Below are 56,201 nucleotides of genomic sequence, written 5' to 3'. Positions count from 1 at the left end.
CCGAGTGCGCGACCAGCACGGGCCCGCGATCGAACAGGTCCCGAGCATCGGGCGCGCGCAGCGGCTGGGCGGAGCCGCCGTCGGCCACGGCGGCCCGAGGTCCTGGCAGGACCACCAGGGCCGGTGCGAGGTCAAAGCTGACGGCAGGCGCGTTCACGCGAGTCTGCTAGCGCGATCCGCTCGCGAACGAAACGGAAACCGACAGCCGTCGACGAGACGCCGCACCCCGCCAAAGCTTGGCCGATTAACCTTGTTCGCTAATCCTGTGGTCAGAGGGCTGCCCCATCCTTGCCCGGGGACCAGGGGAGGCGACATGCCAAGGCCGCTCGTATTGATCGCAGACGACCATGTCGCGGTCCGCCTTCTGCTGGTGGACGCCATGAGCGCGGCCGGCTTCGAGACCATGGCTGTGGAGGACGGGGGCGCGGCGCTGGACGCCGCCATTCTGCATCGACCGCAGGTCCTGCTGCTGGATGCGCAGATGCCGGTGATGAACGGCTACGAGGTGCTGGGCCGACTGAAGCAGGACCCGCAGCTGTGCGACATCGGGGTGATCATGCTGACGGCGTCGGGCGACACCGAAGGCGGCCTGGAAGCCTTGCGCTTGGGCGCCGCGCACTACGCCACTAAGCCGTTCAGCCTTGGCGAGCTGATCGCCCGGGTAAGCCGCCTGACCATGCCGACGCCCATCGCCCAACCGATCGCCTCGGTCGCCTGACCGCGAGAGGTGACAGCAGGGCCCCAGCGCCCTAGCTTCCGCGCCAGTCGGCGGAGGCAAGATGGCGTACCGGTCCCTACGCGAGTTCCTGGATAAGCTGGAGAAGGCGGGCGAGTTGGTGCGCGTCACCGAGCCGGTCTCCTCTGTGCTGGAGATGACCGAGATCCAGCGACGGCTGCTGGCTGTCGGCGGGCCGGCCGTACTGTTCGAGAACGTGATCCGCGCGGACGGCGAGCGCTCGTCCATGCCCTGCCTCGTCAACCTGTTCGGCACGGTGAAACGGGTCGCCATGGGCGTGACCCTTGAGGGCCGCGAGCGCACCACCGCCCAGGATCTGCGGGAGGTGGGCGAACTGCTGGCGTTCCTGCGCGCGCCCGAGCCGCCGCGCGGCCTGAAGGACGCGTTCGACATGCTGCCGCTCGCCAAGACCGTCATGGCCATGCGGCCGCAGACGGTGAAGAAGGCGCCGGTTCAGGAGGTTGTGCTCAAGGGCGACCAAATCGACCTGACCAAGCTGCCGATCCAGAGCTGCTGGCCAGGCGAGCCCGCGCCGCTGATCACCTGGCCGCTGGTGGTGACCAAGGGCCCGTCCGCCGATCGCGAAGACGACTACAATCTCGGCATCTACCGGATGCAGGTGCTGGGCAAGAACCGCACTATCATGCGCTGGCTCGCGCACCGCGGCGGAGCTCAGCACCACCGCCGCTGGAAGGCTTCGGGCCGGCCGGACGCCCTGCCCGCCTGCGCGGTGATCGGCGCCGATCCCGGAACCATCCTGGCGGCCGTGACGCCGGTGCCGGAGACCCTGTCGGAGTACCAGTTCGCCGGCCTCATGCGCGGGGCGAAGGTCGACCTCGTGCCCGCCAAGACCCAGCCGCTGCTGGTGCCGGCCCAGGCCGAGATCGTGCTGGAAGGCGTGGTGCACCTGGACGAGTACGCCGACGAGGGCCCTTACGGCGACCACACCGGCTACTACAACAGCGTCGAGCGCTTCCCGGTGTTCGAGGTGACCGCCGTCACCATGCGCCGGGATCCAATCTACCTGACGACCTTCACCGGACGGCCGCCGGACGAGCCGTCCGTGCTTGGCGAGGCGCTCAACGAGGTCTTCATCCCGCTGATCCGCCAGCAGTTCCCGGAGATCGTGGACTTCTGGCTGCCGCCGGAAGGCTGCTCCTACCGGATCGCCGTGGTCTCGATGAAGAAGGCCTACCCCGGCCACGCCAAGCGCGTGATGATGGGCGTCTGGAGCTACCTTCGCCAGTTCATGTACACCAAGTGGGTGATCGTCGTGGACGACGACATCAACGCCCGCGACTGGAAGGACGTCATGTGGGCGATGTCCACTCGCATGGACCCGGCCCGCGACATCACGGTCGTGGAAAACACTCCCATCGACTACCTGGACTTCGCCTCGCCGGAGAGCGGACTCGGCTCGAAGATCGGCCTCGACGCCACCAACAAGTGGCCGCCCGAGACCAAGCGCGAGTGGGGCGAGAAGCTGTTCATGGACAAGGCGGTGATCGACACCGTGACCGAGAAGTGGGGCCGCCTGGGCCTGCCCGGCGATGGCAAGCCGGTGGATTGAGGAGGCACCATGGAAACCCTGCCCGCCGCCCACGCCGCAGCCCTTTGGGCCGGACTGAACCTGGTGCTGCTGCTCACCTTGTCGGTGCTGGTGGTCCGGCAGCGACGCCAGCACCGCGTTGCGTTGGGCGATGGCGGAGTTCCGCAACTCGCTCAGGCCATCCGGGCGTTCGGCAACGCGAGCGAATACATCCCGGCCGCCCTGGCAGGTTTCGCGATCCTGACGCTGGCCGGCGCGCCGCCGCTGGTGGTGCATGCGTCCGGCCTTCTGCTGTTTGCTGGCCGGGTCGCCCATGCGGTCGGCCTCACCCGCAGCAGCGGCGCCTCCATCGGTCGGGCGGGCGGCCTGCTGTTCACGTGGCTCGGCTACATCGTCGCAGCCGTGGCGCTTCTCTTCTACGCCATCCCTTGAGGCGCCCGGCGCGCTTGTGGCGGAGGCTCCGCTCGGCCATATGCCGCTGATGGATCAAAACCTGCTGAAAGACCTCGTCGACGCTGCGCTCAAGGCCGGCGCCGATGCGGCCGAAGCCGTGGGCGCGGAACGCCGCGCCCTGTCCGTTGGCGTTCGCCTGGGCGACCTGGAAGAAGTGGAGCGGGAAGAGTCCCGGGACCTTGGCCTCCGCGTGTTCGTGGGCCGCCGGCAAGCCACTGTCTCCGGCTCGGACATCAGCGCCGAGGCGCGGGCCAAGCTGGTGGAGCGCGTGGTCGCGATGGCGCGGCTCGCCCCTGAAGACCCTTACGCGGGCCTCGCCGACCCCGAACTGCTGGCCCGCGGCCCCCTGCCCGACCTCGACCTCTACGATCCCACCGAACCCAGCGCCGATACGCTGGAAGCCCGGGCCCGGGAGGCCGAAGCTGCCGCTCGCGCCGTGCCGAAGGTGACAAACTCCGACGGCGGTTCGTCGTCCTGGTCCACCTCCACCTGGACGCTTGTGACCAGCACCGGCTTCGTTGGCCTGCACCAGGCCTCCGGTTTCGGCGTTGGAGCCTCGGCGATCGCCGGGGACGAGAACGGCATGGAAACCGGCTACGACGGCCGCTCCGTGCGCTGGGAAGCAGACCTGCCCTCGCCGGAGTTCATCGGACGGGAGGCCGGCCGCCGCGCGGTGGCTCGCCTGGGCGCGCGCAAGATCGCCTCGACCACCGCTCCGGTGATCTTCGAGAACCGTCTGGCGGCCAGTCTGCTCTCGCCGTTGATCGGCGCGATCTCCGGTCCGTCCATCGCCCGGGGCAGCTCATTCCTGAAGGACAAGCTGGGCCAGGCGGTGTTCGGCGAAGGCGTGACCGTCACCGACGATCCGCACCGGGTGCGCGGGCTCGGCTCCTCCCCCTTCGACGACGAGGGGGTGGCCAATCGCACGGCCAACCTGATCGACGACGGCGTGCTGACCACTTGGCTGCTGAACACCTCCTCGGCGCGGCAGCTGGGCCTGAAGAGCACCGGCCATGCCTCCCGCGGCCTTGCGGGCCCGTCTGGGGTCGCGCCTTCGAACCTGACCCTGCAGCCGGGGGAGCGCGACCAGGCGCAGCTGATCCGCGACGCCGGCTCGGGCCTTCTCGTCACTTCGATGTTCGGCCCCTCGCTGAACGGCAACACCGGCGACTGGTCGGTGGGCTGTTCGGGCTTCTGGTTCGAGAACGGAGAGCTCGCCTATCCGGTCACCGAGATCACCGTGGCGGGCAACCTGATCGACATCTACAGCCGCCTGGTCCCGGGATCGGACCTGGAGATCCGAGGCGCGAGCAACGCCCCGTCTCTGCTGGTGGACGCCCTGGCCATCGCCGGTCGATGAGTTCCAACGCGGCCGAGGACCTGGGCCTGATCATCGACGCCGCCCGCGAGGCGGGGGAGCTGGCCCTGCGTCTTCGTGAGCGCGGATTGGAGATCGAGTACAAGGCGGGCGACTCGCCGGTCACCAATGCGGACCTCGCATCCGACCGGCTGCTGACGGAGCGGCTGCGCCAGGCTCGTCCGGACTACGGGTGGTTGTCCGAGGAGACGGCGGACGATGACGCTCGCCTGTCGAAGCGGCGGCTGTTCGTGGTCGACCCCATCGACGGCACCCGCGCCTTTCTGCGCAACAAGCCCTGGTGGACGGTTTGCGTCGCCGTGGTGGAAGACGGTCTCCCTATCGCAGGCGTCGTGGTGGCTCCGCAGCTTTCCGAAAGCTATTCGGCGGCGGTGGGCGCAGGCGCCACCCTGAACGGCGAACGCATCCGGGCGAGCCGCGCCTGCGCCGTGGAAGGCTGCGGGATGGTGGGTGATCCGAAGATGTTCAGCCACCCGGCCTGGCCGACGCCTTGGCCGATGATGCGGATCGAGCAGCGCAGCTCGACCGCCCTGCGGATGTGCCTCGTGGCGTCCGGCGCGTTCGACGCGGCCATGGCCATGCTCCCCAAGTTCGACTGGGATCTGGCGGCGGCCGACCTGATCGCGCGGGAGGCAGGCTGTTTCGTGGGCGACCACACAGGCAAGCCGTTCGCCTACAACGGGCCCAAACCGATGCAGCCCAGCCTCGTCTGCGCCGCGCCGGGTCTGGCCCCATTGATCCTGGAGCGGGTCCGGCATATCGCCCTTCCAAACTGACCCACCCCGAACCCACAAGGGCTCCATGGCTGACAAGCAGCTCCTCCACATCGTAGTCGGCGGCGAACTGAAGAGCGTCGATGGTCCGCCGGAATTCCGGGACCTGACCCAGATCGACCTGGTCGGCGCCTATCCGAACCACGAGGAAGCGGTGAAGGCCTGGCGCGCCAAGGCGCAGGCCACGGTGGACAACGCGCTGATGCGCTACTTCATCATCCACGCGCACAAGCTGCTGGACCCCAGCGCGCCGGGCGCCTGATCGAGCTTAGTGGCGGGCGAACTTCTCGAGCAGCGAGCCGTCCCGCCACACTTCGACGACGTCGCAGCTGCGATGCTCACGCAGCAGGGCGTTGGCCCGGTCGCGGATGAACGACAGTTCGGTGGCGGCCACCAAGTCGACGACCGAGGCCACGCCGTCGGCGCGCACGCCGAGCAAGGTGTAGTACTCCTCGCCGCTCTCGGGACTCATGCCGACGTCATCCATGGGTGCAAACTGGCATACCGGCAGCTCAAAGGTCTGTCGGATGGCCGACTTTACGCAAGCTATTCGCGACGTAACAGCCGCTCTGTCAGCAGACTGCCCCACATCTGGGCGCGGAAGTCGGCCTTCATGCCGGCCGGATCGTACATCGGGCTCTGCACCCATTCCAGGAAGCTGAGACCCGCAGGTTCGCCCTGCTGCAGATAACGTTCGAAGGTGTAGTCCAGCACGCCCGTCTTGCCCTGCTTCACATGCAGGTACCGCAGGTGCAGCTGCTCCATGGCCTCGCGGATCGTCTTGCCCTTGCGGAAGTGCATGTAGAGCACGCTCATGATGCCCGCCCGGTCCGCGCCGGACTTGCAGTGCATCAGGGCCGGATAAGCGATGTTTTGGAACAGCTCCTTCGCACCCAGGACCCGCGCAACGCTCGGCACTTCACGGGAGGTGATGGTGAAATCCACCATGGTCAGGCCGTGCCGCTCGCAGGCGTCCTTCTCCAGGGCGTGGAAGCTGGCGTCGAACCCGCCGCGTAGGTTGATCACCGTCTTGATGCCGCGCTCCTTCCAAGCCGCAAGCTGATGCGGCCAGGGCTGGTTGGTGCGCACCAGCTCCTCGGAAATCCAGTGGGCGTTCTGGAAGCTCAGGCGCAGGTAGGCGTGATCGTTCCAGAGATAGTCCAGATAGGTCTTCAGCCGCCCGCCAGGGGTGGAGAGATCGAATCCGGTCCGGGCAGGCTCGGCGGTCATGGGCGCGTATCTAGGGCCTTGCGCGTCCAGACGGAAGCGGCCCCAGCGCCGCGGGCGCGCGGCCCGCCTGCTTGACTTACGCGCCCGCTCGGTGGACGGCAGGCTGATGAGCGAGCGCGAAACGCCCGAGCTTTCCGCCCGCGCGGTCATCGGCCGCGTGGCGCGCGCCTACATGGCGCCGCGCTGGAAGGGCTGGGTCACGGCCCTGATCGCCGGCATTTGCGTGGCTTATACCTCGGCCGAGCTGATCCGGATCCTGGAGCCGGCGGTGAACGACCTGATGGTCAATCACAAGCCCGGCGCCCTGATCGCCCTGCCGCTGATCATCGGCGCCCTGGCGATCGGCCGTGCGGTGGCGCAGGTGATCCAGGCCAGCCTGGTGAACCGGATCGGCAACGGCGTGGTGGGCGACATCCAAGTCCAGCTGTTCGGCAAGCTCGTCCGCGCCGATCTCGCCAGGCTGCGGAGCCAGCATTCCGGCGCCTACGTTTCCTCGGTGCTCTACGACGCCGGGCTGATCCGCGAGGCGGCCACCAGCGGCGTGATCAACTACACGCAGCACGCACTGACGGTGATCGGCGCGATCACGGTGATGGTCTCCAACGACCGGCTGCTCTCGCTTGTGCTGGTGGCGGCCGTGCCTGGCGTGAACGCGATCATGCGCCGCTTTTCCAAGCGCACCACCAAGGCGGCCAAGGGCGCCATGGCCGAGACCTCCGCCCTGTCCACGGCGATCATGGAGAGCCTCGACGGCGTCCGCGTCGTGAAGATCGAAAACCGTGAGGGATATGAAGAGGCCCGCGTCGCGGAAGTGGTCGGCCGTCGGCAGAGGTTCCTGGTGAAGGGCGCCAACGCCCGTGCGCGCGCCGCGCCCGCCACGGAACTCCTGATGACCCTGATCACCGCCGCGGTGATCGCCTACGCCGGCTGGCGCTCGCAAAGCGGCCAGATGACCGTCGGCGCCTTCGTAGCCTTCATCGGCGCTTTGGGCCTCGCCTCGCAGTCGCTGCGCCAGTTGGCCAATCTGCAGACGGTGTTCGCCGAGGGCCTGTCCGCCGCCCGCCGACTCTTTGAGGCGCTCGACGTGGAGCCCGAGGTGCGCGAGCGGCCAGGCGCGCAGCCCTTGCCCCGCGGCGAAACGACGATCCGCTTCGAAGAGGTTGGCTTCGCCTACGGTGGATCGGAAGAGCCTGTGCTGGCGGGTATCTCTTTCGAGGCGCATCGGGGGGAAACCATCGCCCTGGTCGGGCCGTCCGGCGGCGGCAAGTCGACGATCCTCAACCTGATCCCGCGCTTCTACGACCCCACCGAAGGCGCCGTCCGGGTGGACGGCTTCGACGTGCGGGACGTGACCCTGCCTTCCTTGCGCGCCCAGATCGCCCTGGTGACGCAGGAGCCCTTCCTGTTCGACGACACCATTGCGGCGAACATCGCCTACGCCCGCCCGGACGCCACCCAGGCGCAGATCGAGCAGGCGGCGAGCGCCGCCGCGGCCCACGACTTCATCTCCGGCCTGCCGAACGGCTATCAAACCCGCGTAGGGGAAGCGGGCGCCCGTCTGTCCGGCGGCCAGCGCCAGCGGATCGCCATCGCGCGCGCCTTCCTGAAGGATGCGCCCATCCTGCTGCTGGATGAGGCCACCAGCGCCCTCGACACCGAAAGCGAGGCGCAGGTGCAGGCGGCCCTGAAGCGCCTCATGGCCGGTCGCACGACCATCCTGATCGCCCACCGGCTCTCCACCGTCCGTGGCGCGGACCGGATCTACGTCATCGACAAGGGGCGCATCGTGGAGCGCGGCGACCACACCAGCCTGATCAACCAGCGCGGCCTCTACGCCCGGCTGGCCCAGAGCCAGGACTTGGAGGCGGAGAGCGCCGCGTGAAGAAGGTCCTGCGCAACGACGGGGTCCAGGCGGTGCTCGGCTGGATCCTAGGAAGCTATCTGCGCATCGTGCTGCGCACCGTTCGTTGGACGCACGAGAACGTCCAGTGCGTGGAGCCGGTGCTGGCTGGCGAGTCGGGCGCCATCGCCCTGTTCTGGCACGGCCGCATTCCGCTGTGCCTGGCGACCGCGCCCCAGTGGTGGCGCAAGCGCACGCGTGCTTTCGTGTCCCCCTCCGCCGACGGCGAGTTCATCGCCAACGCGCTAGCTATGTCGGGCTTCCCCGCGATCCGCGTGTCTTCCGCCAAGAAGGGCGACTCGGCCAAGGCGCGCCAGGCGGTAGCGGCCCTGCGCGAAGCGGTGAGCTGGGTGTCGGGCGGCGGCGCTCTGGTGGTGACGCCTGACGGGCCGCGCGGCCCGAACGAGGTGATCGCGCCTGGGGCCCTGCAGATCGCCAAGCGCTCTGGCCAGCCTGTCTTCCTGATGGGAATCGCGGCCAATCCCGCCGTTCAGATGGAAAAGACCTGGGACAAAGTGATGTTCGCCGCCCCGTTCGGCCGCGGCGCAGTGGTCTGGGAAGGTCCGTTCCACGTGCCGCCCGACGCTGACGACGCCATGGTCGGGGCGCTGATCGCGGATTGGTCGGAGCGTCTTTCCGCCGCGACACGTCGCGCTGAAGCCCTGGTGGGACGTCCCGCGCATTGATCGCGCGCAGCGCCGGTGAGACATAGGGGGCCTATGGCCCACGCCCGTTCCCACGCGCACCACGACGACCATGATCACGAGCACGATCATGACCATGGTCACGACCATGGGCATGTGCATCACCACGGGTTCGGACACCACCACCATCACGCGCCGGCGGACATGGGCCGGGCGTTTGCGATCGGCGTTGTTCTGAACACCGCCTTTGTGCTGGCCGAGGCTGGCGCGGGGATCTGGACCGGCTCTCTCGCCCTGCTAGCCGACGCCGGCCACAACGCGTCCGACGTCCTGTCGTTGGTGCTGGCCTGGGGCGCGGCGATCCTCGCCAAGCGTGCGCCGGCCGGGCGGCACACCTATGGTCTTCGCAAGGGCACGATCCTGGCGTCGCTGGCCAATTCGGTCCTGCTGCTGGTGGCGGTTGGCGCGATCGTTTCCGAGTCGGTGCGTCGCCTGATCGACCCGGCGCCGGTGCAAAGCGAAGTGGTGATGTGGACCGCCGCGCTTGGCGTGGTGATCAACACGGCGACGGCTCTGCTCTTCCTGCGCGGCAGTCATTCGGACCTGAACGTCCGAGGCGCCTTCCTGCACATGGCCGCGGACGCCGCGGTGTCCCTGGCCGTGGTTATCGGCGCCCTGGCGATGGGCTTCGCCGGGGGACTCTACTGGCTGGATCCCGTGCTGGGCCTTGTGATCGCCCTCGTCATTGTGCTGGGCACGCTCGGGCTGCTGAAGGACTCCTTCGACCTGGCCATGGACGCAGCTCCCAAGGCGGTGGATGTCGCCACGGTGCGCGCCTGGCTGAGCGGGCTTCCGGGCGTCACGGAGATCCACGACCTGCACATCTGGGCCATGAGCACGACGGAAACGGCGCTGACCGTCCACGTCGTGCGACCGGCGGAGGACGACCGCGACGCCTTCCTGCGCCAGGTTTGCGACGGGCTCGCCCATCGCTTCCACATCGAACATGCCACAGTGCAGGTGGAAACCAGCCACGCACACGGCTGCCGCCTCGCCCCCGCCGAGGTGGTGTGATCCGCACCGTCCGCCCCCTGCCGCTGGCGCTCTACGGGATCGCCACGGGCCTGCTCGAACCGCTGGCGCCGCGGGTGCTGCGTGCGCGCGCCGCAAAGGGCAAGGAAGATCCCGCACGCCTGCGCGAACGCCTGGGCCGCGCCACGCGCGATCGCCCGCAAGGCCCCCTGGTCTGGCTGCACGGGGTCAGCGTCGGCGAAAGCCTGTCGCTGCTGCCGCTGATCGAGGCGCTGCGCACCCGCCGGCCTGAGCTGAACCTGCTGGTGACAAGCGGCACGGTAACCTCGGCCGAGATGATGGCGCGCCGCCTGCCCGCCGGCGTGATTCACCAGTTCGCGCCGGTGGACACGCCAGGCGCCGTTCACCGCTTCCTCGATCACTGGCGGCCGGACGCCGGCCTGCAGGTCGAAAGCGAGCTCTGGCCGAACATGGTGCTGGAGGCCGCCCGCAGGGGCGTGCGCCTGGCGCTGATCTCGGCGCGGATAACCGAGAAAAGCGCTGCGGGCTGGGCGCGAACGCCGTCTGCCGCGCATGCCCTGCTGTCCTGCTTCGACCTGATCCTGCCGCAGGACGCAGAGACCGAAGAGCGGCTGCAGCGGCTGGGCGGCCAGATTGGACCGCGCCTGAACCTGAAGCTCGTCGGCGTGGCGCCGCCGGTGGACGCAGCCTTGGTTGCGGAACTGGAAAAGGGTCTCGCCGGCCGCCGCGCCGTGCTGGCCGCCAGCACCCATCCGGGCGAGGAGCCCCTGATCGCGCGCGCCTTCCGGGCTGCTGACGCGCCGGCCGCCGTGCTGATCGTGGCGCCCCGACATCCGGAACGCGGGCCGGGCGTCGCCGAAGAGCTGACTGAGCTGGGTTTCACGGTCGGGCGACGCGGCGCGGGCCAGCCCCTCACACCGAAGACCACCGCCTATGTGGTGGACACGCTGGGCGAGCTCGGGGCCTTCTATGCGACGGCGGACGCGGTGGTGATGGGCGGCAGCTTCGTAGACGGCGTCGGCGGTCACAACCCTATGGAGCCGGCCCGCCTGAGCGCGCCGATGATCACGGGCCCCCACGTGTTCAACGCCCGCGCCATGTACGACGACCTGCTGGCGGAGGCCGGCGTCATCGAGGCGGCCGACGGTGAAGCCCTCGCGCGCCACATCGGCGGCCTGCTCGCCTATCCGCACATCGCCCGCCGCGTCGGCGAGGCCGCGTTCACCTATGCGGAAAGGCAGGGTGCGGCTCTGAAGTCGGCCATGACTCTGATCCACCCGCTCCTGCCGGCATGAAGCTCTCCACGCCGCGCTGGTGGTACGAGCGGGACCGCAGGGTCATGCCAATGACGCGGGGACTGCTGACCCCGCTGTCCTGGATCTGGGCGAGCGTCACCGCGCGCCGCATTGCGCGCGTAACGCCCGTGGACCCTGGCGTTCCGGTGATCTGCATTGGCAACGTCACTGTGGGGGGCACAGGCAAGACCCCGATCGTGCGGGCGCTGGCGGAGCGTCTCTCCAGGCGCGGCTGCGACGTCCACCTGCTCTCGCGCGGTTACGGCGGCAAGCTCGCGGGGCCGGTTCAGGTGGACCCGGCCCGGCATACCGGCGCCGACGTCGGCGACGAGCCGCTGATGCTTTCACAAGGCTTCCCCGTGTGGATCTCCCGCGACCGAGCGGCCGGCGCCAGAGCCGCGGCGGCGGCTGGCGCCGACGTGGTCATCATGGACGACGGCCATCAGAACCCGTCCGTGAAGAAGGCGCTTACGCTGATCGTGGTCGACGGCGAGACGCGGGGCGACGAGTGGCCGTTCGGCGATGGGCGGGTTTTCCCTGCGGGGCCGATGCGCGAGCCGCTGCACACCGGCCTGGCGCGCACTGACGCTGCAGTGATCCTGTTGCCTGCCGACCTGGCCGCGGCGGACCCCGAGCTGGAAGCGGCGCTTTCGGCCGTGCCGGTGCTCACGGCGCACTTGCGTCCCGCGGGGCCGCCGCCGTCCGGTCCGCAACTTGGCTTCGCCGGCGTGGGCAAGCCCTGGAAGGTGGAGCGGGCGCTGGAAGCCGCCGGCTGCGAGCTTGCGGACTTCGCACCGTTCCCGGATCACTTCGCCTACGACGAGGCGACCCTGCAGCGGCTGGCCGAACGCGCCGCTCAGTTCGGCGCGGGCCTGGTCACCACGGAGAAGGATTGGGTGCGCCTGCCGGCCCCCTGGCGGCAGCGGGTCGTCGCCTGGCCGGTGAAGGCCGAATTCGATGATCCAGCCGCCCTGGATTCGCTTCTGAAAGGCCTCTAGGCCGCGCCGGCCTTCTGAGCGAACCGCCAAGACGCTTCGGCAAGCGCGATCACGCGTGGCCCCATGAGGTGCGCCTGAGGGTGGTTGGCCGTACCGTCGCGGACCCGTCCCAGGATCCCCTGAATGATCCCGGCTAGCCGAAACAGGTTGTAGCTGAAGTACCAGTCGAGCTCCGGCAGGCCCGGGCGCTGGGTGAGCTGACAGTACTGCGCCACCGCTTCTTCGACCGTCGGGATGCCGTGGGCCGGCAGGTCGTCGACCTGCGCAAGAGGACCATTGACCCAGTTCATCAGCAGATAGGTGAAGTCGGCTAGCGGCTCGCCGAGCGTGGAAAGCTCCCAGTCGAGCACCGCCAGCACACGCGGCGCAGCGGGATCGAAGATCATGTTGTCCAGGCGGTAGTCGCCATGGACGATGGAGGTCCGCTCCTGCGGCGGGGTCGAGCGCGGCAGCCATTCGATCAGCCGCTCCATCTCGGGGATGTGCTGGGTTTCAGACGCCTTGTACTGGCGGGTCCAACGGTCGACCTGCCGGCCCATGTAGTTGCCGGGCTTGCCGTAGTCCTCCAGCCCGATGGCCGCGTAGTCGGTGTTGTGCAGCTGAGCCAGGGTGGCGATCTTGGACTGGAAGATGGCCCGCCGCTCAGCAGGCTGGCACTGCGGCAGGGTCTGGTCCCAGAGCACCCGCCCTTCCACCATGTCCATGACGTAGAACATGGTCCCGATGACGCTCTCGTCCGCGCACAGGCCCCAGGTCCGCGCGACCGGGAAGCCCGTCGTCCCCAGCGCGGTGATCACCCGGTATTCACGGTCGACGGCATGGGCGCTCGGCAGCAGCTTGCCCGGGGGCTTGCGGCGCAGCACGTATTTCCGGGTCGGCGTGACCAGTTGATAGGTCGGGTTGGACTGGCCGCCCTTAAACTGGAAGACCTGCAGCGGGCCGGCGTAGCCTTCGACATTGGCGGCCATCCAGCGATCTAGCGCCGCCTCGTCGAAGCGATGGCTCTCCGCCACCGCTTTCACGCCGGTGTTGGCCTTTTCGCGCTCCTGCTCGGCGGCGTCGATCACGGCCATGGCGCTCCCTCGTTCGTACAACTGTTTGAACGGGAGCTTACCGGGCCGGACCGGCAGGGCAAGGCCTCAGCGGGTCAGAGCGCGCCAGCCGATATCCCGCCGGCAGAAGCCGTCCGCGAAGTCGATCGCATCCACGGCCGCATAGGCCTTGTCCCGCGCCTGCTGCAGACTCGCCCCACGCGCACAGACGTTGAGCACCCGCCCGCCGGCGGCGCGCAAGGTCCCGTCGGCATCGCGCTTCGTCCCCGCATGGAAGATCACGACCTGGTCGCCGAGGTCGGCGTCAGCTCCACGGATCTCGCCGCCAGCTTTGGGCGTGCCGGGATAGCCTTCGGCGGCCACCACCACGCACACCGCCGCTTCGTCTCGCCAGACCGGCGGCGGCATCTGGTCGAGCGTACCGGAGGCGCAGGCTTGGAGGTAAGGCACGAGATCGCTTTCGAGCCGCAGCATGAGCACCTGGCACTCGGGATCGCCGAATCGGACGTTGAACTCCACGAGCTTCGGCCCGTGCTGGGTCGCCATGAGCTCCACGAACAGCACGCCGCGGTAGGGCGCCCCTTCCGCGGCAATACCGGCGAAGGCTGGCTCCACCAGACGCTGCCGGATCTGCTCGACCAGTTCGGGCGTGAAGACCGGCGCCGGCGAATAGGTGCCCATGCCGCCGGTGTTGGGGCCCTGCTCCCCATCGAACGCGCGCTTGTGGTCCTGCGCCCAGCCGAACAGCATGGCCGTCTTGCCGTCGCACAAGGCGAACAGCGAGCCGATCTCGCCGTCCAGGAACTCCTCGATGACCACGCGCGAGCCGGCTGAGCCGAAGCGGCCGCCAAGCGCGTCGTCGATCGCTGCCTCGGCCTCGCCGCGCGTGGTGGCGACCACCACGCCCTTGCCCGCCGCCAGGCCATCCGCCTTGACCACATAGGGCGCATCGAAGCGGTCCAGTGCGCGCTTCGCATCGTCGGCGCTCTCCGCCACGACATAGGCGGCTGTGGGCAGGCCGTAGCGATCCGCGAACGCCTTGGTGAACGCCTTGGAAGACTCCAGTTGCCCGGCCTGCATGGTCGGGCCGAAGCAGGCGATCCCCTCGCCGCCGAGCACGTCCGCCAGACCCGCCGCCACCGAGGTTTCAGGACCAATCACGACCAGGTCGGCGCCGATCTCCTTGGCCAGGGCGACAAGCCCCTCCACGTCGGTAGCCGCAACGGGGCGGACCTCAGCCACCGCAGCCATGCCGGGATTGCCCGGAGCCGCCACAAGGCGCGTCACCTGAGGCGACTGAGCGATCTTCCAGGCCAGCGCATGCTCGCGCCCGCCCGAACCCACGAGGAGGATGTTCATGGACCCGCGCTTTGGCGTGGGCTGCGCCCACGGTCAAGCGCTCAAGGCTGGAAGGCCCCTTCAGGCCCGCTGGCGCTCGACGTCTAGGGCGTAACCGGCCGAGCGCACGGTGCGGATCGGATCGTCCGACTCATTGGCGTTCAACGCCTTGCGGAGACGACCGATGTGCACGTCGACCGTGCGGGCTTCGACGTAGACGTCCGAGCCCCAGACGGCGTCCAGCAACTGCTCGCGCGAGAACACCCGTCCCGGGTGCTGCATGAAGTGGTCGAGCAGCCGGAACTCGGTAGGACCGAGGTGGATCTCCTCGCCCTTGCGCTTCACCCGATGGGCGACACGGTCCATCTCGATGTCGCCGCAACGAACGCTGTCTTCCGCCAGCCCCGGACGAAGGCGGCGCAGGACGGCGCGGATTCGGGCGGCGAGCTCATTCATGGAGACCGGCTTGACCACATAGTCGTCGGCCCCAATGTCGAGGCCGCGGATCCGGTCGCTCTCCTCGCCCCGTGCGGTCATCATGATGATCGGCACATTGCGGGTTTCAGCGCGCTGACGCAGGCGGCGGCAAACCTCGATCCCCGAGATCTTGGGCAGCATCCAGTCGAGCACCACCAGGTCCGGCAGCCGCTCGTCGATCATCACCATGGCTTCTTCGCCATCCGCCGAGACGGCGACGTCGTAGCCTTCCTTCTCGAGGTTGTACTGCAGCAGGGTGGCGAGGGCGTCCTCGTCCTCCACAACCAGGATGTTGGGCTTCACCAGCGCGGCTCCATCAGCTGTGCGGCAGGCTATGCAACAATCTCATGAAACTTTTGCGACGCGCGGGCGGGGCCGCTCCGCGGCTGCCGCGGTCAGCAGCGGGAAGTAGGCGGTGAACGTGGTGCCCTGCGTCGGCGCGCTTTCCACCACCAGGCCGCCCCGGTGCCGGTTGATGATGTGCTTTACGATGGCCAGGCCAAGGCCCGTGCCCAGCCGCTCCCCGCTCTTCTGCCCCTCCACACGGTAGAAGCGCTCTGTCAGCCGCGGCAGGTTCTCGCGTGCAATGCCGGGGCCCTGGTCGGTGACCCGCAGGGCGGCGTAGGTCTCCCCCGCCTGGTCGGGCGTCAGGAGGGGCACCCGAGCGACGCCACGCGCGGCGCCTGCCGCAGCGCCCTCGCCGCTCAGCCCGCTCGCCACCTCGATCCGCACGATGTCGCCTTCGGAGGAGTACTTGAGCGCGTTGTCGAGCAGGTTCTGCGCCACCTGGATGATCTGGTCGCGATCGCCTGGGATGACCGCGGGCCAGCGTTCCGGTTGCACGACCTGAAGGGCGACGCTTCGCTCCCGCGCGATGGGGCTTAAGGCGTCCACCACATCTGAGACGCAGGCGACGAGGTCCACCGGCTCATCCGGCGCGATGTGCTCGTTGAGCTCGATGCGCGACAGGCTCATCAGATCGTTGATCAGCCGCGCCATGCGGCCCGCCTGAGCCTGCATGATGGCAAGGAACCTCTCACGCGCCGCGGGATCGTCCTTGGCGTGACCGCGCAACGTCTCGATGAAGCCGGTGAGGGACGCCAGGGGCGTGCGAAGCTCGTGGCTGGCGTTTGCGAGGAAGTCGCTGCGGGTCCGCTCCACACGGCGGCTCTCCGTCTCGTCGCGGAAAACCAGCAGGGCGAGACGCCGACCGTCCAGGGCCAGACCAAGCGGACGGGCGTAGGCGCGCAAGGTCCGCTCCTGGGAGCCGCCCGGCTCATAGACGGTCTCCGCGTCCTTCGCGTCGAAGAGCGCTTCGTCCACCGCTTCGAGGATTTCCGGATCGCGCATGACGCCGACCAGCAGGCCTTGAGGCCGATCGATCCGCAGCAACTGCCGCGCGGCGCTGTTGGCGAAAATGTAGCGACGGCTGGTTAGGTCGTCCGGCTCGGTGGCGGAGATCACCACGATCGGATCGGGAAGCGCGTTGATGAGCGCGGCATAGGGCGGCGGCTCCCCTGCGCGTTCTTCCGCGGCACGGATGACCGCGGCGTAACGGGCTTCCGCCGAGCGATCGCTGACGAATACCAGGGTCGCGGCGGTGGCCACGATGACCAGACCGCCGATGGCCGCCGACAGAAGATCCAGGCGTCCGAGCAGCAGCAACGCCGCCAACACGAACAAGCCCGCCGCCCCCGCCAGCAGGATGGGCCAGAAGGCGGGTTGCGGCCCTTGAGGCGCGCCGGCAGGTTGCGGCGGCAAGCTCGGCATCGAATCTCCGTCTGCGAATACTCCAGCATCCGCAAACGTGTGTCACCGCAATGACAGCGGTGTGCGTCTAGACGACCTTGCCGTCAGCGGTGCGGGCCCGCTGAAGGGTCTCGCGCCACTCATCGCCGTATTCAACGTCCTTGTAGTCGTCGAAGTAGGGACCACCCAAGGTGTAGTGGGCGTTGCGAGCTTGCGGGTCGTAGTCGTACTCGCCGACCAGCCAGTTCCATTCCAGCGGCAAGGCGCCGATCTGGTCGTCGCTCTCCAGCCACTTGAACTGGTGCAGCTCCAGCCCAGAAGCGGACTGGACGTACTCCGGCGTCAGCGTGCGGCAGCGGGCGTTGTTCATCAGCATCACGCTCGACCAGTTCTTTTTTGGGTACTTGGTTTGCACGTGGTTGAGGAACTTGGTCTCCTGCTTGGGCACGTAGTCGTGCTTGCAGACCATCACCGCGTACTGCTCGTCCGCGAGAGCGAAGAGCTCGGCGATGTCGCCGCGCACCAGCATGTCGCAATCCATGAACAGCGACCAACCCTGGTAGCTGGACAGGTAAGGCGTCAGGAACCGTGAGAAGGAGAACTCCGTGGACTGGAGGTTCACCATTTCGCGCTGGAAGATGGGCTTGAGGCTGGCCAGGTTGATCGGAGTGAACCGAACCGGGCGCGAGCTGTGCTCGATGATGCTCTGGCAGAGCACATGGTAGGCGACGACCTCCTGGCGGTCGTAGCCGATGAAGACATCCAGCACGGGGGGATTGTTCACGAAGCTCTCCGGCAACAAGGGGCGCGGCGGGTCAGGCGACGCGCGCCCGCAGATCATCTGCGATGGCGTTGATCACAGGCTCCCATTCGCCATCATTGATCTGGCGCAACAGTCGAACGGACCGGTACCAGTACATCGCCGCTCCGCCCGGGGCGTAGCGCCATTCGGGATCGCGCGGAAGCATGGTCAGGCATTCCTGGCCGATGGCGCCGCACAGATGGACCAGCGCGGTCTGGACCGAGACCACCACATCCAGGTTCGACACAAGGGCGGCCAGATCGTCGAAGTCGTCCATGTCCGCCTTCGGGAACAGGCGGATGGGGTTGAGTCGCCCCTCGTTGAACGCCTCAACTTCGTCGGCCACATCGCCGTACTGAAGGTTGACGAATTCGCAGTCTGACAGCCCCAGGACGGGCTCGAGATTGGCGAGGGTGAGCGACCGCTGCTGGCCACGGGTCGTCTTGGTGCCGCCCCGCCAGGAGACGCCCACCCGCAGCCGTTTCGTCTTCGGCCCCAGCCGCTCGGCCCATTCGGCGACGCGGGCGGGGTTCGGTTTGAGGTACGGCGTACTCGGGAAATCCTCGGGTTCATTGCGGTAGAGACGACCGAGACTGCCGATGGCGAACACATGATCGAAGTCAGAGAGGCTGAGCTTCGCTTCGCGGGGCTCCAGCACCTCGACGTTCGCCGGGAACGAGCCCCGGAACAGCCGAGCCAAACGGCTGACGCAAACCAGCACCACGCGGTCGGCTTGCCGCGCCAGGTCGGGGATGCAGCTGGCGAACATCACCTGGTCGCCGATGCCCTGCTCGCCAACGACCAGCACACGTTTGCCGGCCAGGTCCGCCCCCGTCAGCCTGGTCTCCAGGTGTGGGATCAGCTGCGGCAGAACGACAGCCGCCGACTCCGAGACGAAGTTCGGATTAAGCCAACGATACTCGTAGTCCTCCCAGCCGCGGCGGAAGTCGCCGAGCTTCAGTCGGGAGAAGGCCCGGCGGTAACGGGCACGAACGAGGTCCGGCCGGGCTGCGAGCGCGGCATTATAGGCGGTGATCGCTTCCTCATCCCGGCCGCTGTGGGAGAGGGCATCGGCGCGGATCAGGTGGCCAAGGCCGGTTTTGCCCTGAGCGAACGCATGTTCGGCAAGCGTCAACGCCTCGTCGGTCCGCCCGGCGGCTGTCAGTACGACGCTGAGGTTGATCACGGCGGCTTCGCTCTGCGGGTCGATCTCAAGAGCGCGACGGTACAGCCGCTCCGCCTCCTCCAGTTGGCCTTGGACGCGCAGGGCGGAGGCGAGGTTTACGACAGCTGCAAGGGCGTCCGGCGTTCGCGCGAGAACCTTGCGCAGGAAGGGTATCGCGCCCGCCGCGTCGGTCATCTGCAGGTGCAGGTAGCCGAGGTCAGTGTTGGTGTCGGGATCTTCGGGATCAAGGCTGAGCGCGCGTTCCAACTGCGCCTTAGCTTCCGGAAGCTTGTGCTCGCGGTTGAGCCGAGCGCCCCAAGCCTGGCGCAGGCGCTTCTCGGCCATGAGCGCCCGCGGATCGGCGCTTCGAGCCGTAACCACGGCCTCGGCCTCTTCGAAGCGTTGGGCGGCGATGAGCGCTTGAGCGTGGGCGAGCCAAGCTTGTGGCGAAGTTCCCTCGGGCTCTGATGCGGCGGCTGCAGCCAGCCATGGCAAGGCGGCCTCGGCCTCTCCTCGCCGCAGCAGGATGGTGCCGAGATTGTGCGAGGCGCGCCAATGGGTCGGATCAACGGCCAGAGCTTGCCGGTAGATCGGCTCCGCCTGCTCCACTCGGCCGGCGCGGTGATGTTCCACCGCGGCTTCGACGAGAGCCTCGACGTCCCGCGAAGGGGAGGTTTGCGTGGAGTTGTCCATTGCACATCCAGCTTCTGACCGCTGCTGGATGGCGAAGGGCGCGGGGCAGATCAAGAGGCTCTGGGGTCGCGCGGAACCGGCCTGCTCGATTTCCGTTTGCTTGGGTTCTGGTTTGTAGTTTCCCCACCGGCCGATGAGCGACCAGCTTTCCTTGGACCCGACCCTCGACCGGGACGGCGGCGCCAGCGCGGACGCGCCGTTCGAGACGGTCGTCCGGGGCGCCGGTCTGCCGATCTTGATCGCCGATGCACGCCGCACCGATCAGCCGATCATCATGGCCAACGACGCCTTCCTGAAGCTCACCGGCTACCACCTGGACGAGGTTCTGGGGCGCAACTGCCGCTTCCTGCAGGGGCCTGACACCGATCCTTCGGAGGTCGACAAGGTTCGCCGTGCGATCCGCGATGGGCAGGACGCCACCGCCGAACTGCTCAACTACCGCAAGGATGGCTCCACTTTCTGGAACAGCCTGCACCTCAGTCCGGTGCGGAATGCCCAAGGGGAGATCACCTACTGGTTCGGCTGCCAGACTGACGTCAGCGAGCGCAAGGCGCAGCAATTGGCCCTGCTCCGCTCGCGCGAGGCCCTGCTGGCGGACGTCAACAGCCGAACACAGGATCTCGAAGCGGCCCTGGCTCAGAAGACCGCCCTGCTCCACGAGGTGGACCACCGAGTGAAGAACAACCTGCAGCTCATCTCTTCCCTGATGTTGCTGCAGAGCCGTCGCTTGGAGGATGAGCGGACGCGGCTCGCGCTCAGAGGCATGCTCGAGCGTGTCAGCGCCATCGCCACCGTTCACCGGCGGCTTTTCCAGAGCGCCGACGTCACTCGATTCGACGTGGCCGAGTTCATTCGCGACCTGACGGGAGACTTGGCCGGCTCGGCCGGACGGGACGATCTTCAGTTGCGGCTGGATCTGGAGCATGTGGCTGTGCCCGCGTCACAGGCCGCGCCGCTGGCTCTGGTGGTGAACGAGTTGATCGGCAACGCCTTGAAGCACGCCTTTCCGGACGGCCGACCGGGCGTCGTCACCGTTTCCACTCGCACATCGTCGGAAGGCTGCATCCTGAGGGTGGAGGACGATGGGATCGGTCTGCCTCCCGGCGCGCCGCCGCGCAATTTTGGGATGACCATCGTTCAACTGCTCTGCCAGCAGCTTCGTGCACGGCTCGAGTTGCAGGACCGTCGGCCTGGTCTAGGAGCTGTGGTGACCATTCCCGTCGACCCGGCGCTCTTTGCATGAAGCCTCTCCAGCCGGCGCTTAGCGTGCTGATCGTGGAAGACGAGGTCCTCCTGGCGACGGAGCTCGGGTTCATGGTTAGGGAGATCGGCTGCACCGATGTCGGGCACGCCATGAGCTCCCAAGAAGCGATCCGCCTGGCCCGGAGCCTGACGCCTGACATCGCGCTGGTGGATGTGCATCTGTCGGACGGTCCGACAGGCGTAGAAGCGGCGCGCTCCATCTCGACCGATCCCGGCGGCCTTGTTCTGTTCATGACCGCCAACGTAAAGCGGCTGCCGCAGGACTTTGCGGGCGCGTGCGGCGTTATCGGTAAGCCCTACTCGGAGACCGCCGTGAAACGCGCCCTGTACTACCTGCAAGCGTGCCTGAGAGACGGGCACGCGCCGAGCGCCCCGCCGGCCGGCTTGACGCTCGCGCCGGAGTTCTGCTTGCGCTGGAGCGCCTCTGGTGAGGCGAGCGCCTGATGTCTCTAACGGCAAACGTCATTGGCACGGGCGCAGCGATCTGCTCCATGGTGAGCTTTGGACCGCAGCTGGTGAAGATCTGGCGCGAGCGCGACGCTTCTTCAGTTTCCTTGCGGATGTACGTCATCACGGTGACCGGCTTCACGCTTTGGATCGCCTACGGCTTCCTGATCAAGAGCTGGCCGGTCGTCGGCTCGAACATCGTATGCCTCATCATGTCCGGCGCGATCCTGACACTGAAGTGGCGGTTCAGCCGCGAAGAGAGGCGCTGAACTCGGCTTTAGGCCGCGCCAAGGCTTGCGGCGGGCATGCTGACGCGTGATTGAAGCGGGATGTCCGAAGACCCGCGCGTCAGCTTCATCATCATCGGCGTACAGAAAGGGGGCACAACGGCCCTCTTCGATTATCTGTCTGACCAGCCGGACCTCGCACTCTCGCGGGTCAAGGAAGTGCACTTCTTCGATGACGAAGCGCGAGCTTGGGAACGGCCGGACTACACCGACTATCACGCGCAGTTCCCGCCATACGATGGACGGCCGCGCGGAGAGGCGACGCCCATCTACCTCTACTGGCCAAGCAGCCTGGAGCGGATCCGCGCTTACAACCCCGCCGCCAAGCTGATCGTCCTCTTGCGCGACCCGGTCCAGCGGGCGTGGTCGCACTGGCGGATGGAGTACGCGCGAGGGGCAGAGACAGAACCGTTCGCGTGGTGCATCCGCGACGGGCGGCAGCGGCTCTTCGCTAGCGCGCCCTGGGGACACCATCGCGAGTTCTCCTATGTGGAGCGGGGCTTCTACGCCGAGCAACTGGAGCGGCTATTTTCGCTGTTTCCTCGCGAACAGGTGCTGATCCGACAGTCCGAGCAGTTGCGCTCGGATCCGGCTTCGATCCTGGGCGACGTGCGACGCTTTCTCGGCTTGAGGGAGGCGCCGGCCCCGCAACCTCGCGAGGTGCACGTGGGCCGCAAGATGAACTATCCGTCCACTCTCACTCCAGAAGACGTTGCCCACCTCCGGGAGGTTTACAGGGCCGATCAGTTGCGCCTGCGAGCGTTGCTCGAGGACGAATGAGGCGGGCGGCTCCGCCGCCCTTACGCACGCAACTGCGACGCCGCAGTCAAGTTGGTTCCCACTTTCTAAAGCGTCGCTTTCGTGTAGAGTGGGTTGTCAGCCTAGCTCTCCATGGCTGTGTCGCTTTGGCCGGGTAGTGATTCGCAAAGATCGCTGCCCGGCCGCTTGCGTTTAGAGCCTTAGCTCCGCAAGCGCTTCTCTAACAGCTCGGTAGGAAGGCTGCCCAGAGGGCGGTCTTTGGCGTGCAAACCGCGGAGCCTCAGGCGGAGGAGTAGGCTGAAGCGCCTAGCGCACGGCCGAGACCGACGGATCACCATGAACGATCAGCGCACCCGCGGCGCCAAAAGAAAGGGGCCGCTCCGGAGAGCGGCCCCCCAACTTCTACGACTGAGCCGGAGCTTAGACGATGTCGTTGTAGCTGATGTCGGTCAGGCTGCGGCCCACCAGGACCACGGCTTGATCGGCGCTCACGCCACCGGCCGTATCAGCGAACACCACCACGTTGGTGCCCACTTGGACGGCGACATAGTCGGCGCCAGCGGACATCGCGTTGTTGGCAACCGAGAGGGCCGAAGCGAAGTCGTTCGCACCAGTGGCGACAACCGCCGTGAAGTTCGTCGCCGTGCCAGACACGCCACCGAACTCGAGGTAGTCCGAGCTGCTCCAGTCGAGGACCAGGTCGAAGTCACCAGCAACAGCCGAGGAGCCCGACACGTTGAAGGTGTCGTCACCCGCACCGCCCGTCAGCGAGTCGGCGCCAGCGCCGCCGTTGATGGAGTCGTCGTCGATGCCGCCGTTGATCACGTCAACGCCGTTGCCGCCGGTGATGGTGTCTTCGCCTTCGCCGCCGTTGATGGTCAGCGCAGCGCCGCTCGTGGCCGCGTTGACGGTGATCAGGTCGTCGTCATCACCACCATCCACGGTGCCGCCGGAGCCGCCCACGATGCTGATGGTGTCTTCGCCCGAGCCGCCCAGGATGAAGTGGGCTTCGGTGGTGGCGCTGCCGACGGTGATGATGTCGTCGTCTTCGCCGCCGTCCACGGTGGTGGAGCCCGCCGAGTCGGTGATGGTGTCGTCGCCTTCACCACCCCAGATGCTGTCGTTGCCGGCAGCCGAAGTGATGGTGTCGTCGCCGTCGTCACCCGAGATCCAGTCGGCGCCCGAGGTGCCGGCTTCGGTGATCGTGTCGTTGCCAGCGCCGCCGTAGATGGTGTCGCTGCCGGTCGCCGTGGTGCTGGCGGTGATCACGTCGGCGTCCGCGTTGCCGTGCACGAAGTGCGCGCCAGCCGCGATGATGCTCACGGTGTCAGAACCGTTACCGCCGTACAGGTAGGAGTTACCCGTGCCGCCGGTCAGGATGTCCGTGCCGTTGCCGCCTTGAACCGTGGCATTGCCGGTGACGGTGATGGTGTCATTACCATCTTCACCGTAGATGCCGTCAGCGCCGCCGTTGCCAACGATCACGTCGTTGTCGAGGTTACCGTAGATCAGGTCCGCACCAGTGGTGCCGTTGATGCTGTCGTTGCCTTGACCGCCGTACAGGGTGGCCGCGCTGCCGCCGCCCGTGATGGTGTCGTTACCGGCGTTGCCGTGCGCCCAATCGATGCCTTCACCCGTCAGGATGGTGTCACCGTCTTGACCACCATAGATGGTGTCATTGCCGTTGCCGCCTTCCAGCGAGTCAGCGCCTTGGTTGCCGTGGATGAAGTCGGCGCCACCGCCGCCCACCAGCGTGTCAACGCCCGCGCCGCCGTAAGCGCCATCGCTGCCGCCCGTGCCGGTGAAGGTCTCGTTGCCCGTGCCGCCGACGAACAGCGTCGAGCCGTTCGCGAAGGAGACGGTTTCGCCGGCGATGCCGGTGCCGAAGGTCACGGCGCGGCCGGTCACCGTGTCGGTGATGGTCGTGGTGCTGCCGAACAGGTCGGAGCCGTAGGTCACCGCAACGCGCGAACCGGTGGTCGCCGTGCTGGTGAACACCAGCTGATCAGCAGCGGTGTAGGACGAAGCCTGAGCCGCCGTGATGGTCTCGAAGAAATAAGTCGCCATTAGTCTCTCCAGTCTGTGTCACACGGACCCCGGCACGCCTGACCCCCATCCCCGATGGAGCAGTCCCGGCGGTCCATTACCCCAAGCGCCACAGGGTCGCTGCGGCGAAGGTTAAACGAGCCCGAGGGAAGACGTATCGGAAGAGCGCCAATCACGCAACAGCAAAAAGCCTTGCTGGAGGTGGGGCGAAACCCGGGTCCAACCGCCTGTTACTGCTCGCGGAAAGCGTCGTGCAGAGTGTCCGTGATCGGCGAAATCAGGTAGCCCATGACAGTGCGCTTGCCAGTGACGATCATCGCCTGGGCCGGCATGCCGGGGGTGATCTCTACATCGCCTTTCAGCGTCTTGAGTTCCGTCGGCGCGATTCGAAGATCGACTCGATAGAACGAGACGTTGGTCTGCTCGTTGACGATGCGGTCGGCGGACACCACCGTCACCTTGGCCGGCAAGGGACTGACGAACCTCTGGTTGAGGCCGGTCAGCCGGACACGAGCGTCCATGCCGACGTGCACCTCGTCGATGTCCTGAGGCTTGACCATGGCCTGGACGATCAGCGGGGTTGAAACCGGCACCACGTCCATCAGCACCTCGCCCGAGCCGGCGACGCCGCCGACGGTGAACTGAGTCAGGTTCAGGACGTATCCGTCCACCGGCGCGCGCACCACCGTCTCGGCAAGGGTCTGCCGGGCGGCGGCTAGGCGCGGCAGAGTGTCGGCCAGCTTGGCCTGGGCGTCGCGCAGTTCTTCCGCAGCCTGGGTCTCGCGCTGGTCGCGCAGGCTGGTGAGCTGCATGCGGGTCTCGCCGATCTGCTGGCGCAGACGGGCGACCTCGGCCAGCAGCGAGCCTTTTCGGCCGCTGAGGTCCGCCATGCTGCGCTGGTAGCGCAGGATCAGCGGCTTGGGCGCGAATCCCTTGTCGTACAGCGTCTGGTAGCCGGCCATTTCCTCGGCCGTCAGCTTGATCTGCTCGTTCACCGAAGCGATCTGGGCCTGAGAGCCTTCGATCTGATTCTGGATCTGGTCGACGCGTTGCTGCAGCACCGAGGCCTGGCTCTGGAACAGCTGGAGCTTGGTCGTGAACAGGAACTGCTGGTCGCGCACCATCGACGCGACGCGAGGATCGTTCATCCGGTTCATCAGCTCGGGCGGAAACTCCACCGCGGTGCGGCCGGTCGCTTCGGCCGTGGCCCGCGCCGCCGAGCTCATCAGGGTGTCAGCCTGGTTCTGCAGCACATCCACGCTGGCCCGCGGCTCGACATCGTCGAACACCATGACGGGCTGGCCGGCGCGAACCAGCTGGCCTTCGCGCACCATGATCTGACGGACCGTGCCGCCCTGCCGGTGACGCAGCGTCTTCTTGTTGGCTTCGACCCGCACTTCCGCAGGCGCGGTGACGCCGCTGGCGAGAGGGGTCAAGGACGCCCAGACGCCGAGGCCGATCACCAGCGTGCCGATCACTGCGCCGCCGAGGATCATCGGCCGGCGCATGCGGTGATTCAGACGCTCATCGACGTCGTGGGCTTCGTCGCCGCCGAACGTCGGGGCGACATAGCCGTCTCGAACCGGCGTGAGATCAAGTTTCATCGGCCGCCCTCCACAGCGCGGACCTCGGCGGGTTTCAACAGGCGGCTCATCACTTCGTCCCGCGGGCCGAACAGTTCGACACGGCCATCACGCAGCACCAGCATCTTGTCCGCCGCGCGGAAGATGCCGGCCTTGTGCGAGATGATGACGACCGTGGAGCCGTTCGCCTTCATGGCCTCCACGGCCTTCAGCAGGGCCTCTTCACCTTCGGCGTCGAGGCTGGCGTTGGGCTCGTCCAGGACGATGAAGGCAGGATCGCCGAGCATGGCGCGGGCGAGGCCCACGCGCTGGCGCTGGCCGGCGGACAGGATCACCCCGCCTTCGCCAACTTCGGTGTCATAGCCCTTGGGCATCCGCAGGATGAGGTCGTGCACCCCGGCCATCTGGGCCGCTCGAACCACTTCCTCGTCGCTCACATCGGCGCGGAAGCGGGCGATGTTGTTGCGGATCGTCCCGGCGAAAAGTTCGGTGTCCTGTGGCAGGTAACCGACATGGCGGCCGAAGTCGGCGCGGTCCCAGGTGAAGACATCCGCGCCGTCCAAACGGACCACGCCGTTGATCGGACGCCAGATGCCGACCAACAAGCGCGCCAAGGTGGATTTGCCCGCGCCGGACGGGCCGATCACGCCCACCACCTCGCCGGGCTGCACCTTGAACTTCAGGTTCGCCAAGACGAGCTTGCTGGCGCCCTGCGGAGCGAAGTTGACGCCCTCGACGCTGAGATGACCGGTGGGCCGAGGCAGAGCCGTCGCTGGCGGCGCAGGCTCCGCGCGCTGCAGCACGGTCATCAGGCGGCTATGGGCGCGCGCCATGTTGTTGAGCGGCTCCCAGGCGGCCACGATCTTTTCGATCGGCTGCAGCGCCTTGCTGGCCAGGATCATGTTGGCGAACAGCAGGCCCGAGTGGATCTTGCCCTTGAGGATCAGGTAGGCGCCGACCGCGATGATCAGGATCTGGATCGCCATCCGGACGGTCTTGATCGTGTCGGTGTAGACGTTCGACATCTCGGAGGCTTCTGCGCCGCGCTCGATGGTCACCTTGCGGTGGCGGGCCCAGGCCCCGCCCAACGTCGGCAGCATGCCCATGGCGCGGACGACTTCGGCGTTGCGCAGGGCGGCTTCCGTGAAGGCGTAGCTGCGCAGCGACGCGTCATTGGCGTCCTTCATCGGCGGGCGCACGGAGCGCTCCTGCAGAAGAGCGAGGGCCAGCAGCAACAGGGCGCCCGCCGTGGTCACCACGCCGACCCACGGGTCGATGACGAACAGCACCAGCAGGAAGACGGGAATCCACGGCAAGTCGAAGAACGCGGCGGCGCCGACGCCGGTCAGGGTGGTTCGGAACGTGTCGAGATCCCGCAGCGCCTGGCTGCGGGCGTTCGGGTCGCCGCGGACCGCGGCGTCGAAGAGGCCGCTGAACAGACGCCCGGAGACCTTCTGATCCAGCACCACGCCATAGTTGATCAGGATGCGCGCACGGAAATCATCGATGGCAGCGGAAACGACGAACACAAAGATCGTGACAATCGTCAGCCACAAGAGAGTGGCCACGCTCTGGCTGACCATGACGCGGCCATACACTTGGAAAGTGTAGAGCGGCATCGCCAGGTAAAGCATGTTCGAGAAAAAGCTGAACAGCGCGGCGACGGCGAACGGCCGCTTGGCGTCGGCCAAGGTGCGCGTCAGCACATTGTCCGGCTGGTTCGCCATAAAGGTCAGGAATTTCATCGCGCGCGAGCCGTCCCCGTTTGGTGGCCGTCAGAATACCGCAAAGGTGGCTGAATTGCGGTCTGCCTTGAAGAGCTCGGGCGCGTTTGCGCGCGGAATGCTCGAAGCCGCGGAGAGATGCTTAGCGGGCCTGACGATGTCAATGCGCCGGCCGAAAGGCCGCAGGATCTGCGCCCGAGGCGCCGCGCAAGACCTATCGGGCTTGCTGCCGCGCCCAGTGCTCCAGAGGCGTAAGCCCATCACGCGCGATCTGGGGGTGCGCCGCGAGGTAGGCTGACGTCGGGAATCCGGGGCTGGCTTCGCCCACTTGCCAGGCGCCGCCATGCAGATAATCCACCAGCGGATTGCGGTCTGGAGCCAAAGCGCCGCCGCGAGCGGCGACGTAGTGCGGCAGATCGAACCATGGACCGGGGGATCGCCCTTCGGAGGCGCCAGCCAGCAGGAAATGGCTCAGCGGCTCGACGCCCGCCTCGGCGACGTCAGGATAGGACTCCAGATACCAGGTCGGATCGAACAGCGGGTGCGGCGACAGCCCGGCCCGCCAGCCCTCCTGCAAGTAGTGCAGCAGAGGCGGCGTGGTCCGTTGGTGGACCGGCATCTGAGCGGCGTACCAGTGCGCGTCGAACAAGGGATGCGGGCTGAGGTTCTGCGCCCAGCCTGTGCGCACGTAGTGCGAAACCACGTCTTCACCCGGCGCGACGTCCGGCGCTTGGCCGCCGTACCAGGTCACGTCGAACAGCGGGTGCGGATCGCGAAGCTGCGCAGAGCCCCAGCGCAGGAAGTGCTCCAGCGGCGTCACGCCGGTCTCGCCGAGCTCAGCTGCATTGCGGCCACGGTAGAAGCCGTCGTCGAACAGCGGATGCGGGGCACGACCCTCGAAGCCGCCGCGGGTCAGATAGTGAAGCAGTGGGGCCGCGCCTGCCGAGGCGACATCCGGGTTCTCTTGAAGATACCAGGCCTGGTCGAACAGGCTGAGCGGCTGAACTAACGGATTGCCTCGACGGCGCACATAGGCGGCAATGTGCCGGAGATCGAAGGCCCGTCGCCCAGTGCCGCGCCACACGCCAGCGCGAGCGATCACCAGCGCAGCGCCGAAGGAGCCGGCGCGCGCAAGCACCTGATCGATCCGACGGCTCAGACGGTTGTGGCGTCGTCCGGACGTCGGACGCCACTCTTGACCATTGCGGACAGTAAGCGCGCGGGCTCGGGCAAGATCGTCGGCGCGTGCGCTCAGCGCCTGGGCGAGCGCGTCGGTCAGTTCAGCGCGGGTGACGGCCTCGCGCACCTGCGCGTCGTGGGCGACGCCGCGGGCTTCCGCCAGGCGTTCAGCCATCTCGAGCAGCCGGGCCTGGACGGCCCTCGCCTTCGCCACCACGGGGTCGAGCGAAGCTGGCGGCGCAGCGGACTCAGTCAAAACCACAACCGCACCTTGTGCGGCCCCTCCCCGTGGAACACCGGCGCTTGTCTCCGGTGTGCTCCGCATACTGTCAAGTCGCCGGCCCGGCCGTGCGCTCATGCGCCCTCGACTTCAAGCCAGCGGCGGAAGCTGTCGCGCCCTGTGGCGTAGGGGTTGGGATAGGCCTTCTGCAGATCTGTCCGCTGTCGATACAGGACCCGGTGCGCCTTCGCGATGGGGGCGCCGTCGTCATACGTGCCGTAGGCCCACCAGCGTCCGGGGATCGCGTCGTCGGTCACCGCCGTGACCTGCCGCTTGTACCAGCTCCAGATCTCGTAAACCGGGAAGTTATCCCCGGCGTACTTCTTGGTCATGGTGTCGCCGGTGGGACCCAGCTTGGTGAAGTGCCAGAAGCGAAGCGGCACCCCATTCACGGTGATCGCCCCGTCCTTGCCAATGGCGAGCTTGCGGGTGCTGAGGTTCCAGCTGGCGACGTTGTAGCCGGGGTCGCGGACGACCTTCACCTTGTCGAACAGCGCCGGCACGTGATCGCACCACCGCTGGTCCACGAACAGGCCGTTCGGGATGTCGTCGTAGCAGTAGGACAGCAGGCGGTCGTTCCACCACTTGGCGAAGCGCGCGCCCTCGCCCGTGGTGCGGACCGCGACGAATCCTAAGTTGAAGATGCCGGTGCGCGAGGCCGACAGGTCGTTGTCCTGGATCGCCACCGAGTCGTCGTTCGGTTCGGTCAGGTGCGGCGTCAGCAGGATGTCGTACTCTTCCAGCCAGCGCTCCAGCGGCTCCAGGCTCGCGAACAGCGCCGTGTCCGGATCGAGGTAGATGACCGCGTCCGAGCCCCAGCTGCAGGCTTGATGGATAAAGGGCCCCTTCACCGCGGTGCAGATCTCCACGACGTCGTGCTTGAACAGCCAGCTCTCGAAGTTGGGCACGCCAAGATCGCGCGCGTGGACCACCCGATCGAACGGCTCGTTCGCCACGTCGAAGACGAACCCTGGCGGCGGCTCATCCGTGATCAGGGCGACCAGCTCCCACTCCGGGTGGAAGCGACGCACCGTCTGGAACAGCACGCGCGCGCGGTTGAGGTAGGAGAAGGTGAAGCTCGAGTAGCAGAGGACCTTCATGCGGTCTCCATCAGCAGGTCCACCGTCAGCGCGCTGAACTCGAGGTCATAGACCTGCGCCGCCCGGCGCCCGCGCGACAGGGAAAGAATTTCGCCGCTCTCGAAAGCGGCGGCGAGAGCGGCCTCATCCGCAAGAAGGCGGCCCAGCCCGTGTTCCTCAACGAAAGCCGCCACATTGCCGCTGTCCGGGTTGGTGATCACCGCCGCTCCGGCCGCCGCGGCTTCGTACGCCGAGAACGAGAAGGTCTCGCGGCACAGTGACCAGATCAGCACCACGTCAGCGCCGATGGCTTCCAGCGCCGCCTGCATAGCGCGCGGCTGATCGTCGGTGACCGAGACAGCATGGAACGTGGCGTCGACACCGCCGGCCTGGCGTGCGCCCAGATGGTGGAACTCGTAGCGATCGTCGTCCACGAAGCGCGCCACCAGCTCGCGAAACACGGGCCAGCCCTTGTGAGGCGCGGGCATGCCCGCGAACGCCACCTTGAGCCGCCCCTCGACCTGAGCGGGCGCGGCACCGCGGGGCTGCAGAAGCGCGTGCGGATGCACCACTTCGCCCGCAGCGCGGAATCGCCAGCTGGAACGCCAGAACTCCAATGCCGAGCGTGAGGGACTGACCACCGTCAGCTCCAGCATCTCGAACAGTCGCTCGTGCTCGGCCAGGTGCCGCCGCCGCTCAGGGCCATAAAGGCACACCCCGCAAGCCGGACTGTTCGGCGGTGGCGCGCCGCAGTCCTGCACGTCGTTGCGCATCAGGTGATAGCCGGCGCAGAGACTTGCGAAGTCGTGCAGCCAGAAGAAGCCGCCGCTCAAGCCCGCCGAACGGGCGATAGCGCCCACTTCGTCGACGCTGTGACCGAGCAGGCTGTGGAGGGCAAGGCTGCGGACGGCGCCCTCTCCCGCGTGGCGAAGGAGCTCGGCGATGTCGCTGGCCGTGAAAACGCCGAGCCGTTCGCCGTTCAGCAGCACGCCCAGAGGACAGGCTTCGGTGGTCCGCACCACCGGCCAGTGGGTGGCGGGATAGATGTGCAGGTGGTCGCGCCCGAGCTGGGCCAGACGCGCGCCTTCGCGCTGGAGGCAGAGCTGCACCCCGCCGAGATTGGCGGTGTAATCGTCGTGACTGAAGGTGATGTGCAGAGCCTTCAGACCCGTGCGCGAGCGCGACAGCGCGGCCAACAGGTCATCGGCTGCCCCAAGCCTGATCTTGGCGGTGCGCTCGGCGGCCGCCGCGATGCGCGCCTCGATCGGCAGGGAGGTGGCGATGACCTGGTGGCGGAAGCCCAGCGGATTGCGCGGCTTGCGCCCTTCCGCCCGGCCCGCCTGCACGTAGTGCACCAGCGGATTTACGCCCGCCTGCGCGATATCCGGATAGGTCTCCAGGTACGCCGAAACCGAGAACTTCGCGCTCGGATCGCGCCCTTCGCGCCAACCGTGCAGCAGGAAGTGGTCGAGCGGATCGGCCCCGGCGCTGGCGATGTCAGGGTTGCCCGACAGGTAGAAGGCGGCGTCGAACTCGGCGGCCACGATGGCCCGCTCCGCCGCCAACTTCTGCTTGCGCCGCAGGGCTCCCCGCGCGCGTCCGAAATAGCGCGACAGGTTCATTTCGCGACCGCCGAAAGCAGATCGACCGTCAGCCCGCTGAAGGCGAGGTCGTAGAGCATCGGCCTGCGGCTGGCGCGCGACAGATCGGCGATGGACCCGTCCTCGAACGCAAGCGCCAACGCCGCTTCGTCCGGCATGACGCGCCCATGCCCCCTCTGCACCACGGCGGCGATGTTGCCACTGTCGGGTCCGGTGACCACCGCGGCGCCGCCGGCGATCGCCTCGTAGGCCGTGAACGAGAAGGTCTCGCGGCACAGCGGCCACATGATGACGACGTCCAGCGCCAAGGTCTCGATCGCCTCCTGCATGGCCCGCGGGTTGGCGTCCGTCACATCCACGGCGTGAAACTCGGTGACGAGATCAGCGGCCCTTCGGCTGCCCAGGTGGAGGAACCGGTACCGTTCATCGGCCTCCAGCCGCTGCACCAGGTCGCGGAAAACAGGCCATCCCTTATGCGCCGCGGGAAAGCCGATGTAGGCCACGCGAAGCGGGCCTTCAGGCGCAGCGGCGGCCGGCGCCCGCTCCAGCAGAGTGGCGTGCGGCAGGATCAGCTCGTCAACGTGAGGGAAGGTCCAGCTGTCGCGCCAAAGCTTCAGGGTCGGCTCGGACGGGCTGACCACCGTCAGGCGAAGCCCTCTGAAGAGCCGCTCGTGTTCTTCCAGGTGGCGGCCGCGCCAAGGACCATAGGCGCACACCCGGCATGCGGCGCTGTCCGGCGGCGGCGCAGCGCAGTCCTGCACGTCGTTTCGCAGAAGGTGGTAGCCCGCGCAGAGGCTGGCGAAATCATGCAGCCAGAAGAAGCCCTCGGTCAGGCCAAGCGCACCGCAGATGGCGAGCACCTCGTCGACCTTGTGGCCGAGCAGACTGTGCAGGGCCAGGCTCCTGGCGCCGCGGCTCTCGTCCGCCGCCGCGCCGAACGCGCCGACGATGTCGTCCACGGAAAAGAAGCCGAGATGCTGGCCGTTCAGCAGCACGCCCAGGGGCGCGGCCTCGAGCGTGCGAAGCACTGGCCAGTGCCTGGCCGGGTACAGGTGGAGGTGATCGCGCCCCAGCTCGGCCACCCGCGCATCCTCGCGCTGGAGGCATAGCTGCAGCCCACCCAGGTTGGCGGTGTAGTCGTCGTGGCTGAAGGTGAGATGCAGATCCTTCAAGCCGGTTCGGGACGAGGCCAGTCCGCTTGCCAGATCCTCAACGGGTCGGGCGGCGAACTCTTCGGACGCGGCCTGGGCTTCCGCAATCCGCTCCGCCACCGGCTTGCCGTGGGACAGGATCTCGAAGCGGAAGCCCAGCTGGTTGCGAGGCATGCGCCCCTCGGCCCGGCCGGTCCGCAGGTAGTGGACGAAGGGATTGATCCGCGCCAGACCTATGTCCGGATACGTCTCCAGGTAGTCGCGGACCGAGAACCGCGGATTGGGATCGCGCCCCTCCAGCCAGCCGGTCACCAGGAAGTGGTTTAGCGGCTCGAACCCCGCGGCGGCCACGTCCGGATAGGCGGTGTTATAGAAATCCGCATTGAATTCGGTGGCGACCAGGGCGCGGTCTTCGTCCGAAACAGCCTTCGGAGCGCTGACGACCGGCCGGGCCACACGGGGCGTGACGCGCGGCTCGAAGCGCCAGGCGGGCGTCACCCCCCGGTCCGAATAGCGGCGCAGATAACCTTCGCCGTGCTCGGAGGGAGTGAGTTTTCGGCCCTCACGCCGGCCTTCCGTCAGGTAGTGGTAAAGCGGCTCCTGCTCGGCGCTCGCGACGTCCGGGTGCATGGCCAGGTAGTCGCGCACGGAGAACCACGGCGCCGGGTCGCGGCCGTCGCGCCATCCCTTTTCGACGTAATGGCGGACAGGGTCGAATCCGGGCGCGTCCAGCTCTGGGTAGACCGCCCGGTAGAAGGCGACATCGACGGCGGCTGAAACGACCCGAAGGACCTCGTCGTCTAGGGCCGAGACGGCCATGCGGCGTACTATCCCTTCGCGGCGGCGAGCGCTTCTGTGCAACAGATGGCTGGCACGATCAACCGCGCCCGGTCCCTTGCAGGCTTGGCCGGCGGGGCCTACCACCGCACCTGATATGATCGACACGCCCGTGAAAGCCGCGTCCGCGACCACCGCCGTCGAAACGACGCGCACGGCCTATCTGGTGCTGGGCATGCACCGCTCTGGCACGTCAGCCGCCACCCAACTCCTGGCCGCAGCCGGAGCCCGCCTGCCGGACAATGTGATGCCGGGGGACGAGCACAATGCGAAGGGCTACTTCGAGCCCTGGAAGATCGCCATGCTCAACGACGAGCGCTTGCGGGCGGTCGGCGCGGCTTGGGACGATCCCTTCGCCTTCCCCTTCCAGCCGCTTCCCCGCCCCGATGAGCGGGGCTGGCTCAACCGCGCCATGGAGCTGTTCGCCTCGGAATACGGCGAGGGCGACTTCCCGCTCCTGAAGGATCCGCGGGTTTCGGTGCTTTTGCCGTTCTGGCGCGATGTGCTTGCCGACCTCGGCCTCGCCCTGCGTTGCGTCATCCCTGTGCGTCATCCGCTGGCGGTGGCCGGCTCCCTCGCACGTCGCGACCACTTCGCGACGGAAAAGTCGGTGCTCGTCTGGACCGCCTACATGCTGGCGTCCGAAGCCTACAGCCGGGACCTGCCCCGCGCCTTCGTGAGCTACGACGCCTTGTTGGCCGACTGGCGGGCTGAGGCGGCTCGCATCGAGGCGGCTCACGCCGCGCCTCTGCCCGCTCTGGATGCAGCGGCGGCGGCGGAGATCGACCGGTTTCTGACCCCCGACCTGCGCCACAATGCAGGACAGGGTCAGCTTGTGGAGCTGGGATGGGCCGGCGAACTGGCGGCCAAGGTGCACGACTGGCTTGAAGCGGCGGCCCGGGGCTCTGCGCCGGATCGCGCCCCACTGGAGGAAGCTGCCGCCGCCCTCGCCCGACGGCGCGAAGAGGTGGGCGTGCTGGTGTCGCCCGTCACTCGCGACCTCGACGCCGCGCGCAGCGAGCTGATCCACGCCCGGCAGAAGCTCGAGCACTACGAAAAGCTGGTCCGCGCCTACTATGAGGCGGGCGCGGTGCTCGACGAGACGCTGGCGATCGGCTGAGCCCGCTCAGCGCCGGCGGCGCAGCCTGGGGAAGCGCGGCGCGGACTCGATCGGGGTTCGCCCACGCGGGTCCACCGCCACATAGAGCAGGCCGGTGATCGCCGTGAGGTCGAGCATGTAGAGATAGCGGTAGTCGCAGGCGATCGAGATCACGAAGAAGCTGGCGGCGAAGCTCAGGCCGGCGAACATCAGCCCGGCGATGGCGATGTCGGCGCCCGTTCGGCGGATCAGCAGGAAGATGGCCACCGCGCCCGCGAGCAGCGCATAGGCGAGGTGCGAGTAGAACGGCGTGTCGAGCCACCAGGTCACGTAGTTATAAAGCTCGGCGTCCTGCGGCTCGATGCCTTCCACCAGATGGAGTTTGGCTTCGAGATCCGGTGGGCCGGCGACCCCGATGTGCACCGGCAGGCACTGATCGATCTGCGGCGTCCGGAACACCCAGTCGAAGATGGAAAGCCGGCGCCCGGCGTACCCCAGCGGATCGCGCTGGATCAGCTCCAGCCATTGGCGCGAAACCTTGTCGTCCTCGAAGCGCCAGATGGCGCTGGCGAGCTCTTCCGACCGGCTCAGGGTGTCGATGCGCGTAGGCGAGTAGACGCGGCCGGCGAGCTGGCGCACGACGCCGAGCGCCTGCGGATCGTCGGCCTGCAGGATCGGCAGCGAGATCTTCGGGTTCTGCGCCACGGCGGCGACGAGGTCGTAGTTCTGCACCAGGCGAACGCCGCGATCCTGGCTCTTCGTCCCGGGCGGCTCGCGCACGGGCGTCACCGCGTCGAGCAGGAACGCGATCAGCAAGGGCGCGACGAAGCCGGCGAGCGCCCACAGCGCGCCCTTCTTCCAGGTGCGTGCGCCGATCCAGCCCAGCGCGAGCGCGGCGAACAGCACCGCAACCGCACCGTTCTGGCGGACGAGGCAGGCGAAGGCCAGGCACAGCCATGCGAACGCCACGCACCAAGCGGCCTCGCGGGTCTGCCAGCGCACCGCGGCGCGGCCGAGGGCGACGAAGCCGGCCACGGCCAGATTTGCGAACAGCACGTCTTTCCAGACGATGCCCTGGTAGACGACCACCTGCGGAAGCGCGAACGCCGCCAGCAGAACCACCGGAGCGATCCACGACATCCGCGGGCGCAATGACGGCAGGCTGGCCCAGCTGGCGATGAGCAGCAGGATGGTGCAGGCGAGATAGAAGCCCGTTCCCGGGATCACCTTGTCGAACACGCCCAGGATGGCGCTGAACATGGGCGGACCCCAGGAGGTCCGAACGCCGGTGCGCCCTTCGAACAGGCCGATGATGGAATCGGTGGACAGGTGGCCGGGCAGGTTCAGCCCGACGATGAGAACGTAGCCGCCAATCAGGATCCAGCGCCAAAGCGCGGTCGGCTGGACCGGCCATCCCTGACGAATCGAAGTCTCGCTCACCTTGAACGCCCCACCGCGCAAGCCAAGGCGAGGTGTTACGGCCGGGCCTCAACTCTGAGAAGAGGCGAATTCGCGCCAGCTTGGCGATCCGCAGCTTTCATGGTCCTTTCCGCGCCATGCAAGGCGACACTCTTTCGATCCGACCGGCCGGCGTGGAGCCGGGGCAGCTCGCAGCCTACGCCACCCTTCTCAGCCAAGTGTTCGGCGCGGAGGCGAAGTTCACGCCCGAAGCGATCGCTTGGCGCTATCGGGACAATCCGGCCGGGCAGGTGGTCGGAGCTGACGCCTGGGACGGCGATCGCCTGGCCGCGCACTATGTGGCCTGCCCTACCGTGGCCCTGATCGACGGCGCGCCAGTGAAAGGCCTGCTGTCGCTGAACACGGCGACCCATCCGGACTACCAGGGCCGAGGCCTGTTCACGAAACTCGCCAACGCCGCCTACGAGCAGGGCGCGGCTGCGGGCTACAAGTTCGTTGTCGGCGTCGCCAACGCCAACAGCACGCCTGGCTTTCTGAAGAAGCTGGCCTTCCAGGATGTCGGTCAGCTGCATGCCGGCGTGCTGACACGCGCTCCGCGCCAGTTCGCCAACCGGCCGGTGCAGTACCAGGGCGCCTGGTCGGGCGAGCTGCTCCGTTGGCGGCTGGCGAACCCCGCCGGCGCCTACCGACTGGGTCGGCAGGGCTCTCTCGTGGGCATCTGGACCAAGACGCACATGCCGTTCATCCAGTGCGCAGCGTTCCTGCCGGGCGAAGTCGAGGCAGAGGTGCGAGGCGGCCCGCCCATGGCCTTCAGCCTCTACCTTGGGCTCGACCCGCGCTGGCCGCTCGGCGAACAGGGCTTCGTGCCCGTTCCGGACAAGCTGCGCCCCTCGCCGCTGAACCTGATCTGGCGGCCGCTCGGCGGCGGTCCGGCCCAGCTGCGCCGGGACGCCACCGCCTTCAACTTCCTCGACTTCGATCCGTACTGATGGCGGTCGTCTACGTCCTCGCGCACTTCGACGACGAGTACGGGGCGGTTCCGCTGATCCGCGAGGCCGCCCGCGCCGGGACTGATCAGTGGTTCCTCTATGTCGCCGACTACCGCACGCCCGAGCTTGCGGCGGTGCGGCTAGCCGAGTCGCAGCGGTTCCTGGCGCACCTCGGCATCGAGGCTTCTCGCGTGGTGCACGTCGGGAAGGGCTCCGGCGCCTTCGACGGTGACGTCCACGCCGCCTTGCCAGCTGCTTACGAACAGCTGCGGGCCACGGCCCGCAGCCTTCCCGCCCTTGACCGGCTGGTGGTCACCGCCTTCGAAGGTGGTCACATGGACCACGACATGTGCGCCCTGATGGCCTGGGAGCTTTCACGCGAGCTGGGCGGCGCACCCATCGAGCAGTTCGGGCTGTACAACGGCCTCGGCCTGGCCGGGCCGCTGTTCCACGGGGCCATGCCGATCCCGCAGAACGGCCCCGTACGCCGGGTGAAGGTGACCTTCGGCGAGTGGCTGTCGTGGGCGGCGAGCGTGCGGTTCTATCCCTCGCAGGCGAAGACCTGGGTCGGGCTCTGGCCGGCCATGTTCTGGAGCTTGCTGCGCCGAGGTTTCGGCGTGCAGACCCTTTCAGAGGACAGAATCGCGCAGCGGCCGCACGAAGGCGCCCTGCTCTATGAGCGGATGTTCAAGCGGCCCTACAGCGAGGTGAAAGCCGCCGCCGACAGCTTCCTAGCCGCGCGCCTGGCCCTGCATGATCACCAGGAAGCCCCCTAGCATCAGGGCGTAGCCGACGGCGAAACGCCAGCCGATCGGCTCCTTGAAGATCGCCCACGCCAGCAGAGGCACTAGGCCCGAGCCCAGGATCGAGAAGGTGTAGGCGGCCGACAGCTGCACCCGGGTCAGGATGTAGAACCAGAACAGAGCCGTCAGGCCGTACCAGCCAAACGCCAGGATCAGCGGCCAGTTGGTGATGAGGCGGATCGGCAGCGGCCCGGAGAGCTTGGCATTGTAGAGCGCTGCGAACTTGAACAGCGTCTGGCCGATCGGCAGCGCCACCGCGAAGGCGGCGCACATCAGGATGTCCTTGGGGTTCAAGCGCCCGCCTCTTCGTCCATCCGCGCCACCGTACGCAGATACGGATGGATCGGCCGGTTCGGCACGTTCAGCACGTCGAAGTTCATGGCCTGCAACAGCAGCTGAGCGCCCAGGATCACCGGCAAGGCCGCGGCCATGACCACGCCGGCCGAGGCCGCCTGCCCCGGCACGCGGGTCAGCAAGTAGCTGGCCGTGTAACCAACCCCGAACAGCAGGGCGAAAAGACCGGCCACAAGCTCCAGGCTCGCGGCGTTGAAATCGCGTACGAAATACTGGCCGAGCACGCGCTGGGCGAAATTGCGCAGGTGCTTTAGGGCGAAAGGCCCCACGATGGCGCTGATCCGCAGGTTCGAGACTTCGTCCGCATAGCGCGAGGGCATGGGCACGTCCCGCACCACCGCCCGCAAGGTGCCCAGGTGATAAAGCAGGTCCGTCTCGAAGAAGAACCGGCGGGAGACGCGCTTCTCCATCACCAGCTTTGCGACCTGCGCCTCGATGGCGGTGAAGCCGTTGGTCGGGTCGAAGATGTTCCAGTAGCCGGTCGAGACCTTGGCCGCGAAGCTTAGCGCCGCGTTCCCGAAGATCCGGATCGACGGCATCTGCTTCAGGTGGCTGAGGGAGGTGAACCGGTTGCCCTTGGTGTAGTCCGCCTCGCCCAGAAGGATCGGGGCCACCAGGTGCGGGATGTAGGACAGGTCCATCTGGTCGTCGCCATCGACCTTGACCAGCACCTGGGCGCCGCGCCCGGCGGCCTCGCGGTAGCCCGCCAGGGTCGCGCCGCCGACGCCCTGGTTCTTCGGCAGGCGCAGCACGACGACACGGGGGTCGGTGACGGTGCGCTCGATGTAGTCGCCGGACTTGTCCGGACAGCAGTCGTCCACGCAGACGATGCCGTCGATCCAGGCCGGCGTCTTGGCGATCACCCGCTCGATATGGCCGGTGACCTTGTAGCAGGGGATCACCAGCCAGACGCCGGCGCCCTCGAGGCTGGGCTCGGACGCGCCGTCACGCTTGCGCCGCTCCAGCGCGGGCGGGGAACCGTGACGGGTGATTTGATCGATGGAAGTCATGACGCCAGATCCGCACCCCTTGGGCGCCCGGCTACCACGGATGCCCTCGCGGTTGCAAAGCAGGCGCGAGCGGCGCCTTCCGATCGCCCATTTCCGATTGCAGAAGCCGCCGGCGCAGCGAGGCGCCATCCTTGCGTGGTCGCGTGCGAAACTGATACGAGCGGCGCCTTCGCCAGGAGAGGACATGGAAACCGCCACCCACATGTTGCGGACAGGACGGCGCGGGACGCTGTTCGAGTTCCACATGGCGCTGCGGGACCTGCGCGCCTCGGGCGACCGCCTTGGTCTGGCCTGGTCCCTGGCGTCCCACGACGTGGTTTCGCGTTATCGCGGCTCCATCCTGGGCCCCTTCTGGATCACCCTGTCCATGGGCCTGATGGTCCTGGGCATCGGCGTGGTCTACGCCAAGATCTTCGCCATTCCGATCAACGAATTCCTGCCGCTGATCGCGCTGGGCATCGTCTTCTTCGGCACGATCAGCGGGATGATCAACGAGGGTTGCGAGACCTTCGTCCACGCCGCCAAGATGCTGTCCCAGACCAGCCTGCCGATGTTCACCTTCGTCTGGCGGACGGTGCTGCGGAACCTGATCAACCTCATGCACCACCTGGTGATCGTGGTCGCCGTGCTGGTGATCTACGGCTATTGGCGCACCGCCGACGTGCCGATGTTCCTGATCGGGGCCGTGTTCCTGGTCCTGAACGCGTCCTGGATCAGCATGCTGGCCGGCATCGCTTCGGCCCGCTTCCGCGACATTCCGCAGGTCGTGACCTCGGTCATGCAGTTCGCGATGTTCGTGACGCCGGTGTTCTGGCCGGTGAACCGGCTTGGCAAGCACGTCGTGCTGGCGGCCAATCCGTTCTATCACATGCTCGAAGCCGTTCGCGCGCCGCTGATGGGCGGTCATGTGGCGTCGAGCAGTTACGTCGTTCTCACCCTGATGGCGCTGATCGGCTGGGGCGTGACCTTCAGCATCTTCGCCGTCACCCGTCGCCGGATCGTGCACTACCTATGATCAAGAAGGCGCCGCCCGTTTCGATCTCCTGCCGGGACCTGACCCTGCGTTTCCCGGTCTATGGGGTCGACGCGAAGTCCCTGAAGAAGAGCCTCGCCGCCGTGACGGTGGGCGGCCGCCTGGGCACTCACGCCCACGTGACCGAGGTCACGGCGCTGAACCATGTGAACCTCGAACTGAAGCCGGGCGACCGCCTGGGCCTCGTCGGCCACAATGGCTCCGGCAAGACGACGCTTCTGCGGGCGCTGTCCGGCGCCTACGAGCCGGACGAGGGCGCGATCGAGGTGCAGGGCCGCATCGCCGCCCTGCTGGACCTTTCCCTGGGCATCGATCCCTCGGCCACGGGCTTGGACAACATCCGGCTGCGCGGTCGCATCGCCGGCCTCAGCTCCCGCGAGATCGAAGCCCGGATGGACGAGATCGCCAGCTTCACGGGCTTGGGTCCGTTCCTGGCCATGCCGGTGAAGACCTATTCCGCCGGCATGCAGGCGCGCCTCGCCTTTGCCGCAGCAACGGCGGTGGAAGCCGACGTCCTGCTGATGGACGAGTGGATCGCGGTCGGCGACTCCGATTTCCAGAAGCTCGCTCACAAGCGCCTGCTGAAGCTCGTGGAACGGGCCGGCATCCTGGTGCTGGCCTCTCACGACACTGACCTGCTGCGGCTGTACTGCAACAAGGTCATGCGCCTGGAGGGCGGCGTGGCGTCGGCCGTGACCGACATCCGCAAGCTCGACGAGTTGATGGCCGCCTAAGGCCGGCGGACGGCCGCCAGCATGGCCGCCACCTTCGCATCGAACGCCTTGGGATCGCAGTCGTCCGCAATGCGGGCGAGCGCGCCGGCGCGCACCGCCGTCCAATGCACCGGGTCCGCGTAGAGGCGCTGAACGGCCGCCGCGAACTCCTCCGCCCCCTCGCCCACGGCCAGCGCCGCCCCTTCGGCCCAGCCGAGCTGGCGCGCCAGGAGCGGAGTGGCGGCCACGGGCAGCCCCGCCGCCGCCGCGGCATGCACCTTCATCGGCACGCCGGCCGCGAAACGGGTCGGGGCGATAAAGACCCGCGCCGCGTCATAGAGCGGCCGCAGGTCTCCGACGGGCCCAAGCAGCACCACCCGGTCGGACGCCAGCGCGCGCACGCTGGGGGCGCCCACGCGGCCTGCGACCCGCAGCTTCCAGGCGTCGCCGATCCGCGCATCCAGCCTCGGCATGACCTCCCGCACGAAGAACACCAGCGAGTCGGCGTTCGGGCCCTCGTCCTCGTCGAGCGCGCCGACGAACAAGAGGTCTCGGCGACCCGCGAAGTCGGCCGGCGTCGGGTCCGCCGTCACCGCATGTCCGACGACGTCCACTCTCGGGCAGCCAGCCTCCCGGAAGGCCTGCGCTTCCAGCTCGTTGACCGCGAACACCGCCCCAACGCCGGCCGCCAGCGCCACTTCCGCCTCCACCGCGCCAGCCGGCGGCCGCGCTTGGCGCAGGGCGAAGATCGCCTCGGCGTCGTAGATCACCTGTTCGGGTGAGATGAAGCCCGGGACCTGCGCCAGCGCCTTGCGGAAGGTCGCCATGTTGTGCGGCCGACTGACCAGCACGGCGTCGTAGTAGCCGGCCCGCTCACGCAGGAACTCGACCAGACCTTCGGCGCCGCGCTCCGCCGCAAACTCGACCTCAGGGGAGACCACCCGATAGGCGGTCTCGTAGTCCACGCCCGGCTGCACCAGCGGATAGAAGGTGGCGAACCAGCCTGCGCCGGAAGCAGCAGCCAGGATGTCACGTGCGCGCGGGTAGCCTGCGCCCAGGTGCGGGTACGGGACGCGGTCCTCGATCACCAGCACGCGCCCACGCTGCGCGCCGCGCATGCGCGCCAGCAGAGGCGGGGCGCCTAGCGCGGCGTGCTCAGCCTCCAGCGCCGGACCATGGCGCGCCACGAACACCTCGCGATGCGCTTGCTGAAGGGCGATAGCCGCCTCGGATCCGGTCGAGCTGCCGAACTCGAAATGCGAGACCAGCACGCGCGGCTCGAACCCCACCCGCAGGCCCGCCGCGCGGATGCGCATGCACAGGTCGGTCTCCTCGTAGTAGGCCGGCGCGAACGCCTCATCGAAGCCGCCCAGTCGGCGCCACACATCTCGCCGGATCATCAGGAAGGCGCCGGACGCGTAGTCCACGTCCCGGCGGAACTGAAATTCCGGGTCCCAGGGGTCCGCCCCGCGGCCGTATCCAGTGGCGGTTCCATCGCGCCAGATGATGCTTCCGGCCTCTTGCAGAACCCCGTCCAGCAGCTCGATGCGACCGCCGACGGCCGCCAGATCGGCCTCTTGCTCCAAGCGCCCGACCGCCGCGGCGATGGAGCCCGGCCACACTCGCGTGTCGTTGTTCAGCAGCAGGATGTGCCGCCCGCGCGCCAGCTCTGCGGCGGCGTTCACGCCTCGCACGAAATGCAGGTTGCTGGCGTTGCTAACGACTCGCGCACCGTCCAGCCGGCCGAGCAGCTCGGCGGTGCGATCAGACGACGCGTTGTCCGCGATGATCACCTCACAAGGCGTGTCGAGAGCGAACACCAGTGAGCGCAGGCAGGCGAAGGTCAGTTCGACCTGGTTGAACAGCACCAACACGATGGAGACGACGGGCTCGTCCGAGGTGGGCAGGGAAAGCCGCTCACCGCTCGCCAGGAAGTCATCGAGCTCCTGCCGGCATAGATTCTTGAACGCCGCTTTGGAGGGCGCGCCACCGTTGCGGGGCGGCCGGCCGGGCAGCAGCAAGGTGCGCCCATAGTCGGTGACCGCCCGTTCCAGCTGCCGAGGCAGGTCGGCGCGGAAGAACACCTCTTCCTCTGACGGGGTCGTTTCCTGCCCAGCCCTCGCCCAACGCAGGCCCGCCGCCTCGCAGGCGAAGAACACCAGTCGCCGCAGAGCCGCGTCCGAGGCGCTCGCTGCAAATGCGGTCAAGGGCTGCAGGGCTGCGCCGCGCGCCCAGAACATGCCACCCGCAGGCATGTCGATCGGGCTGTCGGCATAGAGCGCAAAGCCCAGGCGTTCTGCGATCGCCCGCGCTTCGGTATAGGCCTCACCCCAGGCCAGCTCGGCTCGCGCCGGCGCGGCCGTGCGCGGCGCCAGGAGGCCAAGCTGTGGCAGCTGTCGGAACGCTTCCAGCGCGCCGCGCACCACCGCGGGCGACCCTAGAAGGCTCGCCATGCACAGCTGGCGGACTGGCGCGCTTGAACCGGTGCGCAGCACCAGGACATGGTCGTATGCGGCCGCTTCTGGAAAGGCGGCCAAGGCCGCGGCCAGCCCGTGCCTCCCGCCAGCGCGCCGGATCTCGGCTGCGCCCTGCGTCCAAGCTTGCGTCTGGGCGACCACCGCGGCGCCCAGGTCGCTGCACACCAGCAGGTCCGCGCTCATATCCAGCTGGGACAGGGCGCTCCAGATCTCGTCCAGCCCGCCCTCGTCTTCAATGGTCAGCAGAACCGCCACCCGGCCGGCGTCCGGCTCACCTGGAACGTAGCCCAGCGGCAGGCGCAGGACCGGCTCTCCCACCGAGCCCGGAGCCTTGGGCCGGGGCGTCGCGTCTGGACCCGACAGCCGGTGCATGAGGCGGATCAGCGGGCGGCCCAATGTGCGCAGCACCGCGCGCGTCATCGGCCGGTCCAGAACAGCCCCGCGGACGCCGTACACCAGGCGCACCAGCAGTTGGACCGGGGTCGCGCGAGAGGCCGCGGCGGAAGGCATCAGGGCTTTGACCATGGCGGCGCTGGTCGGTCCAGCCCACCCGCAGCGGCGCCGTGGCATCCAAGATCGTCCACCGGCGTTCCGCAGCCTCATCAAGCACGGAGCGTCAAATGAGCATCCTCGGCTCGATCATGTCGAAGGTCTTCCACCGCGGAGGCGACAAGGCCGCCGCCCAGCCCGCACCAGCTCCGCGCCCGGCGGCCCCGGCGCCTGCTCCGGCTGCGCAGGCCGCGCCCGCCGCCGCGGCCGCGCCGGCCCAGCCATACCAGATGGACCAGGTGGACGTGGAAGCGGTGCTGAGCACCATGGCCGCGGACAACGGCCAGAACCTGGACTGGCGTCACTCCATCGTCGACTTGCTGAAGCTGCTGTCGATCGACTCCAGTCTGTCGGCTCGAAAGGAGCTCGCCGGCGAGCTCGGCTACACGGGTGACACCGGCGACTCCGCCAGCATGAACATCTGGCTGCACAAGCAGGTCATGAACAAGCTCGCTGAAAACGGCGGCATCGTTCCGGACTCGCTGCGCTAGGTCTGCTGGCGCCACTCGAGGAAGCCTTGCTTGGCCATCCAGGCAAGGCTCATCTCGACCAGGCGGCGGCGGTTGGGCGGGAAGCTGGCCAGCACCTCCCGCGGGGTCGCGGCCTTGGCCGCCGCGATCAGTTCGAAGGCCTGCGCGGCCTCCTCCAGATCGCCGCGCCACTGACCAAAGGCGCTGTCGAGACGGATCGCTCGGCTTCCCCGGACCTGTTCGACAGTGACGCCAGGACGGGCGCTCAGGCGCAGATCCAGGGACCACGTGTCCGTGGCGAAGCCGGCGAAGTCGCGGAAGGGATCGCCCTTGATCGGGTTCAGGCGATGCTGGGTGACGGGCTTCTGGGCCGCCTGACGAACCTGCGCCAGTTCGTCCGCCAGGGCGTTGATCTGCCCGACCACCACCGGCCAGTCGAAGGCGGTGCGCACCCGCTCGCGCCCAGCGGCGCCCATGCGACGGCGCAGCTCCGGCTCGCGGATCAGTCGGGCCAGAGCGTCGGCGCAAGCCGCGACATTGACTGCCGTGTGCTGGGCCACCGCCCCCACATAGGCCTGGTAGGCGTCCATCTCGATGACGTGACGCCCCGCCATGAACTCGCCCACGCCGTTGATCGGACCGCTCAACGTCGGGATCAGGAAGCCTTCCTGCCCGTCGCGCACCGTGAAGCGGTAGCCGTCCCAATCACTGACCACCACCGGCAGGCCCGCCGCCATGGCCTCGATCGGGGTGATGCCGAACGTCTCCTGGACGTTGTCGACCAGCGAGATGAAGACGTCGGACGCGGCCCACAGCTCACCCACCAGTCCGTGGTCGTTCCCGTCCAGGAAGCGTATGTCGACGCCAGGCGCCTGGGCTGCGGCCGCTTCCTGGTAAATGCCGCGATCGTTCTCGCTGGGGAACCAGCCCGCAAGGGCGAAGGTCACCTTGGCGCCCGTCGCCTCGGCCGCCTGCTGGGCGGCGCGGAACATGGGCTGGGGGAACGCCTTCTCGAAGTAGGACAGCCGTCCGACCCAGAGCAGCAACACACCGTCGTCGGCCACGCCCAGGCGCTGGCGCACGGCCTGCCGGACCTGCGGCCGGTCGGCGAGGCCGGCGAACCTTGCGCCGTCGACGCCTAGCGGAACGATCGGCAGCGAGGGTCCTTGCGGCGCGCTGCCGCCGGTGCGTTCGGCGAGCCAGTCGCCGTACTCGTCCATCATCTGCCGCACCGCCTGCTGCACCGAGGGGGAGGTGCAGATGATCGCGTCCCAAGCGTGGGTCGGCCCATGCAGGGCGTTGGCGATGGTCTGGCGGATCGCCGGGGGCCCCAGCGTATGAACCAGGCCCATCAGGCTGTAGGCCGTATCGCCCACCATTCGTCGGCGAAGCCAGGACAGCTCCAGGATATCGGCCGCCCCTCGCAGGAGCACGCCCGAGGCCGCGGGGACGGCCTGATCTGTAACAGCCCGCGCCATGAAACGGGTTGGCGAAGCGCCGTCGCCCACGAGATCGGTGCGCAGCACCTCGTCGGTGCTGGGCCGCAAGCTCAGCACGTCGAACTGCTCATAGCCGCCATGCAGGGCGAGCGAGCGGAACAGCTGGTGGTTGGCGACGTCCTTGCCGAAGGGGTTGTTCGGCAGGGCCACGCGCCCGCCAGGGGCGTAAACGGAGAAGCGGTTCGGCACGGCGCGGACCTTAACGATCCCAGCGGCGAAGTCACGCGACGGCCCCACTCGGCGATGCTAGGGCGGAGATCCAAAGGAGATCCTTGCCGATGCGCCTTCGCGTCCTCGCCGCAACCACCCTCGCCCTGGCCTGCACGGCCGCAGCCCCTGCGCCTGCGCCGGGCGCTCGCTTGCTGGACGACGTGCGCATCCTGTCGGCGGATGACATGCAGGGCCGCGAGGTCGGCGCTCCGGGAGGCGCCAAGGCCCGCAGCTACATCCTGGGCCGCATCCGCCAGATCGGAATGACCCCGGTGGGCGCAGGCTTCGAGCAGGCCTTCACCTTCCAGGAAGAGGGGCGGACCGTTCGCGGGGTGAACCTTGTCGCCAAGGTGGACGGCGCCGGACGCAGCGACCGCGTGCTGGTGGTCACCGCCCACTACGACCATGAGGGCGTCAAGAAGGGGGAGATCTACAACGGAGCCGACGACAACGCCTCAGGCGTTGCGGCGGCGCTCGCTCTCGCCGAGTCCCTGCGCCAGACCGCGCCCGAGCACACGGTGATCCTCGCCTTCCTCGACGGGGAAGAGGCCGGACTGCAAGGCGCGAAGGCGTTTGTCGCCGCTCCGCCCGTCCCGCTGTCGCGGATCGCAGCCGCCATCAACCTCGACATGGTGGGCCGCGGCGACAAGGGCGAGATCTTCGTGGCTGGCGCCACGCCCTACCCCTTCCTGCGCCCGCGCCTAGAGGCCTTGGCGGCTGCAGCCCCTGTGCGCCTCAAGCTGGGGCATGACGGCGCGCCGCCCTGGACCGGTCACGACGACTGGACCAAGCAGTCAGACCACTACGCCTTCCACCAGAAGGGCGTGCCCTGGATCTACTTCGGGGTCGAGGACCATCCCGACTACCACCGGCCCACCGACGACTTCGACAAGATCCCCCAGGCCTTCTTCAAGGGCGCGTCCGAGACGATCACGGCGGCCGCCCGCCTGTTCGACCGCGACCTCGACGCCATCGCGAGCGAGGCCGGCCGCGCCCGCTGATCCAGCAAGGCGCGCTTAGACACCGTCGCCGAAGCTGGTGATCTGCGGCCACGGTTGGTCGCCTGTGAAATAGCCCTGCGGCTTGCGGGACAACGCCACGTCGATGAAGCCGCTGCGGCGCGCGCCAAACGCCTCCAGCAGATCGGCGCGCAGCTCCAGGAAGTCGCAGCGCAGCGGCTCGCGCGGGACCACCCCGATCACGACGCGGTCAGCCCCGCCTTCCGGAACCGCGAAGCGATAGGCGTCCATGCCCTCCGGCTCCCCGAGCACCACCTGGAAGGCGTGGTGCGCGCCGTTGATCACCATATGCAGCTGGTCGGGCGCGGGGTCAGCGATCTGAGGCGCGGGATAACCGCCGGACATCTGGATGAAGCCGCCCAGGACCTTGACCGCACCGGCCAAGGGTCCGCTGGCGACGCTCGGCTCCTCAGGCGCCGCCTCGGCGGGCGCGCCTTCGGCCAACCAGGCTTCATCGACGTTCAGCAGCTTCGCCAACGCCCCGATCTTGTTCGCGCGCGGCCGCGCCACGCCCGTGAACCACTTGCTGACGGTCTCCACGCTGACGTTGGTGTCGAAGCGTTCGACGAGTTGGCTGCGCACCCAAGCCTGGCGGCCACGATTGTATGCCGGCACGTGAGCGTTGCGGTCGCACGCCTTTTGCAGGCGCAGGGCGAACGGCCGGTCGCGAAGGACGCGCTCGCGGCGCAGGCTTGCCGCAGCGTCCGTTTCCGGCGCGGTTTGCAGGAATGTCTCCGGCCGAGGGCCGCCCGACGTGATCATTGCACCGCCTTCGGCTTGAGGCGCGAGTTCTCCGCTGACCGGCGAGCGCATCTGGGCGCGTCGAACCGGTCAACCAGGCCCGATTCTAGGGCACGCCCCCTGACGGGGCGTAAATGGCGCAAGCTTGCTGCGCCTCAACACCAAGCGCAGTCGCTCACCCACCCGACCGGCGGCCGACAAATTTCGATGTGGGGAAGAGAAATGGCGCGCCCGGAACGATTCGAACGTCCGACCCTCAGATTCGTAGTCTGATGCTCTATCCAGCTGAGCTACGGGCGCGCACTGCCTTGCGGCAAGGGCGCGGAACCTAGTCGGGGAGTTTGGAAAGCGCAAGCGGGTCCGGCGAGGTTTTTTCAACTTCATCCACAGGCCCGTTGCGCCCCTATGGAATCGGCACCCCCGCCGCCGCGCCCAGGCCCCTCAGGATCGAGCGTCCAGGGCTGCGGTTCGGAGGCTGCGGCTGCCCGCGTGGCGCAGGGCCTGCCTCCTCGGCGGCCATGCCCGGCATCGCCATGCCCAGCATCCCGCCGGTGGACGAGCGGTAGCGCACCTTGACCTGCCACTCACGGTTCCAGGCCGCCTTCGGGTCCGACGGTCTGGGCGGATAGATGAAGTTCGCCTCGTCGCCATAGGCGTTCAGCTGCACCAGACCCGCGCCGCCGGCGGCTTCCACCACTTCGCGCGGCACCTGGCACTGGGTGGTCTGGGGACTGAGCAGGGCCCGGCTGCCCACCAGCCGGGTCAGGTCCGACGGGGAGATGTAGTCGGGCATGGAAAAGGCGGACGCCTGCACCTCCGACGAGCTCCACAGCACCACCGTCTCGTCGCGGCCGCCGCCGATCACCGTCGCCAGATAGGCGCGGGCGTTCGGCACGGCGTTCCAGCCGAGCTGCACCGACCCAGCCGGCGTCCGGGCGTTGGTGGCCAGGTTGATCGGGCCAAGGAAGTCCTGCGCGCCGTTCAGGGCGAAGCGGATCTCGGGGCTGTAGGTGGCCTTGACCACATGTTCGCCGAACAACGAGCCGGTGGGCGTGGAGGCTGCACGGGTTCGCGCGTTCGGCCACTCGCCGTAGGTGGTGCTGCGGCCAGGGGCCGGCGGCTGCATGGGGGTCACCCCCAGGCCGCGCGTGATCGCCTCCAGGCCCGCCGGGATCTTGCCCCCCTGCAGCTGGGAGAAGTCGATGGCGACCGGCTGCCCGCTGCGGGCGCGCTCGCCGCAGCCCCAGAAGATCAGCATGCGCCCACGCGGCTTCTGCCACTCGCGAGGGACGTCGGGGGTCTCATCCACCTTCTGCACCGGCTGGGCGGTGGGGGTCACCAGCGGCAGGCTCTGGCCGAGCCCCAGCGACGCGGGCGGCAGGTGCTCGCCGGTCGGGGCCCCGGTCGGCTGCCGGCTTGAGCCGAGCTGCAGGGTCAGGGTGCGCGACACGCTGTTTCCGCGCATGCCCATCATCGCGCCCATCATGCCCATGGCGGATGGCCGAGACGCGCCGCCGCCCATCCCGGGCAGGCCAAAGCCGGTCTGTGTCTGTGCGCTGACCCAGTAGGTGGCGACCGGCCCCGTCACCTTCTGCGCCGGCTGAGCGCCCGCCACGCCAGCCACGGAGATCACCCCCGCCGTTACGGCGAGCCTGCGGACCGTCCCCATGCCAACCTCCCTCAGATAACGCTGGTCACTGTACCAGCAGGCGCGAGGGGCTCCTAGGGCTTCAGGGCGCTCCAGCAGGCGACATCCGACCCGGGCCAGGCCGAGGCCTCGTAGACGCCCCGGGCCACGGCGCGCGCCAGGGTGTCCGCCGCCAGCGCGCCCAGCCGGGCGAGGCTGAAGGCGGCAGGCTCGGGCAAGGGCTGGCGCGCCGTCGAAAGGGCGAACACCACGTCGCCGTCGAAGGGCGCATGGACCGGCCGGATGGCGCGCGCCATCCCGTCCTGCGCCATGATGGCCACCCGCTTCGCCTGGGCGGGCGTCAGGGCCACATCCGTCGCCACGCAGGCGATGGTGGTGTTGCGCGGCTCAGCCGCTGTCTTGGCGAGCCCCCATGCGTCTGGAGCGGCCGCCAGCCCGTGAGCGCCCAGGCCGCCGAACTCCGACCCGATCTCATAGGGCGCGGCCCAGAAGGTGCGGCCGCCAGGGGCCACGACCGAGCCCCAGCAGTTCACCGCCACGATGGCCCCGACCGTCAGGCCGTCGGCGCTGACGACGGACGCGGACCCCACGCCGCCCTTGAGCCCCCCGGCCATCGCGCCATAGCCCGCGCCAGCGGTTCCCAGCCGGAAGGCCTCGCCTGCCGACAGTACGGCCTCGCGTCCCAGGTCGCGATAGGGCGGCTCCCCTCCCCACTGCTTGTCGCCGCCATTGGCCAGGTCGAACAGGATCGCGGCGGGGACCACCGGCGAGTGCGGAAACGAAGCCCCCGGCGCCACCTCGAAGCCGCGCCCCTGGGCGCCCAGCCAGGCTGTCACCCCGTCCGCCGCCGCCAGGCCGTAGACCGACCCGCCCGACAGGACTACGGCGTCGACCGCGTCGACCAGGTTCTCCGGCGCCAGGGCGTCGGTTTCCCGCGTTCCGGGCCCGCCGCCCCGCACGTCGCAGGCGCAGACCGCGCGCTCATCGGGCAGGACCACGGTCACGCCCGTGCGAACGAGCTCCGCCTGCGCCTGCCCCACCTTCAACCCGGGCACATCGGTGATCAGGTTTCGGGCGCCGGGGCGCACTTGGTACGGTTCAGGTTCCATATGCGGTCTCCGTGACGCCCTCGGCGTTGGTTGTGCAGCGCACGCCCACTATGGTGCGGCCACCAACAGTGGAGCGTCTCCTCTCGTGTTTTCCAACTCGCGTACCGTGGCCGCCCTGGCCATCGCCGGCCTGCTCGCCGCCTGCTCCAGCGTCCCGCAGCAGACCCCGCCGCCGATCGCCGCAGCGCCCTCCGCCCCAGCCGCCTCCGCGGGTCCGAAGGCGATGGTGGCGGCCGCCAACCCCATGGCGGTGGAGGCCGGGCTGAACGTCCTGCGCCGCGGCGGCAGCGCGGTGGACGCCGCGGTGGCCGTCCAGGCCGTGCTTGGCCTGGTGGAGCCGCAGAGCTCGGGGCTGGGCGGCGGCGCCTTCATGACCTTCTACGACTCCAAGACCCGCCGGGTGACCGCCTACAACGGCCGCGAGACCGCGCCGGCGGGCGCTTCGCCGGAGATGTTCCTGGGCCCGAACGGCCGTCCGCTGGACATGCGGACCGCCATCCTCAGCGGACGCTCCACCGGCGTACCAGGGGCCGTGGCCATGCTGTCGCTGGCGCAGAGCCAGCATGGCAAGCTTCCCTGGAACACCCTGTTCACCGACGCCGAACGGCTGGCCGACGAAGGCTTCGTCGTGCCGCAGCGCATGGGCGCGGCCGCCAACGGCTCCTCGCCCCAAGCCCGGTCGCCGGACGCCACCGCCTATTTCACCAAGCCGGACGGGACCCGCATCAAGGCAGGCGAGACCTTCCGCAATCCAGCCTACGCGGCCACGGTCCGCAAGATCGCCGCCGAGGGCCCGAAAGCGATCCTCGAGGGCTCGGTGGCCCAAGCCATTGTCGCCAAGCTGCAGGAAGGTCCGCTTCCCGGCTCTATGACCCTGGCGGACCTGAAGAGCTACAAGCCCAAGGCCACGCCGGGTCTTTGCCGTCCCTATCGCATCTACGTGGTCTGCACGCCGCCGGCGCCCTCGGGCGGCCCTGCGGTTCTGGAAGGCCTCGGCATCCTGGAGCGTACGGACATCGGATCGCATCCGAACGATGCGCAGGGCTGGTACCTGTTCTCGCAGGCCAGCCGCCTGATGTACGCCGACCGCGACCGCTACATCGCCGACCCGGATTTCGTGCAGGTGCCGCAGGATGGTCTGCTCGAGCCGGCCTACCTGGACCAGCGCGCCGCCCTGATCGGGGCCACGGCGGGTCCGGCGCCCGCGCCCGGCAGGCCGCGAGGCGCGCCGGCCAGGGGCGTCGACCGCACGGCCGAGCCGGCGGGCACCACCCACTTCGTGATCGTCGACAACGATGGCGATGTGGTCTCCATGACCACCACGGTGGAGAGCATCTTCGGCTCGGGTCGGATGGTCGCCGGCTTCTTCCTGAACAACCAGCTCACCGACTTCTCTCTGTCGCCCGCTGACCCAGACGGCGCACCGGCGGCGAACGCCGTGGCCCCCGGAAAGCGGCCGCGCTCGTCCATGGCGCCGGCCATCGTGCTGGACCGCCAGGGCCGGTTCGTTGCGGCGGTCGGCTCGCCCGGCGGCCCAGCCATCCTGGCCTATAACCTCAAGGCGCTGGTCGCGATGCTCGACTGGAAGATGCCCGTGCAGGACGCCATCAGCCTGCCGAACCTGATCTCGCGCGGCGAGCAGTACGGGGCCGAGGTCGACAAGTTCTCGCCGGAGCTGACCCAGGCGCTGGCCGCCAAAGGCGTGGTGCTGGCGCGCAGCGTCAGCGCCGAAGGCTCGGGGCTGCATGGGATCGAGGTGACGCCGCAGGGCCTGCGCGGCGCGGCCGACCCGCGGCGCGAAGGCGTGGCCCGCGCGCCTTAAGCCTGCGATCTGGCCGAACGCCCGCGCGCGCCGGCCTTTACGGGCGCGCCCGGCAACCGGATCTCGAACACCGCGCCCGACGGTCCGCTGTCAGCGAGCGAGAGATCCCCGCCATGGCCCTGCGCCAGCTCGCGGGCGATCGCCAGGCCCAGGCCCGCGCCGTCCGGTCGGCTGGATCCGGAGAACGGCAGGAACAGCCGGTCGCGCGCCCGCTCCGGCACGCCCGGTCCATTGTCCGCCACGTGGATCAGCGAGACGTTCTCCGCCTGGGTCAGGCTGACCCGGATGCGCCCAGGCTCCTTGCGGCCTTCCTGCGCCTCGATCACCTGCCGCGCGTTGCGCAGGAGGTTCGCCAGGATCCGATGCAGCTGGTCGGGATCAGCCAGCACCTGGTCGGTGCGCCCCACTTCGCAGACCAGCCGGACGCCCTCGTCCGACAGCCGCGCCTCTTCGGCGGCGGCCTCCAGGATGTCAACCAGACGGACGGGCTTGGGATCCGGCGGCGGCTCCTGGCTCTTGCCGTAGGCCAGCACGCCTGACGCCAGCTTCACAGCACGATCCAGAGCCCGTTCCAGGCGCGGCAGGGCCTGGGTGACCTTGGGGTCCTTCAGCGCGGCCAGCCTCTCGGAGGCGATCTGGGCGCTGGTCAGCATGTTCCGCAGGTCGTGGTTGATCTTGGCCACGGCCTCGCCCAGCGCGGCCAAACGGGCGCGCGAGTTCAGCGCCACCCGAAGGTCCGCCTGCATGCGGTCGAGCTCAGCTTCCGCGCGGCCGATTTCGTCGCGACGGCCGGAGATTTCGATCCGCGCCTCCGGATCATCGGGATCGGCCCGGAAGCGCTCCATGGAGCGGGTGATCCGCTGCATGGGCCGCACCAGGAAGAGGTTCAGGGTCAGGTAGACCAGCAGCCCGGCCATGGTGGACACGAACGCCACAATCAGCACCAGCCGCCACAGATAGCCGGCGAGGACTCGACGAAGCTCGGTGTCCGGCGCCACGAACTCGATGAAATCCGCCTGCCGGAAACGCGGCTCAGCCATCACCCGCATGCGACGACCTTCCGGCCCGAAGAGGGTGCGGAACGGCGCGAAGACGCCAAGCCCCGGCGCCCGGTCGCGCAGGTCCACGAGGTAGGGCGCCTGTTGCGGGGTTCGCGGGCCGGAGAACACCAGCGAACGAATACCGTCCTGGGAGATGGCCACGATCTCCACGCCGGCCCCGCGCAGCAACTCGGTCTTCAGCTGTTCGCTGACCACGCGGTCGGGCGCGACTTCAGGCGCCAGCGAGGCGAGTTCGGCAGCCCGCACGCGGTCCAGCAGCCACTGCCGTTCATAAGCGGCGAGCGCCGCCGGCAGCGCCAACGAACCGCCCAGGGCGACGAATAGAATTGTGAGGATCAGCAGACGCGCCGAAAGGCCGCCCGGCCAAAAGAAGCGTCGCCGGGAAAGCCGGGGCTGGTCCTGCGGCGTTGCGGCGTCCGCCATGAGCAACCCGTTAATCCAGCCCGGCCGCTTCGGCAACGCGGGTGAGGTTATAGCCCAGCGCTTCCTGAAGCTTGTCTATCTCGCGCCCACCGCTTGCGTGACACTTGCAAAGCCATCCGCCCGCAGACGTTCGGCGAGCTCCCGCTTGATGCGCGTGACCAGTCCGGGCCCTTCGAACACCAGGGCGGAATAGAGCTGAACCGCCGAGGCGCCGGCCCGGATCTTGGCGTAGGCGTCCGCGCCCGAGCCGATCCCGCCGACGCCGATCAGCGCCACCCGGCCGGCTGCGGCGGCGGCGAACTCGGCAAGCACGCGCGTCGACATCTCCGTCAGCGGCGTCCCCGAAAGGCCGCCGGTCTCGTCCCGGAACCGCGAGCCGAGCGCCGGCCGCGAGATCGTGGTGTTGGAGACGATGATCCCCGAGAGGCCGTGAGCGACCACCGTCTCGGTGATCGCCTCCACCTCCCCGCTCTCCAGGTCCGGCGCCACCTTCAGGAACATGGGCGCGCGCCCCTGCGCCGGCAGGGCGTCCCGCGCCTCTGCCAGACGGCCCAGAAGCTCTTCCAGCGCCGCCCGGGTCTGCAGCGCCCGTAGGCCGGGCGTGTTGGGCGAGGAGATGTTGATGGTGAAGTAGGACGCCTGGCCCCACAGGCGCGTCAGCCCCGTCACGTAGTCGCCGATCCGATCCTCGGCGTCCTTGTTGGCCCCGATGTTGGCTCCGACGACTCCCGGCCCGCGGCGCGCCAGTCGCGCGGCGAAGGTCTCCAGCCCATCGTTGTTGAAGCCCATGCGGTTGATCACCGCCCGGTCCTCCGTGAGCCGGAAAAGCCGCGGGCGCGGATTGCCCGCCTGGGGCTTGGGCGTAACGGTGCCGCATTCCACGAAGCCGAAGCCGGCGCGCAGCATCGGCCCGAACACCTCGGCGTTCTTGTCGAACCCGGCGCCGAGGCCCACCACGTTGGGCAGCTTCAAGCCCGCGACCTCGGTCGCGAGGATCGGATCGTCGGCCGCCGAACTGGGCCCGAGCCCAGCCTTCAGGGCGCGAATGGCGAGGCGGTGGGCGTCTTCCGGATCCTGGGTTCGCAGGGCGGCGGTGGCGAGGCCGTGCAGCAGGCTCAAGCGAGGTCTCCGATCTGGGGAACGCCGTCGGGTCCAAGCGGCGCTTCGGTGACGCCGCAGACGTCCGAGGTCAGCAATGGCCCGTAGAGGTGCGGGAACAGGTCGCCGCCCCGCGAGGGCTCCCAGCGAAGCGTCTCCCCCAGCCGGTCGCCTTCCACTTCCAGCACGATGAGGTCCCCGACGCCGGCGAAATGCCGCCGGGCGGTTTCGCCGGCCTGCGAGCCCGTGGAGAAATGAATGAACCCGTCCGCCAGATCGATGGCCGACCCGTTGAAGGCGCCAGCCGCCTGGGCTGCGGTCCACTCGCTGCGCGGCAGGATCTTATAAATGCGGCTCACGCCCAGCGCTCCGGAAGCAGAAGGTCCTCCGCCTGCGGGCGGCCGTCCGGTCCGATGGCGAACAGGGCGACGGCGGCGGTCGGGAAGTTGCGTTGCGCCTTGCTGAACAGCGCCGGATCGGCGCCGCCTTCCAGCATCAGGCGCAGGGTCAGTTCGTGCAGGCCCGGATTATGGCCGACCACCATGACCGCCTTGCGATCGGCGCCCGCCGCTTCGGCGATCCGGCGGATGGCGGCCGATTCGGCGAGGTAGAGGTCGTCTTCGAACCGCACCTCGGCCTGCGGAAAGGCGGCGGCCAGCGCGTCCCAGGTCTCGCGAGTGCGTTCCGCCGCCGAGACCAGCACGAGATCGACCGCTACGCCCTGCGCCGCAAGGCGCTCGCCCATTTCCGCAGCCTCGCTCTGGCCGCGCGGCTGAAGGCGCCGATCGAAATCGTCGCCGCTGAAAGAGTCCGGTTCGGCCTTGCCGTGCCGGAACAGGATCAACCGGTCCATGAATGCTCCGCCTTCGCGCGGGACGTCATAGCCGCAGGTGTCTGCGCTGCGAAGCCATTGACACTGAAAGAGGTTGGCGGTCCAAGGCCAGCATGACCGCTCCGGCGACCGCCACTCCAGCCATCGAGGTCAACGGCGGGACCTACCGGTTTCCGGCTGGCAAGGGACTGCGCCTGGATTCGGGCGCGACGCTTGAGCCGCTGGAGATCGCCTACAAGACTTATGGCCGCCTGAACGAAGACCGCTCCAACGCGGTGCTGGTGTGCCACGCCCTGACCGGC

General features: G+C 68.4%; 52 protein-coding genes and 1 tRNA gene (2 of these 53 only partly in view). 24 read left to right on the top strand and 29 right to left on the bottom strand.

Translation table 11 applies throughout. The features are described 5' to 3' along the window. Positions 1-157, bottom strand: the beginning of a protein-coding gene (locus DJ018_RS08300; RefSeq protein WP_111514345.1) for an ATP-dependent DNA helicase. It extends 2,678 nt beyond the left edge of the window; the window shows 157 of its 2,835 coding nt (coding positions 1-157); the start codon lies at positions 155-157; its stop codon lies off the left edge, out of view. 156 nt (positions 158-313) lie between these two features. Here DJ018_RS08300 and DJ018_RS08295 point away from each other — a divergent pair, with 156 nt between their 5' ends. The 6 genes from DJ018_RS08295 to DJ018_RS08270 all read left to right on the top strand — a co-directional run bounded on the left by DJ018_RS08295 (position 314) and on the right by DJ018_RS08270 (position 5,151). After that, a complete protein-coding gene (locus tag DJ018_RS08295; RefSeq protein WP_111514344.1) occupies positions 314-718 on the top strand; it encodes a response regulator in 405 nt (134 codons plus the stop codon). A gap of 61 nt (positions 719-779) precedes the next feature. Next, a complete protein-coding gene (locus DJ018_RS08290) occupies positions 780-2,306 on the top strand; it encodes a UbiD family decarboxylase (protein WP_111514343.1) in 1,527 nt (508 codons plus the stop codon). Positions 2,307-2,315: 9 nt separating this feature from the next. Further along, positions 2,316-2,717: an MAPEG family protein gene (locus tag DJ018_RS08285; RefSeq protein ID WP_111514342.1), complete on the top strand. Its 402-nt coding sequence runs from the start codon at positions 2,316-2,318 to the stop codon at positions 2,715-2,717. Positions 2,718-2,766: 49 nt separating this feature from the next. Next, positions 2,767-4,098, top strand: a complete 1,332-nt coding sequence (locus tag DJ018_RS08280; RefSeq protein WP_111514742.1) for a TldD/PmbA family protein — start codon at positions 2,767-2,769, stop codon at positions 4,096-4,098. Then, positions 4,095-4,892 (top strand): 3'(2'),5'-bisphosphate nucleotidase CysQ, encoded by a 798-nt coding sequence (locus tag DJ018_RS08275; RefSeq protein WP_111514341.1) that lies wholly within the window; start codon positions 4,095-4,097, stop codon positions 4,890-4,892. The genes DJ018_RS08280 and DJ018_RS08275 overlap by 4 nt, the downstream gene beginning before the upstream one ends. Positions 4,893-4,917: 25 nt before the next feature. Next, a complete protein-coding gene (locus DJ018_RS08270; RefSeq protein WP_111514340.1) occupies positions 4,918-5,151 on the top strand; it encodes a DUF4170 domain-containing protein in 234 nt (77 codons plus the stop codon). Between the two features lie 6 nt (positions 5,152-5,157). On the opposite strand, the gene DJ018_RS08265 is transcribed toward DJ018_RS08270, so the two are convergent. Both DJ018_RS08265 and DJ018_RS08260 read right to left on the bottom strand, forming a co-directional pair. Next, positions 5,158-5,361: a hypothetical protein gene (locus DJ018_RS08265; protein WP_133254244.1), complete on the bottom strand. Its 204-nt coding sequence runs from the start codon at positions 5,359-5,361 to the stop codon at positions 5,158-5,160. Positions 5,362-5,435: 74 nt separating this feature from the next. Beyond that, positions 5,436-6,119 (bottom strand): fused DSP-PTPase phosphatase/NAD kinase-like protein, encoded by a 684-nt coding sequence (locus DJ018_RS08260; protein WP_111514338.1) that lies wholly within the window; start codon positions 6,117-6,119, stop codon positions 5,436-5,438. A gap of 106 nt (positions 6,120-6,225) precedes the next feature. Here DJ018_RS08260 and DJ018_RS08255 point away from each other — a divergent pair, with 106 nt between their 5' ends. The 5 genes from DJ018_RS08255 to lpxK are packed head-to-tail and all read left to right on the top strand — an operon-like array spanning position 6,226 to position 12,009. Next, on the top strand, positions 6,226-8,001 hold the full coding sequence (locus tag DJ018_RS08255; RefSeq protein WP_111514337.1) for an ABC transporter ATP-binding protein: 1,776 nt from the start codon (positions 6,226-6,228) through the stop codon (positions 7,999-8,001). After that, complete coding sequence (locus DJ018_RS08250; protein WP_111514336.1) at positions 7,998-8,705, top strand: lysophospholipid acyltransferase family protein; 708 nt, start codon at positions 7,998-8,000, stop codon at positions 8,703-8,705. Before DJ018_RS08255 ends, DJ018_RS08250 begins: the two co-directional genes overlap by 4 nt. 33 nt (positions 8,706-8,738) lie before the next feature. Next, a complete protein-coding gene (locus DJ018_RS08245; RefSeq protein WP_111514335.1) occupies positions 8,739-9,737 on the top strand; it encodes a cation diffusion facilitator family transporter in 999 nt (332 codons plus the stop codon). After that, entirely contained in the window at positions 9,734-11,011 is a 1,278-nt protein-coding gene (locus DJ018_RS08240) for a 3-deoxy-D-manno-octulosonic acid transferase (RefSeq protein ID WP_240609481.1), read from the top strand. Before DJ018_RS08245 ends, DJ018_RS08240 begins: the two co-directional genes overlap by 4 nt. Beyond that, positions 11,008-12,009, top strand: coding sequence for a tetraacyldisaccharide 4'-kinase (lpxK, locus tag DJ018_RS08235; RefSeq protein WP_111514334.1), 1,002 nt, complete (start codon positions 11,008-11,010; stop codon positions 12,007-12,009). Before DJ018_RS08240 ends, lpxK begins: the two co-directional genes overlap by 4 nt. On the opposite strand, the gene DJ018_RS08230 is transcribed toward lpxK, so the two are convergent. The 6 genes from DJ018_RS08230 to DJ018_RS08205 form a co-directional block, all read right to left on the bottom strand. After that, positions 12,006-13,082, bottom strand: coding sequence for a phosphotransferase family protein (locus DJ018_RS08230; RefSeq protein ID WP_111514333.1), 1,077 nt, complete (start codon positions 13,080-13,082; stop codon positions 12,006-12,008). The genes lpxK and DJ018_RS08230 overlap by 4 nt on opposite strands. 66 nt (positions 13,083-13,148) lie before the next feature. Beyond that, positions 13,149-14,420 carry a phosphoribosylamine--glycine ligase gene (purD, locus tag DJ018_RS08225; protein ID WP_111514332.1) on the bottom strand — a complete coding sequence of 424 codons (1,272 nt, stop codon included), beginning with the start codon at positions 14,418-14,420 and terminating at the stop codon, positions 13,149-13,151. 60 nt (positions 14,421-14,480) lie between these two features. Beyond that, on the bottom strand, positions 14,481-15,179 hold the full coding sequence (gene phoB / locus DJ018_RS08220) for a phosphate regulon transcriptional regulator PhoB (protein WP_111514331.1): 699 nt from the start codon (positions 15,177-15,179) through the stop codon (positions 14,481-14,483). 42 nt (positions 15,180-15,221) lie between these two features. Then, a complete protein-coding gene (locus DJ018_RS08215; protein ID WP_111514330.1) occupies positions 15,222-16,646 on the bottom strand; it encodes an ATP-binding protein in 1,425 nt (474 codons plus the stop codon). A 67-nt stretch (positions 16,647-16,713) separates the two neighbouring features. Continuing rightward, entirely contained in the window at positions 16,714-17,409 is a 696-nt protein-coding gene (locus tag DJ018_RS08210; RefSeq protein ID WP_111514740.1) for a glycosyltransferase family protein, read from the bottom strand. A 31-nt stretch (positions 17,410-17,440) separates the two neighbouring features. Further along, entirely contained in the window at positions 17,441-19,285 is a 1,845-nt protein-coding gene (locus DJ018_RS08205) for a tetratricopeptide repeat protein (protein ID WP_111514329.1), read from the bottom strand. A 133-nt stretch (positions 19,286-19,418) separates the two neighbouring features. On the opposite strand from DJ018_RS08205, the gene DJ018_RS08200 reads away from it, so the two are divergent. Genes DJ018_RS08200 through DJ018_RS08185 form a run of 4 tightly spaced genes read left to right on the top strand, consistent with a single transcriptional unit; the run spans position 19,419 to position 22,062 of the window. Continuing rightward, positions 19,419-20,528 carry a histidine kinase dimerization/phosphoacceptor domain -containing protein gene (locus DJ018_RS08200; RefSeq protein WP_111514328.1) on the top strand — a complete coding sequence of 370 codons (1,110 nt, stop codon included), beginning with the start codon at positions 19,419-19,421 and terminating at the stop codon, positions 20,526-20,528. Continuing rightward, positions 20,525-20,992, top strand: a complete 468-nt coding sequence (locus DJ018_RS08195) for a response regulator (protein WP_111514327.1) — start codon at positions 20,525-20,527, stop codon at positions 20,990-20,992. Before DJ018_RS08200 ends, DJ018_RS08195 begins: the two co-directional genes overlap by 4 nt. Next, a complete protein-coding gene (locus DJ018_RS08190) occupies positions 20,992-21,264 on the top strand; it encodes a SemiSWEET family sugar transporter (protein ID WP_111514326.1) in 273 nt (90 codons plus the stop codon). The genes DJ018_RS08195 and DJ018_RS08190 overlap by 1 nt, the downstream gene beginning before the upstream one ends. Positions 21,265-21,324: 60 nt before the next feature. Beyond that, complete coding sequence (locus DJ018_RS08185; RefSeq protein ID WP_111514325.1) at positions 21,325-22,062, top strand: sulfotransferase domain-containing protein; 738 nt, start codon at positions 21,325-21,327, stop codon at positions 22,060-22,062. Positions 22,063-22,461: 399 nt separating this feature from the next. Here DJ018_RS08185 and DJ018_RS08180 read toward each other — a convergent pair whose 3' ends face one another. The 7 genes from DJ018_RS08180 to DJ018_RS08150 all read right to left on the bottom strand — a co-directional run bounded on the left by DJ018_RS08180 (position 22,462) and on the right by DJ018_RS08150 (position 33,503). Beyond that, positions 22,462-24,108: a calcium-binding protein gene (locus DJ018_RS08180; protein WP_111514324.1), complete on the bottom strand. Its 1,647-nt coding sequence runs from the start codon at positions 24,106-24,108 to the stop codon at positions 22,462-22,464. Positions 24,109-24,317: 209 nt separating this feature from the next. Then, positions 24,318-25,691 carry an HlyD family type I secretion periplasmic adaptor subunit gene (locus tag DJ018_RS08175; RefSeq protein WP_240609480.1) on the bottom strand — a complete coding sequence of 458 codons (1,374 nt, stop codon included), beginning with the start codon at positions 25,689-25,691 and terminating at the stop codon, positions 24,318-24,320. Further along, positions 25,688-27,415, bottom strand: coding sequence for a type I secretion system permease/ATPase (locus DJ018_RS08170; RefSeq protein WP_111514323.1), 1,728 nt, complete (start codon positions 27,413-27,415; stop codon positions 25,688-25,690). The genes DJ018_RS08175 and DJ018_RS08170 overlap by 4 nt, the downstream gene beginning before the upstream one ends. 193 nt (positions 27,416-27,608) lie before the next feature. Next, a complete protein-coding gene (locus tag DJ018_RS08165; protein ID WP_111514322.1) occupies positions 27,609-28,829 on the bottom strand; it encodes a hypothetical protein in 1,221 nt (406 codons plus the stop codon). A gap of 98 nt (positions 28,830-28,927) precedes the next feature. Next, on the bottom strand, positions 28,928-29,953 hold the full coding sequence (locus DJ018_RS08160) for a molecular chaperone TorD family protein (RefSeq protein ID WP_111514321.1): 1,026 nt from the start codon (positions 29,951-29,953) through the stop codon (positions 28,928-28,930). Then, positions 29,950-31,554 (bottom strand): glycosyltransferase, encoded by a 1,605-nt coding sequence (locus DJ018_RS08155; RefSeq protein ID WP_111514320.1) that lies wholly within the window; start codon positions 31,552-31,554, stop codon positions 29,950-29,952. The genes DJ018_RS08160 and DJ018_RS08155 overlap by 4 nt, the downstream gene beginning before the upstream one ends. After that, positions 31,551-33,503, bottom strand: coding sequence for a glycosyltransferase family protein (locus tag DJ018_RS08150; RefSeq protein ID WP_111514319.1), 1,953 nt, complete (start codon positions 33,501-33,503; stop codon positions 31,551-31,553). The genes DJ018_RS08155 and DJ018_RS08150 overlap by 4 nt, the downstream gene beginning before the upstream one ends. A gap of 115 nt (positions 33,504-33,618) precedes the next feature. Between DJ018_RS08150 and DJ018_RS08145 the strand changes: the two genes are divergently transcribed. Then, positions 33,619-34,641 (top strand): sulfotransferase family protein, encoded by a 1,023-nt coding sequence (locus tag DJ018_RS08145; RefSeq protein ID WP_111514318.1) that lies wholly within the window; start codon positions 33,619-33,621, stop codon positions 34,639-34,641. 6 nt (positions 34,642-34,647) lie between these two features. Here the strand turns inward: DJ018_RS08145 and DJ018_RS08140 are convergent, their stop codons facing one another. Then, positions 34,648-36,060 carry a hypothetical protein gene (locus DJ018_RS08140; RefSeq protein WP_133254242.1) on the bottom strand — a complete coding sequence of 471 codons (1,413 nt, stop codon included), beginning with the start codon at positions 36,058-36,060 and terminating at the stop codon, positions 34,648-34,650. Positions 36,061-36,176: 116 nt separating this feature from the next. On the opposite strand from DJ018_RS08140, the gene DJ018_RS08135 reads away from it, so the two are divergent. Continuing rightward, positions 36,177-37,028: a GNAT family N-acetyltransferase gene (locus tag DJ018_RS08135; protein WP_165842830.1), complete on the top strand. Its 852-nt coding sequence runs from the start codon at positions 36,177-36,179 to the stop codon at positions 37,026-37,028. Further along, entirely contained in the window at positions 37,028-37,804 is a 777-nt protein-coding gene (locus DJ018_RS08130; protein ID WP_111514315.1) for a PIG-L deacetylase family protein, read from the top strand. Before DJ018_RS08135 ends, DJ018_RS08130 begins: the two co-directional genes overlap by 1 nt. On the opposite strand, the gene DJ018_RS08125 is transcribed toward DJ018_RS08130, so the two are convergent. Both DJ018_RS08125 and DJ018_RS08120 read right to left on the bottom strand, forming a co-directional pair. Next, on the bottom strand, positions 37,760-38,125 hold the full coding sequence (locus DJ018_RS08125; protein WP_111514314.1) for a hypothetical protein: 366 nt from the start codon (positions 38,123-38,125) through the stop codon (positions 37,760-37,762). The two genes, DJ018_RS08130 and DJ018_RS08125, sit on opposite strands and share 45 nt — an antisense overlap. Continuing rightward, entirely contained in the window at positions 38,122-39,195 is a 1,074-nt protein-coding gene (locus tag DJ018_RS08120; protein WP_111514313.1) for a glycosyltransferase family 2 protein, read from the bottom strand. Before DJ018_RS08120 ends, DJ018_RS08125 begins: the two co-directional genes overlap by 4 nt. Before the next feature lie 184 nt (positions 39,196-39,379). On the opposite strand from DJ018_RS08120, the gene DJ018_RS08115 reads away from it, so the two are divergent. After that, positions 39,380-40,210 (top strand): ABC transporter permease, encoded by an 831-nt coding sequence (locus tag DJ018_RS08115; RefSeq protein ID WP_165842829.1) that lies wholly within the window; start codon positions 39,380-39,382, stop codon positions 40,208-40,210. Then, positions 40,207-40,962 carry an ABC transporter ATP-binding protein gene (locus tag DJ018_RS08110; RefSeq protein WP_111514311.1) on the top strand — a complete coding sequence of 252 codons (756 nt, stop codon included), beginning with the start codon at positions 40,207-40,209 and terminating at the stop codon, positions 40,960-40,962. The genes DJ018_RS08115 and DJ018_RS08110 overlap by 4 nt, the downstream gene beginning before the upstream one ends. On the opposite strand, the gene DJ018_RS08105 is transcribed toward DJ018_RS08110, so the two are convergent. Beyond that, on the bottom strand, positions 40,959-43,943 hold the full coding sequence (locus DJ018_RS08105; RefSeq protein WP_165842828.1) for a glycosyltransferase: 2,985 nt from the start codon (positions 43,941-43,943) through the stop codon (positions 40,959-40,961). The genes DJ018_RS08110 and DJ018_RS08105 overlap by 4 nt on opposite strands. Before the next feature lie 95 nt (positions 43,944-44,038). Here DJ018_RS08105 and DJ018_RS08100 point away from each other — a divergent pair, with 95 nt between their 5' ends. Further along, positions 44,039-44,458 (top strand): DUF3597 domain-containing protein, encoded by a 420-nt coding sequence (locus tag DJ018_RS08100; protein ID WP_111514309.1) that lies wholly within the window; start codon positions 44,039-44,041, stop codon positions 44,456-44,458. Here DJ018_RS08100 and DJ018_RS08095 read toward each other — a convergent pair. Further along, positions 44,455-46,173 (bottom strand): glycosyltransferase family 4 protein, encoded by a 1,719-nt coding sequence (locus tag DJ018_RS08095; protein ID WP_205853725.1) that lies wholly within the window; start codon positions 46,171-46,173, stop codon positions 44,455-44,457. The genes DJ018_RS08100 and DJ018_RS08095 overlap by 4 nt on opposite strands. 41 nt (positions 46,174-46,214) lie before the next feature. Between DJ018_RS08095 and DJ018_RS08090 the strand changes: the two genes are divergently transcribed. Beyond that, positions 46,215-47,147: a M20/M25/M40 family metallo-hydrolase gene (locus DJ018_RS08090; RefSeq protein ID WP_111514308.1), complete on the top strand. Its 933-nt coding sequence runs from the start codon at positions 46,215-46,217 to the stop codon at positions 47,145-47,147. A gap of 15 nt (positions 47,148-47,162) precedes the next feature. On the opposite strand, the gene DJ018_RS08085 is transcribed toward DJ018_RS08090, so the two are convergent. The 4 genes from DJ018_RS08085 to DJ018_RS08070 form a co-directional block, all read right to left on the bottom strand. Beyond that, positions 47,163-47,927 (bottom strand): helix-turn-helix domain-containing protein, encoded by a 765-nt coding sequence (locus tag DJ018_RS08085; protein ID WP_165842827.1) that lies wholly within the window; start codon positions 47,925-47,927, stop codon positions 47,163-47,165. Between the two features lie 202 nt (positions 47,928-48,129). Continuing rightward, positions 48,130-48,206, bottom strand: a tRNA-Arg gene (locus DJ018_RS08080). A gap of 103 nt (positions 48,207-48,309) precedes the next feature. After that, positions 48,310-49,575, bottom strand: coding sequence for a hypothetical protein (locus DJ018_RS08075; RefSeq protein ID WP_111514306.1), 1,266 nt, complete (start codon positions 49,573-49,575; stop codon positions 48,310-48,312). 53 nt (positions 49,576-49,628) lie between these two features. Further along, on the bottom strand, positions 49,629-50,663 hold the full coding sequence (locus DJ018_RS08070; protein ID WP_111514305.1) for a P1 family peptidase: 1,035 nt from the start codon (positions 50,661-50,663) through the stop codon (positions 49,629-49,631). An 85-nt stretch (positions 50,664-50,748) separates the two neighbouring features. On the opposite strand from DJ018_RS08070, the gene ggt reads away from it, so the two are divergent. Next, the gene (gene ggt / locus DJ018_RS08065; protein ID WP_165842826.1) at positions 50,749-52,485 is read left to right on the top strand and encodes a gamma-glutamyltransferase; all 1,737 of its coding nucleotides are present in this window, start codon (positions 50,749-50,751) and stop codon (positions 52,483-52,485) included. On the opposite strand, the gene DJ018_RS08060 is transcribed toward ggt, so the two are convergent. From DJ018_RS08060 to DJ018_RS08045, 4 genes are all read right to left on the bottom strand, one after another. Then, positions 52,482-53,969, bottom strand: a complete 1,488-nt coding sequence (locus DJ018_RS08060) for a sensor histidine kinase (RefSeq protein WP_111514304.1) — start codon at positions 53,967-53,969, stop codon at positions 52,482-52,484. The genes ggt and DJ018_RS08060 overlap by 4 nt on opposite strands. 75 nt (positions 53,970-54,044) lie before the next feature. After that, on the bottom strand, positions 54,045-55,082 hold the full coding sequence (locus tag DJ018_RS08055; RefSeq protein ID WP_111514736.1) for a quinone-dependent dihydroorotate dehydrogenase: 1,038 nt from the start codon (positions 55,080-55,082) through the stop codon (positions 54,045-54,047). A gap of 2 nt (positions 55,083-55,084) precedes the next feature. Beyond that, the gene (locus DJ018_RS08050) at positions 55,085-55,426 is read right to left on the bottom strand and encodes a DUF952 domain-containing protein (RefSeq protein ID WP_111514303.1); all 342 of its coding nucleotides are present in this window, start codon (positions 55,424-55,426) and stop codon (positions 55,085-55,087) included. After that, on the bottom strand, positions 55,423-55,920 hold the full coding sequence (locus DJ018_RS08045) for a SixA phosphatase family protein (protein WP_111514302.1): 498 nt from the start codon (positions 55,918-55,920) through the stop codon (positions 55,423-55,425). The genes DJ018_RS08050 and DJ018_RS08045 overlap by 4 nt, the downstream gene beginning before the upstream one ends. A 92-nt stretch (positions 55,921-56,012) precedes the next feature. Here DJ018_RS08045 and metX point away from each other — a divergent pair, with 92 nt between their 5' ends. Then, positions 56,013-56,201, top strand: the beginning of a protein-coding gene (metX, locus tag DJ018_RS08040) for a homoserine O-acetyltransferase MetX (RefSeq protein WP_111514301.1). The gene runs 969 nt beyond the window's last position; 189 of the gene's 1,158 nt are visible here — the first part of the coding sequence; its start codon is at positions 56,013-56,015; its stop codon lies off the right edge, out of view.

This window comes from Phenylobacterium deserti, assembly GCF_003254705.1.
Lineage (GTDB): Bacteria > Pseudomonadota > Alphaproteobacteria > Caulobacterales > Caulobacteraceae > Phenylobacterium > Phenylobacterium deserti.
This window is presented reverse-complemented; position numbering and strand designations above follow the sequence as displayed.

Coding starts and splice junctions, on each gene's coding strand:
- DJ018_RS08295 (WP_111514344.1), top strand. CDS start 314: ATGCCAAGGCCGCTCGTATTGATCGCAGACGACCATGTCGCGGTCCGC.
- DJ018_RS08290 (WP_111514343.1), top strand. CDS start 780: ATGGCGTACCGGTCCCTACGCGAGTTCCTGGATAAGCTGGAGAAGGCG.
- DJ018_RS08285 (WP_111514342.1), top strand. CDS start 2,316: ATGGAAACCCTGCCCGCCGCCCACGCCGCAGCCCTTTGGGCCGGACTG.
- DJ018_RS08280 (WP_111514742.1), top strand. CDS start 2,767: ATGGATCAAAACCTGCTGAAAGACCTCGTCGACGCTGCGCTCAAGGCC.
- DJ018_RS08275 (WP_111514341.1), top strand. CDS start 4,095: ATGAGTTCCAACGCGGCCGAGGACCTGGGCCTGATCATCGACGCCGCC.
- DJ018_RS08270 (WP_111514340.1), top strand. CDS start 4,918: ATGGCTGACAAGCAGCTCCTCCACATCGTAGTCGGCGGCGAACTGAAG.
- DJ018_RS08265 (WP_133254244.1), bottom strand. CDS start 5,361: ATGAGTCCCGAGAGCGGCGAGGAGTACTACACCTTGCTCGGCGTGCGC.
- DJ018_RS08260 (WP_111514338.1), bottom strand. CDS start 6,119: ATGACCGCCGAGCCTGCCCGGACCGGATTCGATCTCTCCACCCCTGGC.
- DJ018_RS08255 (WP_111514337.1), top strand. CDS start 6,226: ATGAGCGAGCGCGAAACGCCCGAGCTTTCCGCCCGCGCGGTCATCGGC.
- DJ018_RS08245 (WP_111514335.1), top strand. CDS start 8,739: ATGGCCCACGCCCGTTCCCACGCGCACCACGACGACCATGATCACGAG.
- lpxK (WP_111514334.1), top strand. CDS start 11,008: ATGAAGCTCTCCACGCCGCGCTGGTGGTACGAGCGGGACCGCAGGGTC.
- DJ018_RS08230 (WP_111514333.1), bottom strand. CDS start 13,082: ATGGCCGTGATCGACGCCGCCGAGCAGGAGCGCGAAAAGGCCAACACC.
- purD (WP_111514332.1), bottom strand. CDS start 14,420: ATGAACATCCTCCTCGTGGGTTCGGGCGGGCGCGAGCATGCGCTGGCC.
- DJ018_RS08215 (WP_111514330.1), bottom strand. CDS start 16,646: ATGCCGAGCTTGCCGCCGCAACCTGCCGGCGCGCCTCAAGGGCCGCAA.
- DJ018_RS08205 (WP_111514329.1), bottom strand. CDS start 19,285: ATGGACAACTCCACGCAAACCTCCCCTTCGCGGGACGTCGAGGCTCTC.
- DJ018_RS08200 (WP_111514328.1), top strand. CDS start 19,419: ATGAGCGACCAGCTTTCCTTGGACCCGACCCTCGACCGGGACGGCGGC.
- DJ018_RS08195 (WP_111514327.1), top strand. CDS start 20,525: ATGAAGCCTCTCCAGCCGGCGCTTAGCGTGCTGATCGTGGAAGACGAG.
- DJ018_RS08190 (WP_111514326.1), top strand. CDS start 20,992: ATGTCTCTAACGGCAAACGTCATTGGCACGGGCGCAGCGATCTGCTCC.
- DJ018_RS08185 (WP_111514325.1), top strand. CDS start 21,325: ATGTCCGAAGACCCGCGCGTCAGCTTCATCATCATCGGCGTACAGAAA.
- DJ018_RS08180 (WP_111514324.1), bottom strand. CDS start 24,108: ATGGCGACTTATTTCTTCGAGACCATCACGGCGGCTCAGGCTTCGTCC.
- DJ018_RS08175 (WP_240609480.1), bottom strand. CDS start 25,691: ATGAAACTTGATCTCACGCCGGTTCGAGACGGCTATGTCGCCCCGACG.
- DJ018_RS08170 (WP_111514323.1), bottom strand. CDS start 27,415: ATGAAATTCCTGACCTTTATGGCGAACCAGCCGGACAATGTGCTGACG.
- DJ018_RS08160 (WP_111514321.1), bottom strand. CDS start 29,953: ATGAAGGTCCTCTGCTACTCGAGCTTCACCTTCTCCTACCTCAACCGC.
- DJ018_RS08155 (WP_111514320.1), bottom strand. CDS start 31,554: ATGAACCTGTCGCGCTATTTCGGACGCGCGCGGGGAGCCCTGCGGCGC.
- DJ018_RS08150 (WP_111514319.1), bottom strand. CDS start 33,503: ATGGCCGTCTCGGCCCTAGACGACGAGGTCCTTCGGGTCGTTTCAGCC.
- DJ018_RS08145 (WP_111514318.1), top strand. CDS start 33,619: ATGATCGACACGCCCGTGAAAGCCGCGTCCGCGACCACCGCCGTCGAA.
- DJ018_RS08135 (WP_165842830.1), top strand. CDS start 36,177: ATGCAAGGCGACACTCTTTCGATCCGACCGGCCGGCGTGGAGCCGGGG.
- DJ018_RS08130 (WP_111514315.1), top strand. CDS start 37,028: ATGGCGGTCGTCTACGTCCTCGCGCACTTCGACGACGAGTACGGGGCG.
- DJ018_RS08120 (WP_111514313.1), bottom strand. CDS start 39,195: ATGACTTCCATCGATCAAATCACCCGTCACGGTTCCCCGCCCGCGCTG.
- DJ018_RS08115 (WP_165842829.1), top strand. CDS start 39,380: ATGGAAACCGCCACCCACATGTTGCGGACAGGACGGCGCGGGACGCTG.
- DJ018_RS08110 (WP_111514311.1), top strand. CDS start 40,207: ATGATCAAGAAGGCGCCGCCCGTTTCGATCTCCTGCCGGGACCTGACC.
- DJ018_RS08105 (WP_165842828.1), bottom strand. CDS start 43,943: ATGGTCAAAGCCCTGATGCCTTCCGCCGCGGCCTCTCGCGCGACCCCG.
- DJ018_RS08100 (WP_111514309.1), top strand. CDS start 44,039: ATGAGCATCCTCGGCTCGATCATGTCGAAGGTCTTCCACCGCGGAGGC.
- DJ018_RS08090 (WP_111514308.1), top strand. CDS start 46,215: ATGCGCCTTCGCGTCCTCGCCGCAACCACCCTCGCCCTGGCCTGCACG.
- DJ018_RS08085 (WP_165842827.1), bottom strand. CDS start 47,927: ATGATCACGTCGGGCGGCCCTCGGCCGGAGACATTCCTGCAAACCGCG.
- DJ018_RS08075 (WP_111514306.1), bottom strand. CDS start 49,575: ATGGGGACGGTCCGCAGGCTCGCCGTAACGGCGGGGGTGATCTCCGTG.
- DJ018_RS08070 (WP_111514305.1), bottom strand. CDS start 50,663: ATGGAACCTGAACCGTACCAAGTGCGCCCCGGCGCCCGAAACCTGATC.
- DJ018_RS08060 (WP_111514304.1), bottom strand. CDS start 53,969: ATGGCGGACGCCGCAACGCCGCAGGACCAGCCCCGGCTTTCCCGGCGA.
- DJ018_RS08045 (WP_111514302.1), bottom strand. CDS start 55,920: ATGGACCGGTTGATCCTGTTCCGGCACGGCAAGGCCGAACCGGACTCT.